Annotated in this window: 56 protein-coding genes (2 of these 56 cut by a window edge); 36 read left to right on the forward strand and 20 right to left on the reverse strand. The window is 72.3% G+C overall.

The window, feature by feature from the left end; translation table 11 throughout:
* The 7 genes from BLS43_RS22640 to BLS43_RS22665 all read right to left on the reverse strand — a co-directional run.
* Nucleotides 1-62, reverse strand: partial view of an MFS transporter gene (locus BLS43_RS22640; protein WP_218129958.1) — the start only. 1246 nt of this gene lie to the left of the window's left edge; 62 of the gene's 1308 nt are visible here — the first part of the coding sequence; its start codon is at nt 60-62; the stop codon falls past the left edge of the window.
* A 50-nt stretch (nt 63-112) separates the two neighbouring features.
* The gene (locus BLS43_RS22645; RefSeq protein ID WP_093088621.1) at nt 113-550 is read right to left on the reverse strand and encodes a MarR family winged helix-turn-helix transcriptional regulator; all 438 of its coding nucleotides are present in this window, start codon (nt 548-550) and stop codon (nt 113-115) included.
* Between the two features lie 232 nt (nt 551-782).
* Nucleotides 783-1049, reverse strand: coding sequence for an SDR family oxidoreductase (locus BLS43_RS32120; protein WP_425438562.1), 267 nt, complete (start codon nt 1047-1049; stop codon nt 783-785).
* A gap of 8 nt (nt 1050-1057) precedes the next feature.
* Entirely contained in the window at nt 1058-1264 is a 207-nt protein-coding gene (locus tag BLS43_RS31295) for an SDR family NAD(P)-dependent oxidoreductase (protein ID WP_245707704.1), read from the reverse strand.
* The gene (locus tag BLS43_RS22655) at nt 1261-2580 is read right to left on the reverse strand and encodes an MFS transporter (protein WP_093088622.1); all 1320 of its coding nucleotides are present in this window, start codon (nt 2578-2580) and stop codon (nt 1261-1263) included. Before BLS43_RS22655 ends, BLS43_RS31295 begins: the two co-directional genes overlap by 4 nt.
* A gap of 80 nt (nt 2581-2660) precedes the next feature.
* The gene (locus BLS43_RS22660) at nt 2661-3710 is read right to left on the reverse strand and encodes an alcohol dehydrogenase catalytic domain-containing protein (protein ID WP_245707706.1); all 1050 of its coding nucleotides are present in this window, start codon (nt 3708-3710) and stop codon (nt 2661-2663) included.
* Nucleotides 3707-4456, reverse strand: coding sequence for an SDR family NAD(P)-dependent oxidoreductase (locus tag BLS43_RS22665; RefSeq protein WP_245707708.1), 750 nt, complete (start codon nt 4454-4456; stop codon nt 3707-3709). The genes BLS43_RS22660 and BLS43_RS22665 overlap by 4 nt, the downstream gene beginning before the upstream one ends.
* A gap of 236 nt (nt 4457-4692) precedes the next feature.
* Between BLS43_RS22665 and BLS43_RS22670 the strand changes: the two genes are divergently transcribed.
* The 20 genes from BLS43_RS22670 to BLS43_RS22765 all read left to right on the forward strand — a co-directional run bounded on the left by BLS43_RS22670 (nt 4693) and on the right by BLS43_RS22765 (nt 23219).
* On the forward strand, nt 4693-5889 hold the full coding sequence (locus BLS43_RS22670; protein ID WP_093088624.1) for an ABC transporter substrate-binding protein: 1197 nt from the start codon (nt 4693-4695) through the stop codon (nt 5887-5889).
* A gap of 5 nt (nt 5890-5894) precedes the next feature.
* Complete coding sequence (locus tag BLS43_RS22675) at nt 5895-6593, forward strand: nitroreductase family protein (protein WP_093088625.1); 699 nt, start codon at nt 5895-5897, stop codon at nt 6591-6593.
* 13 nt (nt 6594-6606) lie between these two features.
* Nucleotides 6607-7476 (forward strand): branched-chain amino acid ABC transporter permease, encoded by an 870-nt coding sequence (locus BLS43_RS22680; protein ID WP_093088626.1) that lies wholly within the window; start codon nt 6607-6609, stop codon nt 7474-7476.
* 5 nt (nt 7477-7481) lie between these two features.
* Nucleotides 7482-9965 (forward strand): ATP-binding cassette domain-containing protein, encoded by a 2484-nt coding sequence (locus BLS43_RS22685; protein ID WP_093088683.1) that lies wholly within the window; start codon nt 7482-7484, stop codon nt 9963-9965.
* 57 nt (nt 9966-10022) lie between these two features.
* Nucleotides 10023-10811, forward strand: coding sequence for an enoyl-CoA hydratase/isomerase family protein (locus tag BLS43_RS22690; protein ID WP_093088627.1), 789 nt, complete (start codon nt 10023-10025; stop codon nt 10809-10811).
* 86 nt (nt 10812-10897) lie between these two features.
* Nucleotides 10898-11929, forward strand: a complete 1032-nt coding sequence (locus BLS43_RS22695; protein ID WP_093088628.1) for a phosphotransferase family protein — start codon at nt 10898-10900, stop codon at nt 11927-11929.
* Nucleotides 11926-12741 (forward strand): SDR family NAD(P)-dependent oxidoreductase, encoded by an 816-nt coding sequence (locus BLS43_RS22700; RefSeq protein WP_093088629.1) that lies wholly within the window; start codon nt 11926-11928, stop codon nt 12739-12741. The genes BLS43_RS22695 and BLS43_RS22700 overlap by 4 nt, the downstream gene beginning before the upstream one ends.
* Complete coding sequence (locus BLS43_RS22705) at nt 12738-13964, forward strand: acyl-CoA dehydrogenase family protein (RefSeq protein WP_093088684.1); 1227 nt, start codon at nt 12738-12740, stop codon at nt 13962-13964. Before BLS43_RS22700 ends, BLS43_RS22705 begins: the two co-directional genes overlap by 4 nt.
* Nucleotides 13961-14752: an SDR family NAD(P)-dependent oxidoreductase gene (locus BLS43_RS22710; RefSeq protein WP_093088630.1), complete on the forward strand. Its 792-nt coding sequence runs from the start codon at nt 13961-13963 to the stop codon at nt 14750-14752. Before BLS43_RS22705 ends, BLS43_RS22710 begins: the two co-directional genes overlap by 4 nt.
* Nucleotides 14749-15171 (forward strand): Zn-ribbon domain-containing OB-fold protein, encoded by a 423-nt coding sequence (locus BLS43_RS22715; RefSeq protein WP_093088631.1) that lies wholly within the window; start codon nt 14749-14751, stop codon nt 15169-15171. The genes BLS43_RS22710 and BLS43_RS22715 overlap by 4 nt, the downstream gene beginning before the upstream one ends.
* Nucleotides 15168-16313, forward strand: a complete 1146-nt coding sequence (locus tag BLS43_RS22720) for a thiolase family protein (RefSeq protein ID WP_093088632.1) — start codon at nt 15168-15170, stop codon at nt 16311-16313. Before BLS43_RS22715 ends, BLS43_RS22720 begins: the two co-directional genes overlap by 4 nt.
* Nucleotides 16314-16323: 10 nt before the next feature.
* Complete coding sequence (locus BLS43_RS22725) at nt 16324-17634, forward strand: acyl-CoA dehydrogenase family protein (RefSeq protein ID WP_093088633.1); 1311 nt, start codon at nt 16324-16326, stop codon at nt 17632-17634.
* Nucleotides 17631-18749: an acyl-CoA dehydrogenase family protein gene (locus tag BLS43_RS22730; RefSeq protein WP_176921486.1), complete on the forward strand. Its 1119-nt coding sequence runs from the start codon at nt 17631-17633 to the stop codon at nt 18747-18749. Before BLS43_RS22725 ends, BLS43_RS22730 begins: the two co-directional genes overlap by 4 nt.
* A 91-nt stretch (nt 18750-18840) precedes the next feature.
* Nucleotides 18841-19503, forward strand: coding sequence for a TetR/AcrR family transcriptional regulator (locus BLS43_RS22735; RefSeq protein ID WP_218129950.1), 663 nt, complete (start codon nt 18841-18843; stop codon nt 19501-19503).
* 93 nt (nt 19504-19596) lie between these two features.
* A complete protein-coding gene (locus BLS43_RS22740; RefSeq protein ID WP_093088635.1) occupies nt 19597-19962 on the forward strand; it encodes a hypothetical protein in 366 nt (121 codons plus the stop codon).
* A complete protein-coding gene (locus tag BLS43_RS22745; RefSeq protein ID WP_245707710.1) occupies nt 19959-20324 on the forward strand; it encodes a hypothetical protein in 366 nt (121 codons plus the stop codon). Before BLS43_RS22740 ends, BLS43_RS22745 begins: the two co-directional genes overlap by 4 nt.
* Nucleotides 20325-20348: 24 nt before the next feature.
* The gene (locus BLS43_RS22750; RefSeq protein WP_093088636.1) at nt 20349-20669 is read left to right on the forward strand and encodes an EthD family reductase; all 321 of its coding nucleotides are present in this window, start codon (nt 20349-20351) and stop codon (nt 20667-20669) included.
* Nucleotides 20670-20679: 10 nt separating this feature from the next.
* Nucleotides 20680-22170: a class I adenylate-forming enzyme family protein gene (locus BLS43_RS22755; RefSeq protein ID WP_093088637.1), complete on the forward strand. Its 1491-nt coding sequence runs from the start codon at nt 20680-20682 to the stop codon at nt 22168-22170.
* A 19-nt stretch (nt 22171-22189) separates the two neighbouring features.
* Nucleotides 22190-22750 carry an FAD-dependent oxidoreductase gene (locus BLS43_RS31300; RefSeq protein ID WP_093088638.1) on the forward strand — a complete coding sequence of 187 codons (561 nt, stop codon included), beginning with the start codon at nt 22190-22192 and terminating at the stop codon, nt 22748-22750.
* Nucleotides 22751-22799: 49 nt separating this feature from the next.
* The gene (locus tag BLS43_RS22765) at nt 22800-23219 is read left to right on the forward strand and encodes a response regulator transcription factor (RefSeq protein ID WP_245707712.1); all 420 of its coding nucleotides are present in this window, start codon (nt 22800-22802) and stop codon (nt 23217-23219) included.
* An 18-nt stretch (nt 23220-23237) separates the two neighbouring features.
* Here BLS43_RS22765 and BLS43_RS31760 read toward each other — a convergent pair whose 3' ends face one another.
* Entirely contained in the window at nt 23238-23363 is a 126-nt protein-coding gene (locus tag BLS43_RS31760) for a hypothetical protein (protein ID WP_281245862.1), read from the reverse strand.
* Between the two features lie 129 nt (nt 23364-23492).
* Here BLS43_RS31760 and BLS43_RS22770 point away from each other — a divergent pair, with 129 nt between their 5' ends.
* The 4 genes from BLS43_RS22770 to BLS43_RS22785 are packed head-to-tail and all read left to right on the forward strand — an operon-like array spanning nt 23493 to nt 26729.
* Nucleotides 23493-24437 (forward strand): LysR substrate-binding domain-containing protein, encoded by a 945-nt coding sequence (locus BLS43_RS22770; RefSeq protein ID WP_093088640.1) that lies wholly within the window; start codon nt 23493-23495, stop codon nt 24435-24437.
* Nucleotides 24434-25534, forward strand: a complete 1101-nt coding sequence (locus BLS43_RS22775; protein ID WP_093088641.1) for a mandelate racemase/muconate lactonizing enzyme family protein — start codon at nt 24434-24436, stop codon at nt 25532-25534. The genes BLS43_RS22770 and BLS43_RS22775 overlap by 4 nt, the downstream gene beginning before the upstream one ends.
* A 56-nt stretch (nt 25535-25590) precedes the next feature.
* The gene (catA, locus tag BLS43_RS22780; RefSeq protein ID WP_093088642.1) at nt 25591-26442 is read left to right on the forward strand and encodes a catechol 1,2-dioxygenase; all 852 of its coding nucleotides are present in this window, start codon (nt 25591-25593) and stop codon (nt 26440-26442) included.
* Nucleotides 26439-26729, forward strand: a complete 291-nt coding sequence (locus BLS43_RS22785; RefSeq protein ID WP_281245863.1) for a muconolactone Delta-isomerase family protein — start codon at nt 26439-26441, stop codon at nt 26727-26729. The genes catA and BLS43_RS22785 overlap by 4 nt, the downstream gene beginning before the upstream one ends.
* A 43-nt stretch (nt 26730-26772) precedes the next feature.
* Here BLS43_RS22785 and BLS43_RS22790 read toward each other — a convergent pair whose 3' ends face one another.
* Complete coding sequence (locus BLS43_RS22790; RefSeq protein WP_093088643.1) at nt 26773-27654, reverse strand: LysR family transcriptional regulator; 882 nt, start codon at nt 27652-27654, stop codon at nt 26773-26775.
* A 69-nt stretch (nt 27655-27723) separates the two neighbouring features.
* Between BLS43_RS22790 and BLS43_RS22795 the strand changes: the two genes are divergently transcribed.
* Nucleotides 27724-28908 (forward strand): thiolase family protein, encoded by a 1185-nt coding sequence (locus tag BLS43_RS22795; RefSeq protein WP_093088644.1) that lies wholly within the window; start codon nt 27724-27726, stop codon nt 28906-28908.
* Between the two features lie 182 nt (nt 28909-29090).
* On the opposite strand, the gene BLS43_RS22800 is transcribed toward BLS43_RS22795, so the two are convergent.
* Nucleotides 29091-29585: an FAD-dependent oxidoreductase gene (locus tag BLS43_RS22800; RefSeq protein WP_093088645.1), complete on the reverse strand. Its 495-nt coding sequence runs from the start codon at nt 29583-29585 to the stop codon at nt 29091-29093.
* A gap of 18 nt (nt 29586-29603) precedes the next feature.
* On the opposite strand from BLS43_RS22800, the gene BLS43_RS22805 reads away from it, so the two are divergent.
* Both BLS43_RS22805 and BLS43_RS30620 read left to right on the forward strand, forming a co-directional pair.
* Entirely contained in the window at nt 29604-30239 is a 636-nt protein-coding gene (locus BLS43_RS22805) for a nitrite/sulfite reductase domain-containing protein (RefSeq protein ID WP_281245864.1), read from the forward strand.
* Nucleotides 30240-30581: 342 nt separating this feature from the next.
* On the forward strand, nt 30582-31406 hold the full coding sequence (locus BLS43_RS30620; RefSeq protein WP_218129951.1) for a PaaI family thioesterase: 825 nt from the start codon (nt 30582-30584) through the stop codon (nt 31404-31406).
* A gap of 82 nt (nt 31407-31488) precedes the next feature.
* On the opposite strand, the gene BLS43_RS22815 is transcribed toward BLS43_RS30620, so the two are convergent.
* The 8 genes from BLS43_RS22815 to ectB all read right to left on the reverse strand — a co-directional run bounded on the left by BLS43_RS22815 (nt 31489) and on the right by ectB (nt 44009).
* Complete coding sequence (locus tag BLS43_RS22815) at nt 31489-32811, reverse strand: LLM class flavin-dependent oxidoreductase (protein WP_093088646.1); 1323 nt, start codon at nt 32809-32811, stop codon at nt 31489-31491.
* A 43-nt stretch (nt 32812-32854) separates the two neighbouring features.
* A complete protein-coding gene (locus tag BLS43_RS22820) occupies nt 32855-33694 on the reverse strand; it encodes an amino acid ABC transporter ATP-binding protein (RefSeq protein WP_093088647.1) in 840 nt (279 codons plus the stop codon).
* Nucleotides 33695-33734: 40 nt separating this feature from the next.
* Entirely contained in the window at nt 33735-34400 is a 666-nt protein-coding gene (locus BLS43_RS22825; protein WP_093088648.1) for an amino acid ABC transporter permease, read from the reverse strand.
* Between the two features lie 5 nt (nt 34401-34405).
* Nucleotides 34406-35206, reverse strand: coding sequence for a substrate-binding periplasmic protein (locus BLS43_RS22830; protein WP_093088649.1), 801 nt, complete (start codon nt 35204-35206; stop codon nt 34406-34408).
* 518 nt (nt 35207-35724) lie between these two features.
* Nucleotides 35725-36327 carry a class F sortase gene (locus BLS43_RS22835; RefSeq protein WP_245707714.1) on the reverse strand — a complete coding sequence of 201 codons (603 nt, stop codon included), beginning with the start codon at nt 36325-36327 and terminating at the stop codon, nt 35725-35727.
* On the reverse strand, nt 36324-37148 hold the full coding sequence (locus BLS43_RS22840; protein ID WP_093088650.1) for a DUF4397 domain-containing protein: 825 nt from the start codon (nt 37146-37148) through the stop codon (nt 36324-36326). The genes BLS43_RS22835 and BLS43_RS22840 overlap by 4 nt, the downstream gene beginning before the upstream one ends.
* A 16-nt stretch (nt 37149-37164) precedes the next feature.
* Entirely contained in the window at nt 37165-42726 is a 5562-nt protein-coding gene (locus BLS43_RS22845; protein WP_218129952.1) for a Pls/PosA family non-ribosomal peptide synthetase, read from the reverse strand.
* A complete protein-coding gene (ectB, locus tag BLS43_RS22850) occupies nt 42723-44009 on the reverse strand; it encodes a diaminobutyrate--2-oxoglutarate transaminase (protein WP_093088651.1) in 1287 nt (428 codons plus the stop codon). Before ectB ends, BLS43_RS22845 begins: the two co-directional genes overlap by 4 nt.
* Nucleotides 44010-44168: 159 nt before the next feature.
* Here ectB and BLS43_RS22855 point away from each other — a divergent pair, with 159 nt between their 5' ends.
* Nucleotides 44169-45566 (forward strand): M1 family aminopeptidase, encoded by a 1398-nt coding sequence (locus BLS43_RS22855; protein ID WP_093088652.1) that lies wholly within the window; start codon nt 44169-44171, stop codon nt 45564-45566.
* 174 nt (nt 45567-45740) lie between these two features.
* Here the strand turns inward: BLS43_RS22855 and BLS43_RS22860 are convergent, their stop codons facing one another.
* Entirely contained in the window at nt 45741-47570 is a 1830-nt protein-coding gene (locus tag BLS43_RS22860; protein ID WP_093088653.1) for a GAF domain-containing SpoIIE family protein phosphatase, read from the reverse strand.
* A gap of 258 nt (nt 47571-47828) precedes the next feature.
* Between BLS43_RS22860 and BLS43_RS22865 the strand changes: the two genes are divergently transcribed.
* Genes BLS43_RS22865 through BLS43_RS22880 form a run of 4 tightly spaced genes read left to right on the forward strand, consistent with a single transcriptional unit; the run spans nt 47829 to nt 50620 of the window.
* Nucleotides 47829-48422: a UbiX family flavin prenyltransferase gene (locus tag BLS43_RS22865; RefSeq protein ID WP_093088654.1), complete on the forward strand. Its 594-nt coding sequence runs from the start codon at nt 47829-47831 to the stop codon at nt 48420-48422.
* Complete coding sequence (locus tag BLS43_RS22870; RefSeq protein WP_093088655.1) at nt 48419-48913, forward strand: PNPOx family protein; 495 nt, start codon at nt 48419-48421, stop codon at nt 48911-48913. The genes BLS43_RS22865 and BLS43_RS22870 overlap by 4 nt, the downstream gene beginning before the upstream one ends.
* 4 nt (nt 48914-48917) lie before the next feature.
* Nucleotides 48918-50345, forward strand: coding sequence for a non-oxidative hydroxyarylic acid decarboxylases subunit C (locus tag BLS43_RS22875; protein WP_093088691.1), 1428 nt, complete (start codon nt 48918-48920; stop codon nt 50343-50345).
* Nucleotides 50342-50620 (forward strand): non-oxidative hydroxyarylic acid decarboxylases subunit D, encoded by a 279-nt coding sequence (locus tag BLS43_RS22880; RefSeq protein ID WP_093088656.1) that lies wholly within the window; start codon nt 50342-50344, stop codon nt 50618-50620. Before BLS43_RS22875 ends, BLS43_RS22880 begins: the two co-directional genes overlap by 4 nt.
* 39 nt (nt 50621-50659) lie before the next feature.
* Here BLS43_RS22880 and BLS43_RS22885 read toward each other — a convergent pair whose 3' ends face one another.
* Nucleotides 50660-52441: a sigma-54-dependent Fis family transcriptional regulator gene (locus BLS43_RS22885; RefSeq protein ID WP_176921487.1), complete on the reverse strand. Its 1782-nt coding sequence runs from the start codon at nt 52439-52441 to the stop codon at nt 50660-50662.
* 284 nt (nt 52442-52725) lie between these two features.
* On the opposite strand from BLS43_RS22885, the gene BLS43_RS22890 reads away from it, so the two are divergent.
* The 4 genes from BLS43_RS22890 to mimD form a co-directional block, all read left to right on the forward strand.
* Nucleotides 52726-54354 carry a ferritin family protein gene (locus BLS43_RS22890; RefSeq protein WP_218129962.1) on the forward strand — a complete coding sequence of 543 codons (1629 nt, stop codon included), beginning with the start codon at nt 52726-52728 and terminating at the stop codon, nt 54352-54354.
* A gap of 111 nt (nt 54355-54465) precedes the next feature.
* Nucleotides 54466-55515: an FAD-binding oxidoreductase gene (locus BLS43_RS22895; RefSeq protein WP_093088659.1), complete on the forward strand. Its 1050-nt coding sequence runs from the start codon at nt 54466-54468 to the stop codon at nt 55513-55515.
* Nucleotides 55516-55566: 51 nt separating this feature from the next.
* Entirely contained in the window at nt 55567-56667 is a 1101-nt protein-coding gene (locus BLS43_RS22900; RefSeq protein WP_093088660.1) for an aromatic/alkene monooxygenase hydroxylase subunit beta, read from the forward strand.
* A protein-coding gene (gene mimD / locus BLS43_RS22905; RefSeq protein ID WP_237197651.1) for a propane 2-monooxygenase effector subunit MimD crosses the window boundary here: on the forward strand, nt 56664-56694 show its beginning. The gene runs 326 nt beyond the window's last position; 31 of the gene's 357 nt are visible here — the first part of the coding sequence; the start codon lies at nt 56664-56666; its stop codon lies off the right edge, out of view. Before BLS43_RS22900 ends, mimD begins: the two co-directional genes overlap by 4 nt.

A 56694-nucleotide genomic window follows, 5' to 3' on the forward strand; every position in this document is an offset into this window, starting at 1 on the left:
ATGGGCACCAGCGCCACCGCGACCATCGACGAGTTGATCGGGTTGAGCACCGCGCCGAGCATCATCGGCGGGACGAGCCTGCGGTCGAAGGCGTTCTCCCGGGCGGGCGCCGTCACCGCTCCACCAGTCGCTCCAGCAGTGCGGCCGCGTCGATCAGGGTCTGCCGCTCGGCCTCGGTGAAGTCCTCGTGCAGCCGCCGCGCGAGCCACTCCCGGCGGGTCTCCCGGTCCCCGGCCGCGCGTTCGCGACCCTCCGCGGACAGCGTGATCAGCTGCCTGCGGCCGTCCTCGGGATCGGGGCGGCGCTCGATCAGCCCCTGTGCGTCCAGCGCGGCGAGGATCGTGGCCATCGACTGGGGCCGGACCCCCTCCGCGGCGGCGAGCACACTCGCCGTCGAGTCGCCGTCCTTGGCGAGCCGGACGAACACCGCCGTCTGCGACGGGGTGAGCCCGCCCCCGGTGTCGACCTCGCGCAGCCGTCGCCGAAGCCTGCCGAACACGGTGCGGACGTCTTGCGAGGCGCGCAGGGCCGAGGGGGCGAGGTCGTTCACGCCCCCAGGATAGACAGTTTTAACTGAACAGTTGTGACTGTTGAATCACAGAGGCCCCCGAGCGCGACCGTCGCCGGGGCCGGTCGCGGCGGCTACCGTCGTCGCCGGACGGGAGGACGCATGGCGGAACGGCTGCGGCGTCGCCCCACGCTCGCGGACGTGGCGCGGTTGGCGGGGGTGGACCTACCGCCGACCCCCGGGCGGCGACGACAGGCGACGACGGGGAGCGTCGTCAGACCGCGGTGTACCCGCCGTCGACGGGAACGGCCGCTCCGGTCATGAACGACGCGCCGGGGGAGAGCAGGAACTCGATGACGGCGGCGAACTCGTCCGGGTCCCGCGGCGCGGGACACCGGTGCGGCGACGCGGCCCGCGATCCCGCTGCGCACGGCGGGGTCCAACCCGCCGTAGGCCGCGCTGGTCGCCGCCAGGTTGGTGTCCACCCGCCCGGGCAGACGCAGTTCGTCCGGATCCCGCGGTCGGCGTACTCGGCGGCCACCCCCCGGGTCAGACCGCGGACTGCACCGCCGCCGCGTCGGACACGTCGCAGGCCAGCGGGACCATGTGCGGCGAAATCTCGGCGACCTCGTCGTGGCCGCGGACGTCGAGGACCGCGACGGCCGCGCCCGCCGTGGCGAGTCGGACGGCGGTGGCCCGCCCGATGCCGCTGCCGCCGCTGGTGACGACGACGCGCAGCCCCTCCGGGCCGGTCACGCCTTCTGGTCGGCGGGGGTGTGCACGTCGGAGGACAGGTCGGACCTCGACGTCTCCCGCATCGTGGCCACCACGAGCAGCCCGACGATCGCCGCGAACACCAGGTACCAGGAGGGGGAGAGGCTGTTGCCGGTCGCGGCGACGAGCGAGGTCGCGATGACCGAGACCAGGCCGGATCCGATCACGCCGCCGATGTTGAAGCCCAGGGAGACGCCGGTGTAGCGCACCCGGGTCGGGAACAGCTCGGAGTACTGGGTGTAGACCACGCCCTGCTGGATGCCGAACGGGATGTTCAGCACGAGCGCCGCGAGGATGGCCAGCGGCAGCGAGCCCTGCTGCATCACCCAGAAGCACGGGACGCCCAGGATGAGGAAGCCGACCAGGCCCGCGGCCAGGACCCGTCGTCGTCCGAAGCGGTCGCTGAGCGAGCCCGCCCATGGGATCAGCCCCAGAGGCATCAGCACGATGAGCACGATCAGCCACAGCGCGCCGGACAGCGAGTACCCGAGCACCGCCGAGAGGTGCACTAGCAGGTACACCGACGACAGACCGCCGGTGGTCATGGTCGCGTAGGCGATGCCCACCACCCGCGCGGTGGCGGCCTTGTGCTCGCGGACGACCTCGGAGATCGGTGCCTTGGTGGGCTCGGAGTGCTCGACCAGCTCCTGGAACAGGGGCGAGTCCTCGACCCGCATGCGGTACAGCACGGCGCCGACGAGCAGCGGGCCGGCGATGAGGAACGGGACGCGCCAACCCCAGCTCGCCATCTGTTCGGGCGAGGTGAGGCTCGTCAGGGTCCCGACGACGGCCGCCGCGCCCGCGAGGCCCAGCGAGATCCCGACCGAGGTGGCGGACCCGAACAGCCCGCGACGCTTCGACGGGGCGGACTCCGTGGACAGGGAGGCGGCGCCACCGATCTCCCCGCCCGCGGAGAAGCCCTGCAGGATGCGCAGGAGGGTCAGCAGGATCGGGGCGAACACGCCGATCGTGGCGTACGTGGGGAGCAGGCCGGTGAGGACGGTCGCGATGCCCATGACCGTGACCGTGGCCATCAGGACCGCCCGGCGGCCCTTCCGGTCGCCGAGCCGACCGAAGAACAGGCCGCCCAGCGGCCGGGCCAGGAACCCGCTGGCGACGACGGCGAGGGTGCTGAGCACCCCGATGAGGCCGTCCTGGCTGGGGAAGAACAGCGGGGCCAGGACGACGGCGAGGTAGCCGTAGACGGCGAAGTCGTAGTACTCGATGGCGGTTCCGACGGCCGCGGCGAGACTGGCCCGACGGCCGATCCGGGTCGCGTCTTCCGGTGTCTGCGTCATGGGCGCTCCTTCGCGCTGGCACTGCGGTCCGGCACCGACCGTGCGGGACGGACCCAATCTAGAGATGAACTGATCTCAGTTCAAGACTTGGTGGCGGGTGGGACGAGCACGGCCCGCCCGGTGATCCGTCCCCGACGGAGGTCGTCGAACACCGACGGCGCCTCGTCGAGGCCGAACTCGGTGACCCGGGTGCGGAGACCGCCGGTGCGGGCGAGGTCCACGAGCGCGACCAGCTCCGGGCGGGTGCCCCAGAACGGGAGGCGGACCCGCGCCCCCGACGGGAGGGGGCCGGGCTTGGACAGGGGCAGGGCGCCACCACCGCTGCCCACGATCACCAGGTCGCCCGCCGGGCGCAGGACCGAGGCGGCGAGCTCCTCGGTGGCCTGGGCGCCCACGCAGTCGATCACGAGGTCGGCGCCCCGACCCTTCGACATCGTGGCGACGGCGTCGGCGGCGTCCTCCGGTGCGACCGCCGCCGTCGCTCCGCACTCGCGGGCCAGCGCGACGGCCTCCGGGCGGCTGTCCACGCCGATCACCTGGGCCTCGGTGAGTCGGCGGAGGATGCCGACGGCGAGGTGCCCGAGCCCGCCGACGCCGATCACCACGGCGAGGGCGTCGGGACGGTCGAGCCGGTCGAGGCTGCCCGACACGGCGTGGAACGAGGTGAGGCCCGCGTCGGTCAGCGCGGCGGCGAACGCGGGATCGAGGCGCTCGGCGGAGACGAGGCGCCAGGCGTCGACGACCACCTCGTCGGCCATGCCGCCGTCGATGCCGAGGCCGACCCCCGCGGCGGGCAGGGTGCGGCGGTGGTCGCAGTAGTTCGCCGCGCCGTCCCGGCAGCGCGCGCAGTCGCCGCAGCCGTACGGCGCGTAGACGACGACCTGCCGTCCGAGCAGGGCCGGATCCACGCCGGGCCCGGTCTCGACGACCCGCCCACACACCTCGTGGCCGAGGGTGAACGGGAGCTCCCAGGCCACCGGGGCGTCCACCACGTGCAGGTCCGAGTGGCACACCCCCGCCGCCAGCACGGCCAGCCGGACCTGGCCGGTCCCGGGCGCCCGGACCGGGATCTCGACGAGCTCGGCCCCGGCGGCCGTCCTCCGCATCGCGCGCATCGTCGGCTCGGTCATCGGGCCGACCAGCCGCCGTCGACGAAGACCTCGGAGCCGGTGGTGTACCCCGAGTCGTCGCAGGCCAGGAACGCGACCGCGGCCGCGACCTCCTCCGGCCGTCCCAGTCGGCCCATCGGGGTGTTCGCCACCATCTCCGCGTGCCGCTCGGTGCCCCCGAAGCGCTCGAGGAGCGGGGCGGTCCCGATGAAGGCGGGGACCACGGCGTTCACCCGCACGCCGCGGGTGGCCCAGTGGAGCGCGGCGTTGAGGGTCATGGAGTGGACGGCGCCCTTGGCCGCGGCGTAGGAGAAGCTGCTCGCGAGCCCACCCGTGGCGCCGAGGATCGACCCGACGTTGACCACGGCGCCGCCGCCGCTGCGCTCGATCAGCGGCCCGGCGTGCTTCATCCCGAGCCAGGTGCCGAGCTGGTCGACCGCCACCACCTGGTCCCAGCGTTCGCGGGGCTCGTCCTCGACGGTCCCGAGGCTGCCGATCCCCGCGTTGTTGACCAGCACGTGCAGGCCGCCCCACTCGCGTTCGACGGTCGCGACGGCGGCGGCCCAGTCCGCCTCGTCCGCCACGTCGAGCGGGAGGGCGAGGGTCTCGCCGTCCAGGTCCTTGGCGAGCCGCGCGCACGCGTCGGCGTCGGTGTCGGTGAGGGCGACGGACGCCCCCTCGGCCACGAGCCGGGTGACGATCGCGGTGCCGAGCCCGCCGGTCGCCCCGGTGAGCAGTGCTCGTCGTCCCGCGAACCGTGCCACCACGCTGTCTCCTTCGACCATGACCCCGAACTGAGATCGATTCATGATATTGCCCGTGCAGCGAGCCTGTCCACGGACCACCGGAGTCGATCACAGCCCGGTCGGGGAGGCGGCGAGGAGGCGCATCTGTTCTGTTCAGACGCCGAATGGACGCTTGTGGTGTGTGCCACCACACTCTATCGTTCCCGCCGAATCAAACTGAAGTCATCTCAGTTTGCCGTCTCTGCAAAGGAGTAGGGATGACCATACGACGGAAGGGTGCGCTCGCGATCCTCGCCGCGGCGCTGACCCTCGCGGTCGCCGCGTGCGGTGGCGGAGCGCAGTCCGCCGCGGGCGGCGACGGGTCCGGCCCGATCACGATCGGTGCGTGGATCCCGCTGTCCGGCGCGCAGGCCGCCTCCGGGGTGCCCCAGATGGAGGGGGCGAAGGCCTACTTCAGCTGGCTCAACGACAACGGCGGGATCAACGGCCGCCAGGTCAACTGGATCGTCAAGGACAACGCCTACGACCCGCAGCAGACGGTGCAGGCCGCCCGCGCACTCGTCGGGCAGGACGGGGTCGTGGCGATCGTCAACGCCAACGGCGTCGCGCCCTCCGAGGCGGCGTTCCCGTTCGTCCTCGACCAGTCGAAGATCCCGATCGTCGACCACTACGGCGGCGTCGCCACCTGGTACGACCCGCCCCGGCCCCTGCTCTTCGGGACCCAGACCCTCTACGAGGACCAGGCCGCGGCCATGGCGCAGTGGGCCGTCGAGTCCGGGGCGCGCAAGCTCGTCGTGGTGCACGACGACCCGAAGGCGTTCGCGGACGTCGCGGCGCAGATCGGCCCGGCGGCGGCCCGTACCGACGCCGCGGCCACGACCACCGCGGTGCCCGTCAAGCTCGGGACCACCGACTTCGCGCCGGCCGTCAGCCAGGTCAAGGCGCTGGGCGGGGACGCCGTGATGCTGATCCTCCCCGCGCCGGAGGCGGCCGCCTACCTCAAGGCGGCGCAGCTCCAGGGTGTCACCCTGCCCGCGTACGGATACGCGCCCCTGGCGTCGAACACGGTCGTGACGCTGGCCGGACCGGCGGCCGAGAACTTCCGCGCGGTGTCGCTCGTGCGGGCACCCAGCGACCCCAGCCCTGCGATGGCGCAGTTCCGCGAGGTCATGGCGAAGTACGCATCGGGTCAGCCCGCGGACTACTCCACGCTGCTGGGCTACGCGAATGCGGCGGTCTTCGCCGAGGTCGCGAAGACGATCCAGGGCCCGGTGACCGCCGAGTCGATCGCGGAGGCCTATCGCAACGCGACGGCCGTGGAGACGGGCGTCGCCCCGACGATGTCGTTCTCCGCGGACCGGCACGTGGGCACCCGTGACGTGCAGCGGGTGACCGTCCAGGGCGGGCAGTGGACGGCCGTCGGCGACTTCGTCAGCGCCCCGGACCGGAGCTGACGTCGGTGGACGCCGACGAGCTCCTGGCCACGACGAGGGCGGTGCGACGCAGACTCGACCCGTCCCGCGAGGTCCCGATCGAGCTGGTGCGCGAGTGCGTCGAGCTCGCGTTGCAGGCCCCGGCGGGGTCCAACGTCGCCCGGACCCGGTTCGTGGTGATCCGCGACCCCGCAGTGCGCACCGCCCTGGCGGAGATCTACTCCGACATCTACACGAACTCGTACGTGGAGTCGGCGGGATACATCGGCCGGGTGGCGACGGCGGACGCCGCGTCCGCCGAGGTCCAACGGCGGACGGGGCGCTCCGCGGACGCCCTGGAGCGGGCCCTGCACGAGGTCGGCACCCTCGTCCTCGCCTGTCTGGACGGGGCCCGGCTCGACGGGGTGCCCGCCTTCGCGAGCGCGTCACTGCTCGGTGGGGTGCTGCCTGCGACGTGGAGCTTCATGCTCGCGGCTCGCGCCCGCGGACTCGGGACCTGCTGGACGACGATGCACCTCGCCCGTGAGCGTGAGGTGGCGGAGCTGCTCGGCATCCCGTTCGAGACGGTGCAACAGGTCTGTCTCACACCGCTGGCCTTCACGAGGGGCACGGACTTCCGGCCCGCCGCGCGTCCCGCGGTCGAGGAGGTCGTCCACTGGGACCGGTGGGACCCCGACCTCGCGCGCCCCCCGGCCGTCGCCGGCCTGATCACCGAGCCGGCCTGAGAGGGGCATTCCGATGGATCATCTGTTCCTCGTCGTGGTGAGTGGCATCGCCAGTGGTGCCGTGTACGGGCTGCTCGGACTGGGCCTGGTGATCATCTACCGGGCGACCGACGTCGTGAACTTCGCGCTGGCGAGCATGGCCACGCTGGCCGTGTACGTGGCGCTGACGGTGGTGAACCGCGGCCTGGGGGTGTGGGCCGGTCTGCTGGCGGCGGTGCTCGTCGCCGTCGTCGTCGGGCTGATCGTGCGTGAGGTGCTGCTCCGCCCGCTGGGCACGGGCCGCCTGTTCGCGGCGCTGGTGATGACCATGGGCGTCTCGCTGGTCGTCGAGGCGACGGTCGCCGACGTCTGGGGTACCGAGCCCCGGGCCTTCCCCCCGCTGGTGGAGGGGCGCGTGACGATCGGCTCCGCGGCGCTCGCCACCCAGGACCTCGTGGTGATCGGGGTGTCCGCCGTCGCGATGCTGGCGGTGGGCTGGTTGTTCACCCGCACCACCCTCGGCTCGGCCATGCGCGCCGCGGCGGAGTCCGCCACGACCGCGCAGATCATCGGCGTGCCCGCGCAGAAGGTGGCGCGGATCGCCTGGGCGCTCGGGCTCGGACTCGCCGCGCTCGCGTCGGTGCTCTACGTCCCCAAGGTCGGGCTGGCGCCGATGGTGCTCTCGGCGCCGCTGTTCCGCGCCTTCGCCGGGATCTTCCTCGGCGGCCTCACGAGCATGCACGGCGCCGTGATCGGGGGCGTCACGATCGGCGTCCTCGAGAACCTGGCCGCGTCCTACGTGTCGGCCAACTTCCGCGACACGTTCGTGTTCGTGCTCACCGTGCTGATCCTGCTGTTGCGGCCGCAGGGACTCTTCGGCACCCGCAGCTTCGAAAGGGTGTGAACGCCGTGCTGTGGTCGTGGCGGCTCGCGGTGCGGGCGCTGCTCGCTCCGCTGGCCGCGGTCCTGCTCGTGGTGGCCATCGAGGGGGGTGCGCTGCCCGCCTACCAGGCCTACTCGGTCGCGTTGGCCGCAACCTACACCGTCCTGGTGCTCAGCGTCGGCCTGCTCGCGGGCTGGGCGGGGATCTGGTCGGTCGGGCACCCGGCCCTGTTCGCCATCGGGGCCTACACCGTGGCCTTCGGGTCGTCGCACGGCTGGGCGCTGGAGCCGACCGTCCTGGTCGCCATGGTGCTCGCGGGCGGTTGTGGTGCGTTCCTCGGCTTCGCGGGCGCCCGGTTCTCCGTGCTCTACATCGCCCTGCTCACGCTGGCGTTCAGTCTCGTCGCGCTCGAGGTGATCAACCGCTGGGTCGACGTCACCGGCGGGGACCAGGGCGCAGCCGTCGGCGAGCTGCCCAGCCTCTTCGGGGGCACGCTGGCCGGCGGCGGCGCCGACGCCGTCGTCGCGGCGATCCTGACCGCGGGCGTCGTCGTCGGGATCGCGGTGCTCGCCCGGTCGACGAGCCTGCGGATGCGCATGGTCGCGGCGAAGTCGCACCCGGTCGTGGCCCGCTCGGTGGGCGTGGCCCCGGAGGCCCAGAGCGCCTTGGCGTTCGGGGTCAGCGGGGCCGCGACCGGGCTGGCGGGCGTGCTGCTCGGGCTGATCACCGGGTTCGTCAGCCCCGAGACGTTCTCCCTGACGCTGGGCATCAACAGCGTCGCGGCCGCGGTGCTCGGCGGGGTCGGGGCCGTCGCGGGCGGTGTGTTCGGCGGGGTGTTCCTCGCCTTCGCACCCACCCTCGCGGGCCTGCTCGGCATCGACCAGCTCATCCTCCAGGGAGCGCTGCTGATCCTCACCCTGCTGCTGCTCCCCACCGGGGTCGTCCCGTCGCTCGGCGCCCTGCTGCGGACGCTCGTCCGCCGCATCCGGCCCCCGTCCGAGGCGGTCCCGGAGCCGCCCCCGGCCACGGCGGACCCGCCTGCGGTCGGCAGTCACACCGCCGAGCTCGAGGTCCGCGACCTCGGGGTCGCCTTCGGCGGCCTGCAGGCCCTGGACGGGGTGTCGCTGACGGTGCGACCCGGTGAGGTCGTGGCGATCATCGGCCCCAACGGCGCGGGCAAGACCACCCTGGTCAACGCCCTGTGCGGCCTGCTCTCGGGCGGTCGGACGACCGGCTCGGCCACGTTCGCGGGCGCCGACCTGTTCCGGGTCCGCGCGACCCGACGGCGCAGGCTCGGGATCGGCCGCACGTTCCAGCACGCGGAGGTCTTCGGCGAGCTGACCGTGGCCGAGAACCTGCTGTGCACCAGCCGGTGGGTCACCGCCGACCGGCGTCGCGCGGTCGAGGCGCTCCTGGCGCAGGTGGGGCTCGCGGGTCTCGGTGACCGCCATCCCGACCAGCTGCCGTTCGGGCCGCAGAAGCGGCTCGACCTCGCCCGCGCGCGGGCCGAGAACGCCCGGCTGCTGATCATGGACGAGCCCTTCGGCGGCCTCGACTCCGCCGAGCGGGGGCTGCTGGCCGCGCAGATCGGACGGGTGCGCGCGGCAGGCACCTCGGTGGTCATCATCGACCACGTCCTCGAGGACCTGTTCGCGGTCGCCGACCGGGTCGTCGCCTTCGACTTCGGCCGCCCGATCGGCGAGGGCACCCCCGACCAGGTCATGGCCGACGAGCAGGTGCGCCGGTCCTACCTGGGGGTGACGACGGCGGAGCGTCTGCGTCCGCTCGTCCGTGCGGGAGCCGAACCGGTCCTGAGCCTGACGGGCGTGACCCACCGCTACGGCGGGGTCACGGCCCTCGACGGCATCGACCTGGTGGTGCGCGGCGGGGCGGTCCTCGCCGTCGTCGGGGCGAACGGGGCGGGGAAGAGCACCCTGGGCCAGATCCTGCACGGGTCGCTCACCCCGACCGCGGGGGAACGCACCGTGCCGGAACCGGTGCGGAGCAGCCTGGTCCCGGAGGGCCGGGCGCTGTTCCGGAGCCTGTCGGTCCGCGAGAACCTGGAGGTCGCGGGCTACGCGGCCGGGGTCAAGGGCCGCGAGCTCCGCAGCCGGATCGACGACGCGGCCGAGTGGCTGCCCGAACGCGTGCGAACGCGGTTGGGGCTGCCCGCCGCCGCGCTGTCCGGAGGGGAGCAGCAGCTGCTGGCCGTGGCGCGGGCGTTGATCGCCGACCCGCGGCTGGTGGTGGTGGACGAACCCGCGCTCGGCCTGGCTCCCGCGCTGGTGGACGAGGTCTACGGCCGCATCGCCGGGCTGGCCGAGGACGGCGTGACCGTCGTCGTGCTGGAGCAGCTGCTCACCCGCGCGCTCACGGTCGCCCACGAGGTCGTCGTCCTGCACGAGGGCGTGATCGGCGCGACCGGCTCGCCCGAGGACCCGAGCTTCGCCGTGCGGGCCGAACGGGCCTACTTCGGCGCGAGTTCCACGGAGCACCCGGTTCGGCCTTGACATCGGTGCCACCGGGACCGAGTATCTGAGATGAATTCAGTTCAAGTTGGAGGACCAATGGCAGTCGAAGACGACATCCAGCTCGAGCGCGACGGTCACGTCGCCCGGATCTGGTTCAACCGGCCGCACAAGCGCAACTGCATCACGGTGCCGATGCTGCACAAGCTCGACGAGTACATCACCGAGATCGAGGCCGACCCGGAGCTGCGGGTCGTGGTGGTGCGGGGGCGCGGGAACACCTTCTCCTCGGGCTTCGACCTGGACAGCCTGCAGGCGGACTTCATCGGGTCCAGCACCGCGATGGACGTCGCCGTCGTCTCGGCGAAGGTCTGCGACCGCTTCTACAACATGAGCAAGCCGTCGGTGGCGGTGCTCGAGGGGTACGTCACCGCGGGCGGCTTCGAGGTCATGATCTCGTGCGACTTCGCGATCGCGGACGACAGCGCCCAGATCGGGGACTTCCACATCCGCCGCGCGCTGTTCGGCGGCGCGGGCCCGATCTACCGCCTGCCGCGCATGATCGGCATCCGCAAGACCAAGGAGCTGATGCTGACCGGCAAGCTGCTCTCCGGTGCGCAGGCGGCCGACTTCGACCTGATCAACCTCAGCGCACCCGCCGCCGAGCTCGACGCGACGGTGGAGGAGTTCATCAGCCACCTGACCGACAAGAGCCCGTTCCAGATGAAGCTGACCAAGATGGCGGTCGACCGCGGGCTCGACGCGGACATCGCCTCGCTGATGGTCCTGGAGCACCTGGCGGTCGGGGTCACCCTCAACTCGGACGACGCCGCCGAGGGGGTCGCGGCCTTCCTGGAGAAGCGCGACCCGAAGTGGACGGGTCGCTGACCCTGCCCATCACCGGGGTCGGGGATCCGGACACGGACCCCCGACCCGCCGTGGGCGCATCCGGCTCGAGTCGCTGAAGGAGTGACATGACCAGGTCGACGTCGACCACCGAGGCCGTGCAGGACGCCGATCCCGCGCTCGCGGCGCGCGTCCGCACCGCGCTCGCGGTGCCGGACGCGGGACCGCTGACCGTCCTCGAGGGCGGTCGGTCGGGGCTCACGTACGCGCTGCGGTCGGCCTCGGACGGGGTCGTGGTGAAGGCGGTGCCGCCGGGTCGCCGGGCCGTCGGACGCAACGACGTCCTCCACCAGGCCACCGCGCTCGCGGCGCTCGCCGGTCGCGGTGTCCCGCTGCCGGGGGTGCGGGCCCGCGACGAGGCCGAGCCCGCATGGTTCGCGATGGACCTGGTGGCCGGAGAGGCCGTGGAGCCGGTGCTCGACGTCTCGGCGCCGATCACCGCCGAGCTGGCCCGGACCCGGATGCTGGCCGCGGCGCGCGTGCTCGGTGCCCTGCACGCGGTGTCGCTCGACGACCTGGCCCGGGCGGTCTCCGGGACCGGGGCCGAGCTGCCCGCGGTGGCGGCACCGACCGAGGAGCTGGAGCGCTGGTCCCGCACGATGCAGGCGGTCCCGGACGACCTCCGGCCCGGGTCGGCGGAGCTGCTCGCCCGGCTCGCCGCGGAGGTCCCTGCCGCCGTGGCCCCCACCGTGGTCCACGGTGACTTCCGGCTGGGCAACCTGCTGTTCGTGGGCGAGGCCCCGTCCGCACTGGTCGACTGGGAGATCTGGGGACTCGGCGACCCGCGCGTGGACCTGGCCTGGTTCGGGGTGTTCACCGACGGTGCGCTGTTCCCCGGTTCCGGGCGGGTCGTCCCCGGCCTGCCGACCGAGGACGAGCTCGGCGCCGAGTACCGCGCCGCCCGCGGCACGGACGGGGGCACGCGGCAGGACGAGGTGTGGTTCCGGGCGTTCGGCCGGATGAAGATGGCCGCGATCATGGGACACAACCTGGTGCGCCACCGCACCGGGAAGCACCACGACCCGGTGCAGGAGACCCTGCCCCCGGCGATCGCGGCGATGATCCGGGACGCGAGCAGGCTGCTGGGGGAGGGCCAGTGAGCGAGCCGACAGCACAGCGCGAGCGTGCGAGCGAATCGACGACACGGCGCGTCCGGACGCCCGCCGAGATCTTCGACCTGACCGGACGGACCGCTCTCGTCACGGGGGCCTCGTCCGGCCTGGGGGCGCGGTTCGCGCAGACCCTCGCCGCGGCGGGGGCCACCGTGTGGGCCGCCGCGCGGCGCAAGGAGCGGCTCGAGGCCCTGGCCGCGGGCGAGCCCCGCATTCGCCCGGTGGCCGGGGATGTCTCGTCCGAGGCCGACCGCGTGGCGCTCATGGAGCGGATCGTCGCGGAGACCGGCCCGCTGGACGTCCTGGTGAACAACGCGGGCGTCGGCAGCGGCGCCAAGCCGCTGCACGAGGAGTCGGCCGCGTTCGCCCAGGTGCTCGAGACCAACCTGACCGGTCCCTTCCACCTGGCGCAGCTGGCCGCGCGGGCCGCGGACGGTCGGGAGCTGTCGATCGTCAACGTCAGCTCCATCGTCGGCGTCGTCGCCACGGCACCGCGGGGCGGTGCGAGCTATGCGGCGGGCAAGGCCGGCCTCATCGGCCTGACCCGCCAGCTCGCCGGGCACTGGGGCACTCGCGGGGTGCGGGCGAACGCGTTGGCCCCGGGCTGGTTCCGCACCGAGATGAACGACGCGATGTTCGACGACCCCGCCTCGGTGAAGTGGATCGAGCGCAACACCATGGTCCGCCGGGCGGGCACGCCTGCCGAGCTGGACGGGGCGCTGCTGTTCCTCGCGTCGTCCGCCTCGACGTACTGCACCGGCCAGGTCCTCGCGATCGACGGCGGGTGGACGGCGCGATGAGGGTGGACGAGAAGGAGCTGGCCGACTACGCGGACACCGCGCGCAAGTGGCTGGCCGAGAACCTGCCGCCACGGGGCGATGCCGCGGGCCGCTCCGTGGCGGTGTTCCACGACCTGCCCTTCGACGAGGAGCGGGCGCTGCTGGAGCGGATCCAGGAGTGGTTGCGGGTCAAGTTCGACGCCGGGTACGGAGCGATCTCGTGGCCCGTCGAGCAGGGCGGCGCGGGGCTGTCCGCCCTGCACGAGGAGGCGTTCGCCGAGGTGGAGCGCCAGTTCGCCCATCCCGGCCAGCACGAGCTCACGTCGGTGTCGACCGAGCTGATCGCGCCGACGGTGCAGCTGTTCGGCACCGACGCCCAGAAGGAACGGCTGGTGCGGCCGCTGCTGCGCGGGGAGGCGCTGGCGTGTCAGCTGTTCTCCGAGCCGTCGGCGGGCTCGGACCTGGCCGGGCTCTCGACCCGGGCGGCGCGAGACGGCGACTCCTGGGTCGTCACCGGGCAGAAGGTCTGGAGCTCGGGTGCGCAGTTCGCCGGGTGGGGCGAGCTCATCGCCCGCACCGACCCGGACGTGCCGAAGCACAAGGGGCTCACGGCGTTCCTGCTGCCGATGGACACCCCCGGGGTGGACGTGCGGCCGCTGCGGCAGATGTCGGGTGGCTCGTCGTTCTGCGAGGTGTTCCTCGACGAGGTCCGGATCCCGGACTCGCTGCGCCTCGGCGAGGTCGGCGGCGGATGGGGGGTCACGCTGGCCACGCTCGGGTTCGAGCGCGGCAGCTCCGGGGCGAACGTCGACCTGGGCGGTGGCTTCACCCAGCTCGTGGCGGACGCGCGCGCACTCGGCCGGACGGGGGACGCCGAGGTGCGTCGCGCGCTGGCGGACGTGTGGGTCGCGGAGAGGATCGCCGCCCTGTCGACGCAACGGGACCGCGAGACCCGCCTGGCGGGCGGCGAACCGGGACCGATCGGCTCGCTGCGCAAGCTGGCCTGGGCCACGAGGCTCAAGCTGGTGTCCGACGCGGCGGCGACCGTGCTGGGCCCCCGCCTGGTCGCCGACGCGGCCGACGGCACCTACCGCTGGACCGAGCACTACCTGGGCGCGCCGGGCTACCGGATCGCGGGCGGGTCGGACGAGGTGCAGCGCACGATCATCGCGGAGCGCCTGTTGGGGCTACCGCCCGAGCCCCGCGCGGACCGCGGTGTGGCGTGGAAGGACATCCCGAGATGAGTATCGAGCAGGCCGTGGCCGCCGCGCGCGCCACGGAGCAACCCCTCGCGGGCCGGACCGCCCTGGTGACCGGCGGCTCGCGCGGGCTGGGCCGGGAGATCGCGATCGGCTTCGCCGCCGCGGGCGCGGACGTGGCCGTGGTGTCGCGCAAGAAGGACGCCTGCGAGGCACTGGCCGAGGAGCTGGCCGCCGCGACGGGTCGCCGGGTCACCGCGCACGCCGCGCACGTCGGGGACTGGGACCGGCTGGGCACCCTCCTCGACGAGGTCGAGGAGGCTCTCGGCCCGGTGGACGTACTGGTCAACAACGCGGGGATCGCGCCCACGTACCCGAGCCTCGACGAGGTGTCGGAGGAGCTGTTCGACAAGGTCTTCGCGGTGAACGTGAAGGGCCCGTTCCGGCTGCTCGCCGCGGCGGGGAGGCGCATGGCGGCCCGCGGGGGAGGGGCGATGCTGAACATCTCCTCGATGGGCTCGCAGCGCCCCACCGCGGGCGACCTGCCCTACACGGCGGCGAAGTCGGCGTTGAACACCCTGACCGCCGGGTTCGCCCAGGAGTACGGGCCGTCGGTGCGGGTGAACTCGATCCTCGCCGGGCCGTTCGCCACGGACATCAGCAGGTCCTGGGACCCGGCCGCGGTCGAGCGGATGGCGCGGGACTGGCCGTCGAAGCGGGTGGGGGAGCCGTCGGAGATCGTCGGCGCCGCGCTCTACCTCTGCGGCCCGCACGCCGGCTACACGACCGGCGCCCTGCTCGCCGTCGACGGCGGACGGCTGGCCGCGCCGTGATCGCCGGGAGGACGACGGTCGACGACGCGCTGTTCGTCGAGACCCCCGAGGGACCCGCGCTGCGGGGCAGCCGCTGCGCGGGCTGCGGCGCCCACACCTTCCCCGTGCAGGACGGCTGCCCGCGGTGCACCGGATCGTCCATGGTGGACGTGACGCTCGCGCGGACCGGGACCCTCTGGTCCTGGACCTCGCAGGGCTTCACCCCCAAGGCGCCCTACACGGGCACCGCCGCCTACGAGCCCTACGCCGTGGCGTACGTCGAGCTGCCCGGGCAGCTGATCGTGGAGACCCGGCTCGTCGAGACGGACCCGGAGAAGCTCGAGATCGGAATGCCCATGGAGCTGGTGTTGACCCCCTTCCGGGACGACGGGTCCGGGGAACCCGTGCACACGTTCGCCTTCGTGGGGGTGTCGTCATGAGCGAGGTCGCGATCGTCGGGATCGGCATGCACCGGTTCGGCCGCACCGAGGGGGTGTCCGGCCGGGCGCAGGCGGTCCACGCCGCCCGCGCCGCGCTGGCCGACGCGGGCCTGCGGTTCTCGGACATGCGGTTCGGCTTCGGCGGGTCGCACTCCGCGGGGGACGCGGACACGCTGGTCTCCGAGCTGGGGCTGACCGGCCTGCCGTTCATCAACGTGGCGAACGGCTGCGCCACCGGCGGATCGGCGCTGATCGCGGCGGACGCGGCGATCCGGTCCGGGCAGCACGACGTCGGAATCGTGATCGGGTTCGACAAGCACCCGCGCGGCGCGTTCAACACCGATCCCGCAGTCCATGGCATCGGGCCTTGGTACGGCGAGACCGGCATGATGATCACGACGCAGTTCTTCGGCATGAAGATCCAGCGCTACCTCCACGAGCACGACCTCAAGCCCGGGGCGCTCACCACGATCGCGGAGAAGGCCTTCCGCAACGGCGCCCGCAACCCGATGGCGTGGCGGCGCACGGCGATCCCGGCCGCGGAGATCGAGGCCGCGCCGATGATCAGCCACCCGCTGACCCAGTACATGTACTGCTCGCCCGCCGAGGGCGCCGTCGCGCTGGTGCTGTGCCGCGCGGACAAGGCCCGCGAGTACACCGATCGGCCGGTGTTCCTCCAGGGCGCGGCCTTCCGCAGCAGGCGGTACGGCTCGTTCGAGGTCTTCTCGCCGTGGCTGGCCACGGACCGGGCGGACTCGCCGACCGTCGAGGCGTCCGCGGCGGCGTTCGCCGCGGCGGGGATCGCGCCGTCCGAGGTGGACGTGGCGCAGATCCAGGACACCGAGACCGGCGCGGAGCTGATGCACATGGCCGAGACCGGCCTGTGTGCCCACGGCGAACAGGAGGACCTGATCGCCTCGGGCGCCACCGCGATCGAGGGCCGCCTGCCGGTCAACACCGACGGCGGCTGCATCGCCAACGGCGAGCCCATCGGGGCGTCCGGGCTGCGGCAGGTCTACGAGAACGTGCTGCAGCTGCGCGGGGACGCGGGCGAGCACCAGGTACCGGGGGACCCGCGCGTCGGGTTCACCCACGTCTACGGGGCGCCGGGCATCTCCGCCTGCACGGTCCTGACCCGCTAGGAGCACGGACATGAGTTGGGGATTCGAGAACGACCCCGAGCTCCAGGAGGAGCTCGACTGGGTCGAGGAGTTCGTCCGGGACGAGATCGAGCCCGTGGACCAGGTCATCGAGCACGCGTGGAACCCGCGGGACCCGGTGCGCAACGCGCTGATCAAGCCGCTGCAGCAGCGGGTCCGCGAGCGCAAGCTGTGGGCGGCGCACCTCGGACCGGAGCTGGGCGGGCCCGGCTACGGGCAGCTGCGGCTGGCGCTGCTGAACGAGAAGCTGGGCCGCACGCACTCGGGGCCGGTGGTGTTCGGCTGCCAGGCCCCGGACTCCGGCAACGCGGAGATCCTGGCCCACTACGGCACCGACCACCTGAAGAAGACCTACCTCGAACCGCTGATCGAGGGCGAGATCGTCTCGTGCTTCTCGATGACGGAGCCGCACGGCGGCTCGGACCCGACCGGGTTCCGCACCACGGCGGTGCTCGACGGCGACGAGTGGGTCATCAACGGGGAGAAGTGGTTCTCCTCCCACGCGCTCTGGGCCGAGTTCCTCATCGTCATGGCGGTCACCGAGCCGGACGCGCCCGCGCACAAGTCGATGTCGATGTTCGTCGTCCCTGCGGACACCCCCGGCATCGAGCGGGTTCGGGACGTGTCGGTCTGGGGCCACGACGAGCCGGTCGGCAGCCACAACCACCTGCGCTACACCGACGTCCGGATCCCGGCCGAGAACCTCCTCGGCGAGCGCGGCCAGGCCTTCGCGGTCGCGCAGACCCGCCTCGGCGGCGGGCGGATCCACCACGCCATGCGCACGGTCGGGCTGGTGCAGTCGGCGTTCGAGATGATGACCCGCCGCGCGGTGTCGCGGACGACCAAGGGCTCGCGGCTGGCGGACAAGCAGCTGGTGCAGGAGATGATCGCGGACTCCTGGATCCAGATCGAGCAGTTCCGGCTGCTGGTGCTGCGCACGGCCTGGCGGATCGACCGCTACAACGACTACCGGCGCGTGCGCGCGGACATCTCGGCGGTCAAGGCGGCCATGCCCAAGGTGCTGCTCGACGTCGCCGGGCGGGCGATCCAGATCCACGGCTCGCTGGGCATCTCCAAGGAGCTGCCCTTCGGCAAGTGGGTCATGGAGTCCTTCCACATGGGGCTCGCGGACGGCGCGACGGAGGTGCACAAGGTGAACCTCGCCCAGTTCCTGCTCCGGGGCACCGAGCCCGACGACGGGCTGTTCCCGCCCTACATCCTGCCCACCCGTCGCGCGGAGGCGCAGGCGCGTTTCGCGGAGATCCTGAGCGCGGCGGCGGACGACGGGGACGATCCGGCATGAGCCTGCGACTCACCCCGGACGCCGACGCCGAGGACCTCCGCCAGGTCGTCCGGGACTTCCTGGCGCGGCACGGGGACACGGAGGCGGTGTTCGGCGGGCTCGAGCACGGCTGGGACGCCGAGGTCTGGCGTCGTTTCGCCACCGAGCTCGGCGTCGTCGGGCTCGACGTCCCGGAGGAGCACGGCGGCGCGGGGGCGACGTTCCGCGAGGTCGCCGTCGTCGCCGAGGAGCTGGGGCGCTCACTCGTGCGGCTGCCGTGGTTCTCCACCGCGGTCCTCGGGGTGGGTGTGCTGCTGCACGCGGACGCGCCCGACCTGCTCGCGGAGCTGGCGTCCGGCCAGGTCACCGCCACCCTCGCCTACCTGGAGGGGTTCGACGGCTGGGATCCCGACGCCGTGGGCACGGTCGCGGAGCCCGACGGTCCCGACGGTCCCGACGGCTCCGACGGCTGGCGGCTGTCCGGCGCGAAGACGCTCGTGCTGGAGGGCGACACCGCGAACGTACTGCTCGTCGTGGCGACGGTGGCCGGGGAGCCCGCGATCTTCCTGGTCGACGAGGGTGCCGCGGGCCTCGTGCGGCGGCCGTTGCCGACCCTCGACCCCACCCGCCCCCTCGCGGAGCTGCTGTTCGACGGCGCCCCCGCCACGCTGGTCGCGGGAGGTGCCCGGGCGATCGTGCCGAAGGTCCTCGACCGCGCCCGTGCCGCGTTGGCCGCGGAGCAGGCCGGCGGGGCCGCCGCCGCGCTGGACATGGCGGTCGCCTACGCCGCCCAACGCCTGCAGTTCGGCCGACCGATCGCGACCTTCCAGGCGATCAAGCACCGCTGCGCCGACATGGCGGTACGGGTGGAGGCCGCGCGGTCCGCCGCGCTCTGGGCCGCCGCGGCGGCCGCCGACGCCCCCGACGAGCTCCCGGTCGCCGCCGCGACGGCCGCGCTGGTCTGCGGGGAGGCCTACACCTGGGTGGCGGGGGAGACGGTGCAGGTGCACGGTGGGATCGGCTTCACCTGGGAGCATCCGGCCCACCTGCACGTACGGCGCGCCGCCACGGGCGCCGCGCTGTTCGACACCGCCGCCGCGAGCCGCGACACCCTGCTCCACCAGCTGGGAGTGTGAGCGCATGGCGCGTACTCCACGAAGTCGAGGTGAACCCGGTTCGGGTCCTCCGGCTACGCTGGCCCTCGTAGCGGCCCGAGGGAGTGATCGTGTGAGCATCGAGGCATTGACCGACGCGTCGGACGGGCCACGGTCGAAGCGGCCCGCCATCCTGGCCGCGGCCGTGGAGTGCTTCGGCGAGCTGGGGTACGAGGCCACCAAGTGGTCCGAGGTCGCGGACCGGGTGGGGATCGGGCAGACGGCGCTCTACCACTACTTCGAGTCCAAGGCGCACTGCCTGCTCACGATCATGCGGCTCGGCCTGCGCAACTCCGACGCGGCGTTCCGCCGGGCCACCGAGGACTCGCCCACCGCGGTGGCGGCGCTGCGGGCCGGCGCGGCGGCGGCCTATGCGCTGTCACCGCAGGAGGTTCAGCAGAACCGGATCCTGCAGGCCAACATCGCCCTGCTGGCGAACGCCCGGTCCTCCGAGCGCGAGGAGACCGAGCGGCTGGCCTGTCGTGAGCTGGTCGCCCGGGTGGAGCGCAACTGGGTGGACCTGATCGAGCGGGGCGCCCGGTCCGGGGAGTTCCCGGCGCACGACCCGGTCATCATGTCGCGCACCGTGCTCGGCCTGCTGGTCAGCGTGTGGCGCTGGTACCGGCCGGGTGGATCGCAGTCCCTGCCCGCGGTCTCGGAGTTCCTCGTGGACTGCACCGTCCGGATGGTCGTGGGGGAGCTGCCCGCGACGGAGGCCACTGCCGCCGCGAGCTGACCGGCCCTTGTCGGCGGTCGCTCGGCGGATTACAGTCGAGATACCGAATTGAACTCAACTCAGTTCAGGCCGGTCGTCAGGGAGGACGGCTTCATGATCATCGAGGAGTACTACACCCGGCTGGACGGCCCCGAGCCGCTCTCGGCGCTCGATCTCGCCGAGCCGGACATCGCGTTCCTGATCGCGCTTCCCGGCGCGGAGGTGACGGGCGACGGGCACGCGGACCTCCAGGACTACATCGAGGGTCGTCCCGCCGTGGGGCGGCGACACACCGTGCTGCGGCGCAGCGTCGACGGCGACCTGGAGATGGTCTACGGCGTCATCACCGAGGGGGACGGGCGGGGCACCGGATCGTTCTCGTCGGTCGCCCTGATCTCCCCCGACAAGCGGGTCGCGCGCTACCAGGCCTTCTTCCACCCGGGTTTCGGCATGTTCCCCCTGCCCGGGGGCGCGGCGTGAGCGCCGCGGTCCTGACCCGGTGGTTCGCCGTCATGGACTCGGACACACCCGAGGACATCCTCGACATGATCGCCCCGGAGTTCCGGTTCTCGATCGTCTTCGGGACCGGCGGCGGTGAGGCCCGCGACTTCGCGGGCGGCCGCGAGGCGATGGAGGGCTACCTCGCCCAGCGCGAGAAGAGCGTCCTCACCCACCACGTCCTGTCCTCGGCCACGGTCGGCAGCGACGAGCACGTCCTCGGCCAGGCCCGTCGCGGTGCGGACTTCGAGTCGACCTTCGTCGCCGTCGCCCGGATCGATGCGGACGGGAAGGTGGCCGCGTTGATGATCGGCCGTTCCCCGTTGCTCGACATCGAGGCCTGAGTCATCCCGCAGAAGGAGCCAGCCATGTTCAACCTCGCCCTGCTCGCCGCCCGGCCCTCGGACTGGACGCACGAGCAGTTCATCACCTGGTGGCGTGGTGAGCACGCCGAGGTCACCTACCCCCTTCCGGGCCTGCGCGCCTGGCGCCACACCGCGGTGTCCAGCGCGCTGGAGCCGCGCTCGGAGGGCTGGGACGGCCTGTCCGTGCTCAGCTTCGACGACGAGGCCGCCGCCCGCGCCGCCCTCGCCAGCGAGGAGTGGCAGGCCGCGATCAAGCACGTCGGCTCCATGCGGGGCAAGCGCATCGCCCTGCTCGGGGACGAGCGCGAGATGTTCCGGGCGTGAGGGGGCGACCATGAGAGAGCTCGTCGCGGACCTGGACACGTGGTCCGCCACCACGCCGGACGCCGTCGCGGTCGTCGACGCCTCCGGCCCCCACACCGTGCAGTCCCTGCTCGCCCGGGCGGACGCCCTCGCCGCCTCCCTCGAGGAGGTCACCGGGCCGCGGCCCACCCTGCTCGTCCAGGCCGACAACACCTGGCGCACGGTCGTCGCCGCGCTCGCCGTCGGTCGGCTCGCCGGCACGCTGGGCCTGATCAGCAGGCACTCCACGCGCGACGAGTTCGCCGCGGCCGTCGAGGACATCGCCCCTGACGCGGTCGTCTGCGCGCCCGAGCGGTTCGACGCCTGGGCGGTGGGCGAGCCCCTCGGCGACGTGCTCGACGGCTGGCGGTGGACCGGGCACCGGGCCGTGGATCCCGACCGGTGGGCGGGCGGCGTCGTCATCGGCCTGACCTCCGGGTCGACCGGCCGCGCGAAGGGCGTCGTCCAGAGCGAGGAGTCGCTGCGCTACGCCGGGCGGCAGACCATCGAGGCGGTCGGCCTCGCCCCCGGGGACGCGGTCGGCGCCCTGGTGCCGGTCTCCTCGGCGGCCGCCGTCTGCTTCGGCCTGTACCTGCCGCTCATGCTCGGCGGCACGGTGGTGCTGGCGGACAAGTGGGACCCGGCCGCCGCGGTGGCGCTGCTCGCCGAGCACGAGGTCCGGTGGACCATGTGCGTGCCCACCATGGCCCTCCAGATGGGGTCCGCGGCTCCCGACGAGGGCCTCCTGCGCGGGATGAAGGCGATGACGGTCGGCGGCGGCCCGATGGACTCCGGGGCGCTCGCCCGTGCCGAGCGCCGCCTCGGGACGAAGGTGTTGCGCGTGTTCGGGATGTCGGAGTGCCTGGGGCACACCACTTCCCGCCCCGCGGAGGCGGAAGAGGTCCGCCTCGCCACCGACGGCATCCCCTTCCCGGGCACCGACCTGCGGGCGGTCGACGAGCACGGCTCGCCGCTGCCCGTCGGCGAGGTGGGGCGGGCCCAGGTCCGGGGCCCGTCGCTCTTCGCCGGCTACGCCCGAGCGGGCCGGGTGGCCGCCCCCGAGCTGACCGCGGACGGTTTCTTCCCCACCGGTGACCTGCTGGTCACGCACCCGGACGGCACCGTGTCGATCCGCGGCCGGGAGAAGGACATCATCATCCGCGGCGGCCGCAACCTCGACGTCACCGAGATCGAGACGGCCGTCGCCCGGCACCCGCACGTCGACCAGGTGTGTGTCGTGCCGGTGCCGGACGAGCTGCTCGGCGAGCGGGTGGCGGTCCTGCTGGTGACCGACCGGTCCGATCTCGGGCTGCCGGAGATCCAGGAGCACCTGACCGCCGTGGGACTGATGAAGGCCAAGTGGCCCGAGTTCGTCTTCCGCGTCGACGCGCTGCCCCAGAACAGGGTCGGGAAGCTCTCGCGCGTCGACGCCGCCCGGATCGCCCGCGAGCTCCGGGACGTGGTTCCCGCGTCCACCGCCTGACTCTCACCGAGGAGACTCCTTGTCCGACAACGACATCGACCTGCTCGTCGTCGGAGGCGGAATGGCGGGGCTCACCGCCGCGGCCCGGGCGGCGTCCCGGGGTGCGTCCGTGGTGGTCGTCGAGAGCGCGGACGCGGTCGGCGGGTCCGGCCTGTTCGCGGGCTTCCTCTGGTCCGCCCCCACGCACGAGGTCATGAACGAGATCAACCCGGAGGGCGACCCCGCGCTGCGCGCCCGGCTGGTCGACGACTTCGGGGCGGCGACCGACTGGCTCCGCGAGCTCGACGTCCCGTTCGCCGACGCCGTCACGGTGCTCCGCTACGGCCGCGGCCACCAGTTCGACACCTCCCGGTACGTCGCGGCCTGCGCGCAGACCGTGAGGGCGCACGGTGAGCTGCTCCTGCGCGCCACCGTCACCGAGCTGCTCCAGGAGTCCGGGACCGTGGTCGGTGCGGTGGTCGCCACCGACGGCGGCATGCGGACCGTCGGGGCTCGACGGACCCTCCTCGCCACCGGTGGCTTCCAGGCCGACGCCGGCCTGCGTGCCGAGCTTCGGTCTGGCCGCCGCCGACGCGGCTGACCGCGGGTACCTACATCGTGGACTCGGGTCGTCGGGCTATCCGGCCCACGTGCTGCTGGGTGCCCGCTCACCCGTCCTGGCCGCCGCCCACGACTGCATCGGCGACGGGAAGGTCTGCTCGTCGTTCCTCTGGTCGGTGGGCGCCTTCCACGCCCCCGCCGGGCACGTGCGGGTCACCGTCCTGGTGGCCCCCGAGGAGGCGCCGTCGGGGCTGGCCGCTCTCGCCCTGCTGTCACCGGTGACCGAGCTCCACGGCTTGACGCCGCGGGAGCTGGAGGTGCTGGGTCTGCTGGTCGAGGGATGCTCCAACCGGGAGATCGCCAGAACGCTGGTGGTCGCCCCGCGGACCGTGGCGGCTCATCTGGAGCACGTCCTGGAGAAGCTCCGAGTACCCACGAGGACGCTCGCGGCGGTCCGCGCGGAACGAGACGGACTCTACGTCCCGTCCCCCAGCCGCCGGAACGCGTGACCGCGCCGCGCGCGGAGCTCAGCGACCGCGTGCCGCGGTGCGGGCCTTCCCCGGTCCGTCGGCCGCACCCAGGTCGACGGCCATGTCGGCGGTCGTGCGGAGCAGCTCGTCCTGCAACCGCTCGAGGACGGCCGGCGTGCTCACTCTGTCTGGAATCGGCTCAACACTTTTCAGACGCCGGACGTCTTAATCGAGACCGACAAGGTCTTTGTGTAGGCGGACGCGCGGTCGTACCGTGGGCGGCCTGACACAGAGTCGTCGACGGGAGGACGCATGGAGATCCGCCAGCTGCGGTACTTCGTCACCGTCGCGCAGACCCGGCACTTCGGGCAGGCCGCCGAACGCCTGCACATGAACCAGTCACCGCTCTCCCAGGCCATCCGCCAGCTCGAGTCGCAGCTCGGCGTCACGCTGTTCACCCGCACCACCCGCCGCGTGGACCTGACCCCGGCCGGCGAGGCCTTCCTGCGGGACGCGCTACGGATCCTGGACTCCCTGGACGCGGCCCGCGAGCGGGTGCAGGAGGTCGGGGACGGGCGCAGCGGCCTGCTGCGGATCGGGAGCACCGGACTCGCCGCCTACCGCCAGCTGCCGCAGCTCGCTCGGATCGTCGCCCGCGAGGTCCCCGACCTGGTGCTGCGCTACGTGCCGGACCTGCTCACCCCGGCCAGCGAGGCGGCGCTGGCCGAGGACCGGATCGACGTCGCGCTGCTGCGTCCGCCCACGCGGCGGACGGACATCGTCACCCGGCGGATCGCCCGGGAGCGGCTCGTCGCGGCGGTCCCCGAGCAGCACCGGCTGGCCGCGGACGGCCCCGTGGGGTTGCACGAGCTGCGGGACGAGGACTTCGTGGTGTACGGCGCCAAGGAGTCCGTGGTCGACGCCGCGGTGACCCAGGCGTGTCTCGCCGCGGGCTTCCTGCCGCGCCGGGCGCACGAGGTCGCGGAGACCTCGGTGATGCTCACGCTGGTCGCCGCCGGTCTGGGGGTCGCGCTGCTGCCGGAGTCCGCGCTGGCCCTGCGTGTAGAGGGTGTCCGGTTCGTGTCGGTCGCCGACGACGCGCACGTCGAGCTGGCACTCGCCTGGCGCGCGGACAACGACGATCCCGCCATCCGTGTGCTCCTGTCCGCGCTGGAGGAGAACGGGTTCGTCGCCCCCCTGAACGACCCGCTCGACCCGGCTCCCGTGCTCCCCCTCTCCCTCGGAGGTCTGCAGTGAAGATCGTCGCCGTCGAGGCGATCCCGTTCGCGATCCCTTACCGCACACCGTTGAAGTTCGCCTCCGGTGAGGCGCACACCGCCGACCACGTGCTGGTCCGGGTGCACACCGACGACGGAATCGTCGGGATCGCCGAGGCCCCGCCGCGGCCCTACACCTACGGCGAGACCCAGGAGTCGATCGTCGCGGTGATCGGCAGGATCTTCGCGGGCGAGGCCGTCGGACTCTCGCTGCTCGAACGCGAGGTGCTGCACGCCCGCCTCGACCGCACCGTCGGCAACCCCACGGCCAAGGCCGCGATCGACATGGCCTGCTGGGACGCGCTGGGGAAGACCCTGGACCTGCCGGTGACCCAGTTGCTGGGGGGGTTCACCGACCGGATGCGGGTGTCGCACATGGTCGGGTTCGCCCCGGACGAGGTGATGGTCGCCGAGGCCGAGCGGGTTCGGGACACCTACGGGATCACCACGTTCAAGGTCAAGGTCGGGCGCCGCCCGGTCTCGCTCGACGTCGGTGCCTGCCGCGCCCTGCGCACCGCGCTGGGGTCCGAGGTCGAGCTCTACGTCGACGGCAACCGCGGCTGGACGCCCACGGAGGCGGCCCGGGCGCTGACGCTGATGGAGGACCTGGACCTGACCCTGTCCGAGGAGCTCTGCCCCGCCGACGACGTGCTCGGCCGGCGCTGGCTGACCAGTCGGACGTCGGTGCCCACCGTGGCGGACGAGAGCGCGGCGACGCCCGGGCAGGTCACCCGCGAGCTGCTCGACGGGGCCGCCACGATGATCAGCATCAAGACCGCGCGCACCGGGTTCACGACCTCGCAGCGGATCCTGCACCAGTGCGAGGGACTGGGGGCGGAGATCGTGATGGGCAACCAGATCGACGGTCAGGTCGGGACGGCGTGCAGCGTGGCCTTCGGTGCTGCGCACCGGCACAGCTCGCGGCGGGCGGGGGAGCTGTCGAACTTCCTCGACATGACCGACGACCTGCTCACCGAGCCGCTGGAGATCCACGGCGGCGAGCTCGCCGTGCGACCCGGACCGGGCCTCGGGATCGCGATCGACCCCGACAAGCTCGCCCGCTATCGCACCGACTGACCACCGACTGACCATCGACACCGATTTTTCTCGCATCGACGCGTGAGGAGCACAGAATGACCACCACCGAGCACAACCCCACCGCGGTCGGCTCCGGGCAGAACGCCACGGCCTCGTTCGCCCGCAAGGAGCGGCAGGCGGGTCCCGTCGACCACGAGCGTGCCGGGGCGATCATCGGCGATGCGCTCGCCGCCCTGCACGAGGTCGTCCGGCGGCACCAGGTGACCTACGCCGAGTACGACGCCCTGAAGGGCTGGCTGATCGACGTCGGCCGGACCGGCGAGTGGCCGCTGTTCCTGGACGTGTTCCTCGAGCACGTCGTCGAGCAGGTCGCCAACGCGGACCGTAAGGGCGCGGTCGGGACCATCGAGGGCCCCTACTACATCCCCGGCGCCCCGGAGTTCGCCGCCGAGGCGGACGTGCCCCGGCGCGCCGACGAGCCCGGCACGCCGCTGCTGTTCGAGGGCACCGTCACCGATCTGGACGGCAACCCCCTCGACGGCGCGCTGGTCGAGCTCTGGCACGCCGACGACGCCGGCTACTACTCCCAGTTCGCCCCCGGCATCCCCGAGTGGAACCTGCGCGCGCAGATCCGCACCGGCGAAGACGGGCACTACGCGTTCCGCACCATCCAGCCCGCGCCGTACCAGATCCCGACCGACGGGGCCGTGGGCGCGATGGTCGCGACCGCCGGATGGCACCCGTGGCGGCCCGCCCACCTGCACCTGAAAGTCACCGCGCCCGGCCGCGCCCCGGTCACGACCCAGCTGTATTTCGCGGGCGGGGAGTACGTGGCGGACGACGTCGCGCAGGCCGTGAAGCCCGAGCTGATCCTCCACCCGACGAAGTCGGACTCGGGCGAGGGCAACCACGTGACCTACGACTTCCCGCTGGACCCGGCCGAGTGAGCGAGCTCTACGCCGTACGCATGGACGTCGCCCTCCCGCCGGACATGGACCCGGCGGCGAAGGCGGAGCTCCTCGCCCGCGAGAAGGCCTACTCGCAGCAGTGGCAGCGTTCCGGGCACTGGCGCAGCATCTGGCGCTGCGTCGGGGAGTACGCCAACCTCTCGATCTTCGAGGTGGAGGGCAACGCGCAGCTCCACGACATCCTCTGGGGGCTGCCGCTGTTCCCCCACATGCGGATGACGATCACCCCGCTGGCGCAGCACCCGTCGGACATCGCGGCGGGCTGAGCCCGACGTCGACGCCGTCCGGCCCCGGCCGGTCGGCGACGACTCAGGCGACGATCTCGCTGATCACGGTCGCGACGCGGCCGACCGCGGGGGGCGCCTCGGCCCGATGGGCGAGGACCAGCGGAACCGTCACCGGAGTGCCGGCGAGCGGCACGTAGGAGACACCGTCGAGGCGTAGTGCCCGGACCGACGCCGGCACGAGGCCGAACCCGAGCCCGGCGGCGACGAAGACGACCAGCGTCCCCGTCTCGCCGACCTCGACGATCTCGGGTTCGAACCCGGCGCTGCGACAGGCGTCGAGCGCGAGCGGCTGCATCACCGACCGACGACCCGCCGGGTGGGTGATCAGGGGCATCCCGGCCAGGTCGCGCAGGGACACGCGGGCGTCCGCGGCCCGCGGGTGCGCGGCGGGGAGCACGGCCACGAGCGACTCGTCCCGCAGCGGGCGGACGAGGAGGTCGTCGGGGACGGACGGGCCCGGACGTGCCACGGCGAGGTCGAGGTCTCCGTCTCGGACCGCGTCGAGCAGGGTGGGGCCGAGCAGCTCTCCGCGCAGGTCCAGCTCGATGTCGGGGAGCTCGGAGCGGATCCGCTGGGCGGCCCGGGGGAGGACGTCGTAGGTGGCGGTGCCGACGAACCCGACGCGCACCCGGCCGGCCTGCCCGGCGGCGAGCAACCCGAGATCGGCCGTGGTGCGGTCGAGGGTGGCGAGGATCCCCAGCGCGCGGTCCCGGAGCAGCCTGCCGGCCTCGGTGAGGTCCACCCGGCGGGTGGAGCGGTCGAGGAGCCGTGCCCCGGCCTGCTGCTCGAGCCGGGCGAGCTGCTGGGACAAGGCGGGCTGGGCGATGTGCAGGCGGGCGGCGGCCCGGGCGAAGTGGCGTTCCTCGGCGAGGACGACGAACGATCGGAGCAGCCGCGTATCCATGCGTGGAACTTATCAATTGTCGTGCAATGAGTATTGGAGTCGATGGATTCCGCTCTCTACCGTGAACAGATGACTTCGCCCTCCTTCCTCTACGCGAGCGCTCGGACCGCTTTCGGCCGGTTCGGCGGCGCGCTCGCGGGCGTTCGGCCGGACGACCTCGCGGCGACGGCCCTGTCCGGGCTGGTGTCCCGGGCGCCGACGCTGGACCCCGCGCGGATCGACGACGTGGTGTGGGGGTGTGCGAACCAGGCGGGCGAGGACAACCGGAACGTCGGGCGCATGGCGGTCCTGCTCGCCGGACTGCCCACCTCGGTGCCCGCCACGACGATCAACCGGCTCTGCGGATCGTCCCTGGACGCGGCGATCCAGGCCTCCCGCGCGATCGAGGTCGGCGACGCGGACGTGGTGGTCGCCGGGGGCGTGGAGTCGATGACGCGGGCACCCTGGGTCCTGCCCAAACCGAGCCGGGCGTTCCCGGCGGGGAACGTCACCGCCGTGTCCACCACGCTGGGCTGGCGGCTGGTCAACGAGCGGATGCCCGCGGAATGGACCGTGTCGTTGGGGGAGTGCAACGAGCAGCTGGCGGACCGGTTCTCGATCAGCCGCCTGCGGCAGGACGAGTTCGCGGCCCGCTCCCACCGGCTCGCCGCAGAGGCGTGGGCGGACGGCTTCTACGACGATCTCGTCGTCCCCGTCGGCGACGCGGGCCTCGCGCGCGACGAGAGCATCCGGGACGGCTCGACCCCGGAGAAGCTGGCCGGGCTCACGCCCTCGTTCCGCGAGGCCGGGACCATCACGGCGGGCAATGCGAGCCCGCTCAACGACGGCGCCGCCGCCGTCCTCCTGGGCTCGGAGGCGGCCGCCGAGCGGATCGGGAGCGACCCGCTCGCGCGGATCGCGGGGCGGGGCACCCACGCACTGGACCCGCGCGAGTTCGGGTTCGCGCCCGTCGAGGCCGCCGAACGGGCGCTGGCCCGGGCCGGCATCGGCTGGGGCGAGGTGGCGGCCGTCGAGCTGAACGAGGCCTTCGCCGTGCAGTCGCTGGCCTGCGTGGACGCCTGGAAGATCGACCCGGAGATCGTGAACGTCAAGGGCGGCGCGATCGCCCTGGGACATCCCCTCGGTGCGTCGGGCGCCCGGATCCTCGGGACGCTGGCGGCCCGGCTCCGCGAGTCGGGCGACCGGTGGGGTGTCGCCGCGATCTGCATCGGGGTCGGGCAGGCACTCGCCGTCGTGCTGGAGAACGTGGGCTGAGGAGGCCGGGTCCGCGTGGAGGAACGCGGTCCGTTCCGCGGCACGGGCACGGCGTCGGGTGCTCGAACGACACCGTGATGACGCCCAGCACGGCGCGTTCGGTCCGGGCGTTCGAGGCCGCGCTGTCGCCGTCCTGGTCGCGCTTCGCCGTGCCGTCCACCCCGACCTGGACCGACGCCGGCTCACGGCGGGCGGAGCAGCTCCGCGGCCGCGTCGAGGAGCGCGCCCGCCTCGGCCGCGGTGCGGGGTCGGGCGCGGAGCCCGTCCGCCGCGTCCGGTCGGGGTGTGGTGGCCACCAGGTCCAGGACGTGCTCAAGCCGGTGCGCGACGGGCAGCCAGTCGGCGGCGGCGTGGGCCGGGTCCGGCTGGGCGACGTCGAGGACGCAGGGGTGCCGGGTGGGGGCGTCGGCCAGTTCCAGCCGGGCCCGGACGTGCCCGGTGGTGCCGTCCACCATCTGGAGGGCTCCGATCCGACGTCCGCGGGCCTCGAGCTGCGGGAGCACCCCGAGCGAGGCGAGCAGCTCCAGGCTGCGGGCGTGCACCCCGACGGCGCGGGACTCGGTGGTGGGCTCGGTCGGCTTCTCCACGACGTGCACGCCGACGCCGAGGCGGGCGAGCCGACAGGCGGCGGTGAGGCCCACCGGGCCCGCCCCGACGACCAGGACCTGCGTGTTCATGACGGTCTCCTTCGTTCAGTGGTCGGCGAAGGCGTGCCGCAGGGCCGCCTCCTGGGTGTCGTCGAGCCGGTGGACGAACAGCTCGCGGGCAGCAAGATGGCCCTGACCTCGTTGCTGCGCACGGTCTGGCCCGGGGAGTTCGTCGACGAGCGGGACGCCCGCTTCATCAACGACCGGGTCCACGCCAACATCCAGCGGGACGGCACCTTCTCGGTGGTGCCGCAGATCAAGGGCGGGGTGACCACGCCGGATCAGCTGCGCCGGCTCGCGGACGTCGCCGACAAGTACCGGGTGCCGATGGTCAAGATCACCGGCGGGCAGCGGATCGACCTGCTCGGCGTGCGCAAGCAGGACCTCCCCGCCGTCTGGGCGGACCTGGACATGCCCTCGGGCTACGCCTACGTCAAGTCCTTCCGTACGGTGAAGACCTGCGTCGGCACCGACTACTGCCGCTTCGGCCTCGGCGACTCGACGGGCCTCGGCGTCGCGATCGAGCAGCGCTACCAGGGACTGGAGAGCCCGGCGAAGCTCGATCTCGCCGTCGCCGGGTGTCCGCGGAACTGCTCGGAGGCGCTGGTCAAGGACGTCGGGCTGGTCGGCGTGACGGTCTTCGCCGTGTCCGAGGAGGACGGCGACGTGGTCGTCGAGCTCTGACGGAGGAGACCGGCAGGTCCGGTCCGCCCCTCGGACGACGAGCCTGGTCCCCGACCCGGGGCCCGCGGGTGTTCCACTCGCCCACCCGGACGTGGCGGATGGTCAGGTCCTGGCCCAGCAGAGCGGTCCAGATGCTCGGCTCGTCGGTGACGGGCTGGCCGTCCCCGCGGGGTTCGCGGCGCTGCTCCCCGCGTTGGAGTCCGATCCCGACCTGCGCGCCGCGTTTTTCGAGCGGCTCGACGTCCTGTTCAGCGCGGGTGCGGCCATGCACCCCACCGTGTTCCGCAGGCTCACGGAGCTCTCGGCGAGCGTGCGGGGGAGCGCGGTCCCGATCGTCACCGGGTGGGGATCGACGGAGGCGACGCCGGCGAGCTGGTCGACCCGGCGGACCAGGCCCGTGGTCTGCGTTTCGCGGGCCGGATCGCCGAGGACTTCAAGCTGGCCAACGGTACCTGGGTCGACTGCGCCGGGATCCGTTCGGCGCTGCTGTCGCGCAGCGGCGGCAGGCTGTGCGATCTCGTCGTGGCGGGTGCCGACCGCCCCGCGCTGTGTGTGCTGGCCTGGCCGGACACCCGAACCCCCGACCCGTTCGACGAGGAGGACCTCCGCGTGCTGATCGACGCCCACAACCGCGACCAGACCCGGCCGAGCACGCGGGTGCTCGACGGTGCGCTGCTCGATCCCGAACCCGACGGCGACGAGCTGAGCAGAGACCTGGATCGTCCTCGTGGAGGACTCGTGACCACGATCCCGGAGGGCTTCGTCCCCCTCGGCCAGGAGGGCAGCTTCCTGGGGCACGTCGGCGGGCTGACCTGGCGTCGCGGGGCGGACCGCACCGACCTGTGCGTGCTCCTCGAACCGCACCATCTCAACCCCAACGGGACCGCGCACGGCGGGTTCCTGCTCACCGTCCTCGACATCACCCTCGGCGCGACGGTCGAGTCGTACCTGGGGGCCGCGGCCGACAGACACCCGGTGACCCTGCAGTTGTCGGCCTCGATGCCGGCGGCGGCGAAGGGTGGCGAGCTGCCCTTCGGCGAGGCGACGGTCGACCGCGCCACCCGGACGGTGACCTTCGTGTCCGCGCGGCTGCACAGCGCGGGCGACACCGTGCTCACCGCCTCGGCGGTCTTCCGGAACCCCCCGCCCCCGGCGAGTGGCCGATGAGGCGAGGCGAGCGCACGATCCTGCGCCGCCCGTCACCGAGTGGGGTGGACCGGGCCCGCCCGGTCCACCCCTCGACATCACCTCACCTCTGCACCTCAGGCCGATCGAGGCCGAGGTGGTCTCGGAACGTCGTCCCCGTGTACTCCGCGCGGAACAGCCCCCGGTCGACGAGCTCGGGGACCAGTTGCTCACAGAGTGCGGCCGCCCCGCCGGGTGCATAGGCCATCTGCAGGTTGAAGCCGTCGCACCCCCCGGTCGTGAACCAGGCCTCCATCTCGTCCGCGACCTGCTCCGGAGTACCGACGACGACGCTGTGTCCCATGGAACGCCCCGCCACCCGCACGAGGCTGCGCAGGGTGTATCGCTTCTCGACGGCGAGCTCGCGATAGAGCTCGAAGCGGCTCTGGTTGCCGCTGATCGCGCGCACCGCCGGAATCCGCTCGACGGGCACCGGCTCGTCCAGGTCCAGCCCGGTCAGGTCGGTCCCGCCGAAGTCCGTCGCCAGGGCGCGCATGCCGACGTCGATGGTGATCAGCTCGGCGAGCTCGTCGGCGAGGGACCGGGCCGCGGTCTCGGTGTCGCCGATGATCGGCATGAAGCCGGGGAGGACCTTGACCTTGGCCGCATCCCGCCCGGTGGCCGCCACCTCGTCCTTCAGCCGTGCATAGAAGGATCGGGCGTGCTCGAGGTCCGGCTGCGCCGTGAAGACGACCTCGGCCCGCTGAGCGGCGAAAGCGATGCCGGTGGGAGACGAGCCCGCCTGCACGAGCACCGGCCAGCCCTGGGGGCTGCGCGGGATGAACGCCGGCCCCGCGACGTCGTAGTACTTGCCGTGGTGATGAATCGGGTGGATGCGGTCGGTCCTCGCCCAGACGCCTTCCGTCCTCGAGTTCACCACGGCGTCGTCGTCCCAGCTGTCCCACAGGGCGGTCACCACGTCGAGGTACTCCTCGGCGACCAGGTACCGGTCGTCGTGGGAGGGAAGCCTCCCGCCGAAGTTCTGCTCCCCGCCCGCCGAGGTCACGATGTTCCAGCCCGCGCGCCCGTTGCTCAGGTGATCCAGCGACATCAGGTAGCGGGACAGGTTGAAGGGCTCGGTGAACGTGGTGGAGAAGGTCCCGATCAGACCGATCCGGCTGGTCACGGCGGCGATCGCCGCCAGCGCCGTGAGTGGTTCGAGCTGGACCAGCCGGGGCGCGGAGTTCACCGTCGACGCGTGCGCCATCGAGTCGGCGATGAAGACCCCGTCCATCTTCGCCCGCTCGGCCGCCTGGGCCAGGTCGGCGAGATAGGTCAGGGAGAGGAGCTCGTCGGACCGGGAACCGTCTCGGCGCCACGCGCCCGCCTGGTAACCGGCCGTGGCGAGGAACATGTTCAGGTTCATCTGCCGCGGTGTGCGGGTCATCGATCGCCCTTCTGTCGTGAGTTCGTGCGAGGACGCTCGCGCGTCATGAGGAGGAGGGCGCCGGATCGACACCGCCGACCGCGGCGTGCCGGAGGACCCTGTCGAGGAACTGCCTCGTCCGGGCGTGCTGCGGCTGCTCCAGCACCTGGCGTGCCGGGCCCGTCTCGACCACCTGCCCGTCTGCCATGAAGACCACCTGGTGGGCGACCTCCCGGGCGAAGTCCATCTCGTGTGTCGCCGCGATCATCGTCATTCCCTCGTCCGCGAGCTGCCTCATGATGTCCACGACCTCGCCGACCATCTCGGGGTCCAGCGCCGAGGTGGCCTCGTCGAACAGCATCACCTGCGGACGCATCGCCAGGGCCCGGGCGATCGCCACCCGTTGCTTCTGCCCCCCGGACAGCTCGCGGGGCATCGCGTCTGCCTTGTGCGCCAGGCCGACGCGCGAGAGCTGCAGCCGCGCCTCGTCCTGGGCATCCTCGCGTGAATGCCCGAGCACCACCGCCGGGCCGAGTGCGACATTCCGCAGAACCGACAAGTGCGGGTAGAGGTTGAAGTGCTGGAACACCATCCCGAGGTGTGTCCGCAGCTGGTTGCGCTCCGGCTCGCCGAGGAGGAACTCGTGCTTCCCGTCGACGGCGCGAACGGTCTCCCGGCCTCCGACCCGGACGCTGCCCGCGGCCGGGAACGCCATCAGGTTGATGCAGCGCAGCAACGAGGACTTTCCCGACCCGCTCGGTCCGATCAGCGCCGTCACCTCGTGCGGACGCACTGCGAGATCGACGTCTCGCAACGCCTGCACCGAGCCGAAGGACAGCTGCACCCCCTGCATCTCGATGAGCGGTTGGGCGGACCAGTTCGCATCGAACCCGCGTTCAGACATGAGATCTCCATCCAGGGGCCAGGGGCCAGGGGCGGACCCGTCAGTCGACGGCCGGGGACCATCGCTTCTCCATGAATCGCATCAGCTGGGTCACCGCGGTGATGACGATGAGGAAGAACACCGCGACGAGGGTGTACGCCTCGAGGGGCTTGAACGTCGACACCTGGACGACGTCGCCCCGGTGCAGGATGTCCAGCACGCCGATGTACGAGACCAGTGCCGATTCCTTGATCACGACCACGAAGGTGTTGGCGAAGGGCACGAGCATCCGCCGGGATGTCTGCGGCAGGATGATCCAGCGCATCGACTGCCAGTAGGACATCCCGATGCACCGCGCCGCCTCCCCCTGGCCGGACGCGATCCCGACGATCCCGCCGCGCACCGCCTCCGCGATGTAGGCGCTGGTGTTCAGGCCGATGGCCAGCGTGCCGGCCCACACCGGCGGCAGGTTCCCGCCGGTCAGCACGGGTAGCACGTAGTAGAACCACACGACCTGCACCAGGACCGGGGTGTTGCGGAACAGCTCGACGTACCCGAGGAGCAGCCACCGGACCGGCGCCCACGCGCGCAGGCGCAGGATCGCGATGGGCACCCCCAGCACGATCCCGATGACCACGGCCCCCGCCGAGACGAGGAGGGTGATCGGAATCCCCGCGGCGACGTATCCGGCGTACTGACCGATCACGGACCAGTCGAAGGCGTTCATCGGCGCTATCCGTTGACGGGCTTGCCGGCCTCGACGCCGACCAGGCCCCGTGCGGCCAGCTTGTCCGCCACGACGCCGTCGGACAGGAGTCGCCGGGCCTCCGCCTCCATCGTCGACCTCAGCAGGGAGTCGTCCTTACGGACGAAGATCGCTTGGGTCGAGACGTCGAACCTGCTGGGCAGGACGGTGAGATCGGGGTTGTTGACGATGGACTTGCCGAGATAGTCGCGGACCCCCGCCATCGCGTCCACGGATCCGGACGACAACGACAGCAGTGCGCCTCCGACGTCCCGCAGCCGCACGATCTCGGCGTTCTCGACGATCTTGGTGAGTGCCTCGTCGGTGTTGGATCCCGATGTGACGGCGATCTTGACCCCCGGCCGGTCCAGGTTCTCGATCCCCTGCCAGACGGTGCCGCCCTTGACGGCGAAGGTGAAGTCGGACTGCATGATCGGCGAGGTGAAGTCGACCTGCTGGGAGCGTTCGTTCGTGACTCCCGCGATGCTCGCGTCGTACTTCCCGGCGTTCACTCCCAGGACGAGCGTCGGCCAGGTGTCCTCGACCAGCTCGAGCTGCCTCCCCGTGTGCGTGGCGATGTCCTGCCACAGATCGATGTACAGGCCCTCGACCTGGTTGGTCGCAGGATCGCGATGCGCGTAGCCCGCCAGCTCCGCCCAGCCCACGCGCAGCGTGTCGGCGGGCGGCGCCGCGGTGTCCTGGTCGGTACTCCCTCCCCCGCAGGCGGCGACGACCAGCGCGGCGACCGCGGCCAGGGTGCCTCCGAGTAGCTTCCGGCGTGTTGACATTCGTAGCCTCACGTTCGTCACGAGGTGCGCAGTGCACTGGGTGGTTGCGGGAGAGAGCGGCTCCGTCGAAACGGCCCGGGTAGGCCGGTCCGCCGACGACGCGAGAGGCGCGGGACCAGAGCGTTCCTACTCTGCATACGTGTATACAACCTGATCCTGGTGTCCGCCTCGCCCGCGGTGTTCGTGCCGAACCCTGCCCCACCGATCGCGGGGGCGGAAGTGGCGGACGCGACTGGAAACGTGGTCGCTACGGCAGGAAACCTGCAGGACATCTTCGGTTCCGAAGATCACCCGGGACGGCTGTCCTCGCAGCTCAAGGGTATTCTCTGCTCCGCGCGCCGCTGTGCAGGCCGTCGCGGCACGTCACCGCAGATGCCACCGACCGAGGTTCGCGAAGGACGGAGACCGTGGACGTGCCGCTCGGGCGGAGGCATGCAGTCCCCCTGTCGCAACGCACGAGCGAGGGGGTGGCGGCCGCATCGCTCCAGGACAGGACCGGTGGGATTCGCGGATCCCCACTACGGGATCGTCCAGCCGCCCCGGGCGGCGACCGCCTCGACGACGAGGTTGTCCCGGTAGTGTCCGATCGCCCGGTCGAAGGTGCCGCCGCAGGTGACCAGGCGCAGCTCGGGAGCGGGGGTCGGGGCGTAGACGGCGTCGCGGGGAAAGGCGGCCTTGGCGGTCTGGAAGGTCCGTCGGGTGTGGAACTCCACGGTGCTCCCGTCGGCCCGGTCGACGAGGACCGGGGAGCCGTCGGGCAGGTCGCGGAGCCGGTAGAACACGGCGGGTCCGGTGCGGGAGTCGACGTGTCCGGCGAGCAGGGCCGGTCCGGTGGCGCCCGGCGCGGGGCCGTCGGCGAACCAGCCCGTCGTGTCGGCGTCGCCCGGCGGTTGGAGGGCGCCCGAGGCGTCCGCGCCGATCCCGACGACGGGGCTGTCGACCCCGATCGCCGGGATGCGGACGCGAACCGGGGCGGCGACGGCGGCCTGCTCGGCGGAGGGAAGGGCGCCTGCGGGCGGTCGAGCCGGGCCCGGCACGGGAGTCGACGCGCACCCCACGAGCACCGCCGCGCACAGCAACGCCAGCGCCGCCCTCAGGGTGTGGACGAGAAGCTGGCTCACCGGTGCTGGTGGGCGAACCGCCTGTGTGCGGCGAGGCCCAGCGCGCCCACCACGAGCAGCGCGAGCGCGCCGCCGACCCTCGGGCGGTTCGGGTGCTCCGCGGTGCCGCCCATTCCGGTGTCGATCCCGCCCGTCGGAGCGGCGGCCGCGCCGTCGGCGTCGGTGGCCAGCTGCAGGTCGAGTCTGCCGTCGCGTTGGACGACGACGGCGCTGTAGATCGCGCCCTCGTCGAGCCGGACCGGGACGGTGGTGGCGGGTCCGGTGGCCGGGGTGATCTCGAAGGAGCCCTGCCCGGCGGGCACGGTGGCGTAGTCGCTGGCCGTGCCGAAGGCCACGCCGTCGAACGCGGGTGCGCCCGCCCACCGCACCCCGACCGCACCCGCCTGCTCGGCGCCCTGGACCACGCGCACGCGGGCCTGGCCCGCACCCGGCGTGGTCAGGTCGTCGTCGAGGACGGTGACGGCGAGGCCGTCACGGGGGCCGAGACCGGCGGCGGTGTACGCGCTGCCCTCCGCGGCGTCGAGGGTGCCTGTCACGATCGGGGCGGCCGACTCGGGCGCCCCCGCGGGCCGCATCTCGAGGGTGTACCGGCCGGGTTCGATCTCGGTGTAGGTGGAGACGTCTCCGTAGTCGACCCCCGGCAGTCGAAGGCTCGTCCCGGCGAACGAGGTGACCAGCACGTCGACGGTGGGGGTGTCGGGGGAGAGGTGGGCCAGGCGCAGGTAGGTGCCCGTGGCCGCGGCGGCGGGCACGGCACTCAGCGCGGCGAGCGCGGCCACGAGCAGCGCGACCACCCCGCCTGCCAGGAGTCGGCGTGTCATGAGAGTCCCTTTCCGGTCATCGGCGCAGCTCGGCCGGGGCGGGCACCGGCCACGAGAGCGTGGTGGCGTCCGCGGTGGTGGTGATGGTGGGTGCGAACGGCGGTCGCTGCGCCCGGAGCCAGGAGTCGGTGCCGGCGTCCACCGGGGGGAGGACGACGACGTGGCGGGGCAGCGCCGCCGTCTCGCCGGGGACGGTGGGCAGGTCCGTGACGGTGACCGGTCCGAGGCGGGTCAGGCCGGCCAGCACGGCGAGAGCCCGGACGTCCACGGCGCCGGTGCGCAGCGTCTCCCGCACCTCGGGGCCGGTGAGCAGCCGAGGGTTGGTCGCGAGCTGAGCCCCGGCGGGACCGGACGCGGTGGCGGAGTCGTCGGCGATCCGGACGTTCAGCGGACCGAACCTGGCGAGGTCCTGCTCGCTCGTCGACGCGGACACGGCCAGTGGACCGCCCGGGTCGAGGCGCTCGGCGGGGATCCCCCCGCGGACCAGGTTCGACCAGGTCCCGGCAGGCACGGCCACGCCCGTGCTCGGGTCGGTGGCCGTGGCGAGCCAGGCCGCGAGCGCGCGATGACCGGGATCCGCCGCGGCCGGGCGGAGGTCGACGGTGAGCGTCACGACCGCCAGCCAGCCGGCCAGCGTCACACCGACGACACCGGCGAGCACCGCGGGACGGGGCCGCAGCGAGCGCAGGCGTGCCGCGAGGGCGGCGGGTCCGGAGCCGCCGGACGTGCGCGCCCGCCGCATCGCGACCAGGCCGAGGACGACCGCGACCGGCAACACAGCGAGGACGGCCGCGGTCACGAGCCCGACGAGGATCGCGACCACCCCGAGCACGAGGGGCAGCGCCCTGCGAACCCCGAACGACGAGTCGTCGCGTCCGCGGGCCCGCGTGGGCGACCGGCGGAGCGGCGCGGCCTGCGGTGCTGGACCGAGACTGCACAGCGCGGCACCCGCGGCGAGCCAGGCCAGACCGAGCGGGACCGGGCCCAGGGCCGCGCCGACCGCCGCGACCGCAGGCAGGGCCGCGACCAGGGCGAACACCATGGCCACGAGCGCGAGGACCACCGGCATCCGCCGCGCGGCGACGATCACCCCGAGCACCGTGACGGCGGCGGCCAGCAGCGCGAGCTCCCGCGCACCCGACACCAGGTCCGCGTGGCGCTCGAACGCGCCGGTGAGCTGCGCGTACCCGGTCAGCTGCAGTCGCGTGGCCCAGTCGCCCGCACCGGTGGCGGGAGCGGTCAGGCCGCGCAGCGCCGCGTACGCGCCGTCGAGCAGCGGACCCTCGGCAGCGGTCGCCGGGGTGCGGACCGCGGCGAGCGCGACCGCACCCACCGCGGCGAGCCCGGTGAGGATCGCGGCGGCCGCGGCGAGCCGGCGACGCGCGACCCGGGGGCGCCGTAGCGGCCGCACCACGCGGTCCTCATCGGGCCGCGGCTCGGGGCCGGGCGGCCCGCCGCCCTGCCGTGGGATCACCGTCTGCGCGGCCGGTTCCTCGGTGACCTCCAGGGCCGGATTGCCCCGCCACCGCGAGCCCGCGGCGGCCTCGGAGCCCTTCATCACGAAGCTGTCCGCGTCGACCACCACACGGTCGCCGAGGCGGGCGCCGTAGTGGACGAAGGCGTTCGGCCCCACCGTGACCCCGGCGCCGAGCACGGTGGTGTCGGAGGTGAAGACGGCGTCCTCGAGCGAGTGGCACTGGATGATCACGCCGGCGTTCAGGGTGGCGTGGTCGCCGATGGTCACGAGGGTCTTCTCCGGGACGGTCATGCCGTCGTCGAACACCTTGCGGCCCATGCGGACCCCGCCGAGGCGCCACAGGACGCTCTTGAACGGGGTGCCGTCGAACAGGCCGAGCAGGCTGATCCGGCTGAGCTTCCACAGCCGTTCGTGGCGCCAGTAGTAGGGCGTGTAGATCGAGCAGAATCGGGGGCGCAGCCTGCGGAAACCCATGGCCGCACGCTCGACGGCGATCGGGAACAGTGCCGTGAACACCGCGGTGGCGGACAGCGCGACGGCGATCGCGTACACGCCGAGTGTCGGCGCCAGGTGGGTGAGCGCGGCGGCGGCGATCAGGCCGGTGCCGTACAGCGCCAGGATGCGCTGCAGCAGGAACGCGCCCATCGTCGCGAGGTTGGAGCGGTTCTTGCGGGGCAGCGCACGCTCGCGCTCGGCCCTGGTCACCTCGACGTCCCGGTCCGAGGATCGGGGGATCTCGAAGGCGGGGGAGCCCAGAAGGCCGGTGTTCCGGCGCGGCGGCCCGTCGATCGGCACCATCACCTTGGTCGCCAGCAGCACGTTGTCCCCGGCCCGGCTGCCCGACGGGACGACCACGTTGTTGCCCACGAAGTTGCGCTCGCCGACCGTCGCCGGGGTGACGACGAAGGAGGAGGCCGAGTACTCGGCGTTGGCGACCGACAGGCCGTCGGACACCAGGGTGCCGGTGCCGACCCGGACGTGGAGCGGGGAGTCGTGCTTCACCGCGAGGCCGAAGTTCGAGCCGGTCTGCTCGACCGGGCGCAGGTCGTAGCCGATCATCCGCAGGAATCCGACGATGTACGAGCTGTCCCCGAGGAGGTCGTTGAACAGCCGGGAGTTGCTCAGCCGTCCCAGCGCGCGATGACCGGCCCAGTGCACGCCGTAGAGCGGGTACACGGTCCCGGCGGTGACGGCCCGATGAAGCACCAGCGGAGCGAGAAGCGCCACGAGCAGGCGCAGCACCATCGCGCCGAGGACGACGGCGGTGCATGCGACCAGCAGCCCGAGCGCGAAACCGGGGGCGGCGAAGGTGAGGGCGCGGCCCTCGGGCACGAACGCGGTCTCGACCCACAGGTAGACGGCAGGGAGCAGCACGTAGAGCACCGCGACGGCGGCGGGCCCGGACACCAGGGCGAGCACGGCGAGCTGGAACAGCCCGTACCCGGCCCGGCGGCGGCCGGTGACCGGGCGGGGCGGGACGCCGCCGAAGTCGGTGTCGGTCTCCTCGGCGGGGGAGCCGTGCACACGCCGTCCCGCGGGGACGACCTGCCCGGCCCGCAGCGAGGAGGCGTGGCCCAGCTGGGCGTGGTCGCCCAGGGCGGTGTCGACGTCGAGCACCGCGGCCTCGCCGACGACCGCGCCGCGGCCGAGGGTGATCCGCCCGGTGCGGATGCGGCCGGACTCGGCGTGGTGGCCGGTCAGCACGGCGTCCCGCCGGACGACGGCGTGCTCGCCGATCTCGATCAGGTCGGCGTGCACGAGGGGGAGCCGGGCGAACACGGTGGCACCGCGCCCGATCCGCGCGCCGAGCATCCGCAGGTAGCCGACGTAGAGCGGGGAGCCGACGAACAGCCGGGCAGGGGAAGCCCGCAGCACGGTCCGCACGATCCAGAACCGCAGGTAGCGCGCGCCCCAGATCGGGAAGGTCGCCGGGCGGGCGCGTCCCAGAACCGCCCATTTGACCCCGACCGGAAGCAGGGTCAGGGCGGTGACGGTGCCGAGGGCGACCGCGGCGGCCCGCAGATAGCCGTCGAGCACGCCGGTGGAGGCGGCGACGACGGTGTAGCCGAGCACCAGCAGCACGGCGGCCAGAGCCAGGCCGGCGAGCAGCACGCCTGCCTGCGCGGCCCCGCAGAGCACGTACTGCCAGGTGGGGGCCACGTGGATCGGCCGCTCGCGGGTCTCGCCGCGGGCGGCGACGCCCCGCAGGGACCCGGCGAGGTCGCGCACCGTCGGCTGGAGGTACAGGTCCTTGGTCCCGATCGGGGGGAGCGTCGGGTCGGTACGCAGCCGGGCGCTGAGCTGGGCGACCAGCAGCGAGCTCATGCCGAGGTCGACGAACAGGTCCGCGGTGGCCGAGACCCGCTCGATCCCCAGGTGCGTCGCCACGGCGGCGGCCAGGGTCTCCTCGAGCGGGCCCTCCGGTGCGACGTAGTCGGCGACGGTGCCACCCGTCCGGCGCGCTCCGCTCGGCGCGGGCAGGTTCTTCCGATCCGCCTTGTCGCTGGGCAGCATCGGGATCAGGTCGAGGCGCTCGAGGTAGGCCGGGACCATGTAGGCCGGGAGCCGGTCGCGCAGTGTGGCCAGCAGCATGTCCTCGTCGAGGAGCGCCCCGCGGCGAACGGTGTAGTAGGCGACGAGCTCGACCGTACCGGCGACGGGCTCGTAGGTGTCGACGACCGCCTGGCCCACCCCGAGGACCTCCAGCAGCACGGACTCGATCTCGGTGAGCTCGATCCGGTAGCCGCGGATCTTGACCTGCGTGTCGATCCGGCCGAGGTACTCGACGCGCAGCCCGTCGGTGATCCGGCCGAGGTCCCCGGTGCGGTAGATCTGCCGCGACGGATTGTCCGGCAGCCCGACGGGGTCGGGCACGAAGGCCTTCGCCGTCGCGTCGGGGCGGTTGAGGTAGCCGGGGGACAGGCACACCCCGCCGATGGCGATCTCACCGACCTCGCCGGGGGGCAACACGGTGTCGGAGTCCTCGGCCAGGACGACCACCGAGTAGGTCGGCAGCGGCACCCCGATGGTCACCGGCTGCGAGGGGTCCACCGTGGTCCAGGTCGCGGTGACGGTGGCCTCGGTGGGGCCGTAGGTGTTGAGGAACCGGCGCCCCGGGCGGTGCCAGCGGGTCACGATGTCCTGCGGGCACGCCTCCCCGGACACCAGCAGGAACCGCAGGTCGGGCAGCTCGTCGGTCACGGTCGCGAGCAGGGTCGGCACGCAGCACAGCGCGGTCACCCGCTCCTCGCGCAGGAACTCCGCGAGCTCGTCACCGAGCAGGTTGCGGCCCGGCTTCGGGACGAGTGTGGCCCCCAGCGCCCAGGCGACCCAGATCTCCTCGACCGAGAAGTCGAAGGCCGGCGTGAGGCCCTGGTACATCCGGTCGTCCGGGCGCACGCCGTAGACCTCGGCCGCGACCCGGACGAAGTTGACGATGCTCGCCTGCTCGATGGGCACGCCCTTGGGCCTGCCCGTCGTGCCGGACGTGTAGACGACGTACGCGAGCTCGTCCGCCGGGACGCCGACGGATCCCGCCGGGAGCCGTCCGGGGTCCAGGGACTCGATCCGCTCCCGTTCCCGGTCCAGTGCGACGGTCTGGGCGCCCGCCCCCGCGGTGCGCTCGGCCAGGTGCGACACGGTCAGGATCAGCTCGACGCCGGCGTCACCGGCGATGAAGGAGACGCGGTCCGCGGGGGTGCCCGGGTCGAGGGGGACGTAGGCCGCGTGGAGCTTGAGCACGGCGAGCATGCCCGCATAGACCCACACCGGGTCGTCGAGCAGCAGGCCGACCCGCGCGCCGGGCAGCACGCCGTAGCCGCGCAGGAACCGCGCGACCCGATTGGCCAGGGCGTCGAGCTGTGGGTAGGTCACCGCGAGGTCGCGGCGGGAGACCGCGAGCCGGCTCCCCTCGCCCGCGGCGACGAGCCGGTCGCAGGTCGCCTCGAACACGTGGTGCAGCCGCTCGCCCGGAGACCACCGCAGGGTCGGGTCCTGCAACCCGGCGAGCAGGACGCCGCTGCCGTCGAGGACGGCGGCGGGCTCGACGTCCCGGGTCCGGACCTGCGGGAACGGGACCGTCCGCTCCTCGACGGCGCTCACAGCGCCACCGAGGTACGGATCGAGGCGTTCGCGGCCTCCTCGAGGATGTCGAGGCCGCGGGCCAGCAGCGCGTCCGGCGTGGTCAGCGGGGCGAGCACCTTGACCACCTCGTCGGAGGCGCCGGAGGTCTCCACGATCAGACCGTGCTCACCCGCCCGTCGACACACCTCGGCGGCCAGGCCGCCGTATCCGACGTCGACGCCCTGCATCATCCCGCGCCCCTTCACGCGGGCGCCCGGAACGGTCGTCGCGATGCGTTCCAACCGTTCCCGGACGAGCGCCGAGCGCCGGGCCACATCGGACCCGAGGCCGTCGTCGGACCAGAACTTCTCCAACGCCACCCGGGCGGTGACGAAGGCGTGGGCGTTGCCGCGGAAGGTGCCGTTGTGCTCGCCGGGGGACCAGGCATCCCATTCCGGGGCGATCAGCACGATCGCCATCGGCAGTCCGAACCCGGAGATCGATTTGGACAGCACGATGAGATCCGGGGTGACGCCGATCGGGTCGGTGCTCAGGAAGCTGCCGGTCCGCCCGCAGCCCGCCTGGACGTCGTCGAGGATCAGGGCGGCGCTGTGCTCGCGGGCGATCCCGGCGATGCGGCGCAGCCACTGCGGCGAGGCCGCGGTGAGCCCACCCTCACCCTGGACGCTCTCCAGCAGCACCGCCGCGGGCGCGTCGACGCCGCTGGACCCGTCGGCCAGCAGCCGCTCCAGCAGCGCGGCCGAGTCCAGACCGTCGAGGTAACCGTCGTAGGGCAGCCGGGTCACGTCCGGCAGCGACACCGCGCCACCGAGGCGGTGATGGCGGTTCCCGGTCGCGGCGAGCGCGCCGGCGGAGACGCCGTGGAAGCCGTTGGTGAAGGCGACCACGTTGCGCCGCCCGGTCACCTTCCGGGCCAGCTTCAGCGCCGCCTCGACGCCGTTGGTGCCGGTCGGCCCGGTGAACTGGACCCGGTGGGTCATGCCGCGCGGCACCAGCACGAGCCGCTCGAAGGACTCCAGGAAGGCGCTCTTCGCGCTGGTGTGCAGGTCCAGCCCGTGGGCGATGCCGCCACGACGGATGTGTGCCACCAGGGCGTCGGCCATGTCCGGGTCGTTGTGGCCGTAGTTGAGCGCCCCCGCGCCCGCCAGGAAGTCGATGTACTCCCGTCCCACCGAGTCCCGCACGACGCTCCCCGCCGCCGTGTCGAACTCCATCGCGTAGTGCCGGCAGTAGCTCCGTACCTCCGACTCGCGTCGGGCGTAGACGGCGCTGTCCGCCGAGAGTGTCCGGTTGCTCCCCATGTGGTTGTCTACGTCACGAACGGGGGGTCCGGTTCGACGAACGGTCGAGAAATCTCGCCGAGAGTGTCGGGCGACCGGTGAACGCACGCCGGCCCCGGCCCGTATCACTGCGGGGTGAACCGGATGGGCGCTGCGTTCGGATGTACGGGGGAGGTGGGCATGAAACGGATCCGGGTGATCGCGATGGCGATGATCCTGACCGGGGCGGCGGCCTGCGCCGGGGCCCCAGCGGCTCCCGCGGCACCGGGGGGCTATGGCACCACCCTGTGGGCCGAGCGCCCGGTGGTGGAGCTGGCCTTCGACGTCGCTCCCGGGCTGGACCGGGTGGCCGGGCGGGAGACCGTGCGGTTCACCCCAGACGCCCCGATCTGTGAGCTGGTGTTCCGCGCGTGGCCGAACAACCCGACCACGTCCGCCACCGGTGCATCGCTCGTGGTCGACCGGGCGAGCGTCGACGGAGCCGGGGTCAGCCCTCGGGTCGAGGCGGCCGGGGCTCCGGCCGGTGCACCCGGCACCCTCGTCGAGCTGCCGCTGCCGCAGTGCGCCGATCCTGGCCGGACGGTCACGGCCGAGCTGGACTTCACCCTCACCCTGGGCGCAGACGCCGACGAACGGGTCGGCCACTCACCCTCGACCGAGACCGCCTGGTTCGGCTCCGGATTCCCCCTCCTCGCCTGGGAACGCGGCCGAGGATGGGCCCGAGACGACGCGGTCACCATCAACGGCGAGACCGCGACCAGCGAGGCCTTCCGACTCACCGATCTCACCGTCACCGCCCCCGAGGGATATCGGGTGAGCGGGGTGGGCAGGCCGGAACCGCAGGACTCCACCACCGTGCACCGGTTCAGCGCGGACGCCGTCCGAGACGTCACCGTCGGCGTCGGACGTTACGACCTGCTCGAGCGCGACGTCGACGGGGTCGCGCTGCACGTCGCCACCCCCAGCGCCGGAACCCGGACCGACCCGGAGCGCTGGGCCGAGGAGGCCGCGTCGGCGCTGGGCAGGCTGACCGCCCTCTTCGGCCCGTACCCCTACGAGGACCTCTGGGTCACCGTCACCCCGGGCCAGAGCGACGGCACGGAGTTCCCCACCGCGCTGCAGTTCGGGGACGTCCGGCAGCGCGAGCTGGCCGGGCTGGTCCCGCACGAGCTCGCCCACCAGTGGTTCTACGCCCTCGTCGGCAACAACCAGGCCCGCGACCCGTGGCTCGACGAGTCCCTGGCGACCTACGGCGAAGCCCTCGCCGGCGGCGACCTGGACTACTACCGCGACCCGGGCACCTCGGGCCGCGTCGACGGACGGATGGGCGAGCCCATGTCCTACTGGGCCGAGAACGGCGGCTTCGACCGCTACACCAGCGCCGTCTACGACCAGGGCGCCGCGACGCTGCTCGCCGCCCGGGACCGGGTGGGCGCGGAGGCGTTCGACGAGGCCGTCCGCGGCTACGTGCGGGCGAACGCGCACCGCGTGGCCACCCCGACCGACCTCGCCGCCGCCCTCCAGGCGTACCCGGAGGCGGTCGAGATCCTGGACCGCGCCGGCGCGGTCCAGGGGTAGCTCTCGCCGGTCGGTCATCCCGCCAGTGCCGTCCTCGAAGAGGAACGGTCGAGGACGAGCCGGGAGACGGCGGCCGGTGTCGCAGCGTCCAAGCGCCGGACCGCGGCGCCGGGGCCGAGCCACCGCCCGGCGAGGTCGAGACTGCGAGGTCGAGGGCTCGGCGGCGCCGGCAGGTCAGGCCCCGGAGTCCGTCCGGACGGGGAAGCGGACGGCGAAGGCGACGACGTCGTCGGGCACCTCGGGGGCGAGCACGTCCACGACGGTGTCGACGAGGTCGCGGACGGGGAGATCGTGGTGGCGCCGGAGCAGCGCCAGGAGATCGGCGATGCCCTCGTCGATGCTGCCGCCGCCGTGTTCGACGAGCCCGTCGGTGTAGAGGAACAGGGTCGCCCCGGGCGGGACGGCACGGGTGTGGTCGGTGCGGGGCAGCTCGGCGAGGGCGGCGAACCCGAAGAGGGTGTCGTGTTCGTCGAGGAGCTCGACCGTGCCGTCGGGGGCGAGCAGAACCGGCGGTGGGTGGCCGGCGTTGGTCCAGGTCAGCGCCCACCGTCCGGGACTCGGCTCCTCGAGGTAGCCGACGAACGCGCTCCCCGCGGCACCCAGGCCCAGCCCTCGGTTCAGGTCGTCGACGGCCCGCAGCGCGACGGAGGGGGGTTCGCCGAGATGGTCCCACGCGGCCTGGCGGAGCATGGAGCGGATCTGGCCCATGTGGGTGGCGGCGTCGAGGGTGTGGCCCACGATGTCGCCGACCGAGACCATGAGGCGTCGGTGTCCGGGGCCGTCGGGTCGATCGATGAGCGGGGCGGCGTCGTACCAGTCGCCGCCGACGTTCTCGCGGGCGTCGGCGGGGGAGTAGCGGCGGGCCATCTGCAGGTCGTCGACCTGCGGGAGTGGGCTGAGCATGGCGTTCTGCAGGGCGTGGGCGACGGCGATCCGGTGTTCGAGCAGCCCGGCCCGGCCGATGGCCTGACCCGCGTAGCCTGCGACGGAGGCGAGGGTGAGCAGGTCGCCGGGCTCGACCGCATCGGGACGGTCCCAGGCGAGGACCACCGCGCCGCAGGGGCCGCCCGCGTCGAGGAGCGGCACGGCCACGCAGGTCTGCAGGTCGAGCCTGCGGAAGGTCGCGATCATTGCGGCGGAGTAGCGGGTCTCGAACGAGGCCCGGTCGGGGTGATGGACCAGGCGGCCCTCGCGGATCGCGGTGGCGGCGGGGGTCGCGTCGTGGCGGGCGAAGCGCGCGGGGTGGGGGTCACCCGCGTCTCCGAGCCGGTGCAGACGGTCGCCCTCGACGAGGACGGGGACGAGCAGGGTGGGTGTGAACTCGGCGTCGAGCAGCTCGGCGAGCCTGGTCAGGGCATCGGCGACGGTGGTGGCGTCGCCGAAGGCGCGCGCGGCGGTGAGCAGGATGTGGCTGCGGTCCAGGGCGCGCAGGTGGGCGGCCTCGACGGCATCGCGGCGGTCGAGCTCGCGGTCGGTGTCGTAGCGGGCCAGTCTCAGCCGCAGCTCCGCCGAGCAGGCCGCGGCGATCCGTTCGAGGACGCCGAGCTCGGCGTCGGTCCAGTGCCGGGGGCGGGTGTCGATGGCGCACAGCGAGCCGAGGACGGTCCCGTCGGCGTCGGTCAGGGGCATGCCGGCGTACGCGACGACACCGAGGTCGGGGATGGCGAGGTTGTCCCGGACCAGCGGATCCTCCCGGGCGTCGGTCACCACGAGCGGCGCGGCGGTGATCACGACGTGCTGGCAGAACGAGTGGCTCAACGGGGTGGCACGCTTCGCCGCCCACGGCTCGGGCAGGCCGGTCATGCCGGGGAAGACCTGCTCGTCCTCCCGGACGAGGGACACGAGGGCGACGGGGACGTCGAGGGCTTCGGTGACCCAGGCGGCGAGCTCGTCGCAGCGCGAGTCGGTCTCGGCGCCGAGCCCGATCCGGCCCAGGACGCGAGCGCGGCCGGGATCGCACAACACGGACGCGGGGTCCGTGGCACCGTGCTGCGCGTGGGTCATCGAGCTCCTACCGGGGTGTGCCGCCGGGCCATTCTGCCCCGTCGGCCGCGTGAAGTCGCGCGCCGGCGGGTAACGAAGAGACGTCGCGGACGAGTGTCTCCGCCACGCTGTTCGTCGTCAGCTGCGCACCCGGCCAGGTGAAGATCACGAGGGCTGTTCGGTCGATTGACGAGATTTGCAGGGCTCGGCAGAGTTGATCTGCCCGCGAGCTGCGGCGCAGCTGCTCGCCAGTTCCAGCAACGCGACGCGGAGGGCCGCATGCGGGTGGTCGTCGCGATGACCGGCGCGACCGGCGCGGTCTTCGGCGTCCGCCTACTGAGGACGTTGGCGCACATGGACGTCGAGACGCACCTCGTCCTGAGCCGCTGGGCAGAGGTCACCATCACCAAGGAGACCGGCCTCACGGTCCGTGAGGTCGCCGCGCTCGCCTCGTCCTTCCACGCCCGCAACAACCAGGCCGCGCCGATCTCCAGCGGCTCCTTCCGGCACGACGGGATGATCGTGGCGCCGTGCAGCATGAAGACGCTCGCGGCGATCCGCTTCGGCCTTGCCGACGACCTCCTCGCGCGGGCCGCCGACGTGACGCTCAAGGAGCGACGCCCCCTCGTCCTGCTGGCCCGCGAGACCCCGCTCACCAGCGTGCACCTGGAGAACATGCTGGCCCTCAGCCGGATGGGGGCGGTCATCGCGCCGCCGGTGCCCGCCTTCTACCAGGGCCCCGAGACGATCGACGACCTGGTCGACCACACCGTCGGGCGGGTGCTGGACGTCTTCGGCCTCGACATGGCGGGGATGAAGCGGTGGTCGGGCACCCATCCCGGCCCCAGCCCCCTCGGAGAGGTTGACGCATGACCAGCGAACACCGCTACACCCCGGCCCGGACCTCCGACGCCGCGGCGGTTCCGGACGCCGTGGCCGCCTACCTCGACGGGTCGGACCTGCTGGCCAGGACGCAGGCGGTGCGACTGTCCACGGTGGATTCCGCAGGCTGGCCGCACGCGTCGCTGCTCAGCGCGGGGGACGTGCTCGCCCTCCCGTCCGGACGGGTGCGGTTCGTCGTGTACCCCGAGTCCACGGTCGCGGCGAACCTCGTCCGCGACGGCCGGCTCGCGCTGACGCTCTCGCTCGACGGCGGGGTCTGCGAGCTGCGGGCCCGGGCCCGCCGCCTGCCGGACGCCCACGGCGTCCCCCTGGCGATGTTCGAGGCCGAGGTGGAGCAGATCCGCGAGCACCGGGCGCCCTACGCCGACGTCGTCACCGGCGTGACGTTCGCGCTCCACGACCCGCAGACGGTGCTCGGGCGCTGGGAACGCCAGATCACCGCGATGCGTGCGGCGGGCTGACGGGATGGGGCCGTACGCGGACCTCCGGGCCTTCCTCGACGCGCTGGACAAGCACAAACAGCTCCTGCACATCACCGATCGGGTCGCCCTGGAGCCGGACGTGGCGGCGGCGGCCTGCGCCCTCACCAAGCTCGGCGAGAGCAGCCCGGCGATCGAGTTCACCGACATCGGGGGCTACGCGAACGCCCGCCTGGTGATGAACGTCCACGGTTCCTGGCCCAACCACGCGCTGGCCCTGGGGCTCGAGCCGGACGCGTCGCCCCGCGAGCAGTTCGAGCGCTTCGTGGAGGGCTACCAGCGCTACCCCGGCGAGCTGGAGCGCGTGTCGGACGCGCCGTGGCAGGAGAACGTCGTCGACCACGACATCAACCTCTACGAGCTCATGCCGCTGTTCCGGCTCAACCGCGGTGACGGCGCCATGTTCATCGACAAGCCCTGCGTGGTGAGCCGGGACCCGGACGACCCGGACAACGACGACGTCGAGAACGTCGGCGTCTACCGCCTCCAGGTCAAGGGCCGCAACCGGCTCGGCATCCAGACGGTGCCCCAGCACGACATCGCCATCCACCTCGCGCACGCCGAGGAACGCGGCGAGGACCTGCCGGTCGCGATCGCGCTCGGGAACGACCCGCTGATCACGCTCATGGCCGCGACCCCGATGCTCTACGACCAGCTCGAGTACCGGATGGCCGCGGCCGTGCAGGGCCACCCCTACCAGGTCGTCCGCACCAGCACGGGCCTCGACGTCCCGCGGGGGTCGGAGTTCGTCCTGGAGGGGCGCATCCTCGCGCGGCACCGCGAGATGGAGGGCCCGTTCGGCGAGTTCCCCGGCTACTACTCAGGCTGCCACGAGTACCCGGTCATCGAGATCGACCGCGTGTTCCACCGCACCGACCCGATCTTCGACGCCGTGTACGTGGGCCGGCCCTGGACCGAGATCGACTACCTCCAGGCGATGACGACGAGCGCTCCGATCTTCGTGCAGCTCCACGAGGCGTTCCCCGAGGTGACGGCGGTCAACGCTCTCTACACGCACGGGCTGGTGGTGATCGTCTCCACGGGGACCCGGTACGGCGGGTTCGCGAAGGCGATCGGCATGCGGCTGCTCACGACGTCCCACGGCCTCGGCTACGCCACGATGGTCATCGTCGTCGACGAGGACGTCGACCCCTTCAACCTCGCGCAGGTGATGTGGGCGATGTCGGTCAAGGTCAACCCTGCGAGCGACGTCATGATCCTGCCGAACCTCTCCACGAACCTGCTCAACCCGGCCGGTCAGCCGACGGGTGTCATCCACAAGATGATCATCGATGCGACGACGCCGGTCGCCCCGGACGTCCGGGGCGACTACGGCGAGGAGCTCGACACCCCGCAGACGACCGACGCCTGGCGCGCCAGGCTCGCGACGATGATCAAGGAGCTCCGGGGATGACGGTCGACGACGGCGCGGCCGACCGGCCCACCGCCTGCCCGCGCTGTCGCTCGACGACGGTCGGCGTGCAGGCCACCTCGCCGGTGCCGGGGGTCTGGACCCTCTTCTCGTGCAGCACGTGCCTCTACACCTGGCGGTCGACGGAGCCGGCCGAGAACACCGACCCCGACCACTACCCGGAGGCGTTCCGCCTCACTCCCGATCAGCTGGCCACCCTGCCCGTCGCACCCACCATCCCGCCGCTCCGCGCCGGGGACGCCCCCGGGGGCTCGTGATGACGACCGTCGACGACTCGGAAGGCAGGGCGGTGCCCGTCACCCGGTGAAGAGGTCGATGCCGTATCGCTGGATCCTGCGATATATCGTCGAGCGGGACATGCCGAGTGCCGCAGCCGCATGGACCTTGTCACCGTCGTTGGCCTCGAGCGCGTCGATGATGGCGTCTCGCTCCAACGACTCCAGTGGAGACAGCAGGCGGCGTCCGACCTTGCGGTACTGCGAGGGTAGATGCTCCGGTCGGATGACCTCACCGTCACAGGAGAGTGCTGCCCGGCGGAGACAGTCTCGGAGCTCCGCCACGTTGCCGGGCCACCGGCCCCGAGCCAGGATCCTCAGCGTCTCGTCCGCGCAACGAAGGCGCCTGGCTGCGGGAATCCGCCCGGTGAGATGGACGGCCAGCTCCTCGATGTCGCTCACGCGTTCCCGGAGCACGGGGAGCCGTACCTCGGCGCCGAAGTGGTGAGACATGTCCTCCGGAAGCTGCGCCGAACTACATGTCGCTGCGACACGGACCAACCCTCGTTCGGCACGGACCCCGTCGAGCCAGCGGCTCACCTCGCGTCGTCGGTTCCACGGGACCTCGTCGAGGTGCGCGAGGATCAGGCTGGAGGGCTCGAGCCCGTCGTCGCTCGGTTCGCCGAGGTGGGAGGGCAGAACGGTCGCCGGGTCTCGCATGTCCAGCAGCGTGCTGAAACGGCCGGGGGCGAGACGTCGATGAAGAGCCTTCGCGAGGTGGGTCTTACCGATCCCGTGCTCGCCCGTCAGGAGCAGCCCCCCGTCCGAGCCGAACGCCGAGAGGGCCTCGGCGACGCGGTTGCGCCAGACGGGGCTGGACCCGACGACGTCGGGAAGCGGCGTGGAGGGGACGTGGGGTTCCGTGCGTCGCACCACCGTGGGCGGGTTGATGTGGACGACGAGGATGTAGCCCCCGACCTGATCCCTCTTGTCCTTGACCGGGGTGATCGACACATGGGCGGGCGTGCCGCCCGACAAGGCCACGGTCGCTGATCTCGCACGCCCGGAGCGCAACCGGTCGCCCACGAGGGCCACGATGGCCTCGTGGTCCGACGGCGTCAGGCTCAGCCGTGCGGTTTCGTTGATCATCGTGACGTCGGTACTCACGGCGAGGACCGGGAGGTTCGTCGATCGGCAGGCGACCTGGTAGTGGGCGAGCAGGGCGAGCTCGCGTTCACAGGAGGCTGTGAGGAGCTCCTGGGAGATGGAGCGGGCGGTCTGCGCGACGAGTGCGGGCAGCCAGCGGTCGGAGTGCACGTTTCGGCAGGTCAGGTCGAGCAGCCCCACCGGCTCCTCCGTCAGGGGATGCACGATGGGGGCGCCGAAGCAGGCCAGGTCGTTCAGACCCTCCGAGTAGTGCTCGCTCCCGAGAACGTAGAGGGGGTGTCCGAGGACCAGCGCCGTGCCGATGCCATTGGTCCCGACCTCGTCCTCGGCGTAGGTGAAGCCGGGCGCGAGGCGGATCTCGTCGAGCTTGCGAAGCAGCCCGCGGTCGCTCGACGTCCGCGACACGACCGTCCCGGCCGCGTCGGTCAACACGATGCTCACCGGAGACGCCGCGAGCTGGCTGCTCAGCTGCCGCAGCGCGGGGCTCGCGCACTGCATGAGGGGAGTACCGAGATCGGGGTCACCGGCATACCGCACGTCGACGCGATCGATGCTGAGCTCGGCGAGCTGCGAGCGTCGCCAGGACGTGAGGATCTGGTCGCGCACAGCCGTCGTCGCCACGGACGCCTCCGAGAGGAACTCCGCGCGCGCATGAGCGACCGCGTGCTCGTCCACGGTCTGCAACGGTGACGTCATCGTCTCCTTCTCCATCCATCACGGCTGAGAGCCGGCAGCGAGGCAATTGTGCGCGCTTCGCCGGGGGCGGTGCCACAACCGCGTCTCACGCGTCCCAGGATTGAGACACCGCTCGCCGCTCGCGTCGTGTGTGATTCAGCGCACCGGAGAACTGGCCCGGTAGCGACACGACGACGACCCGCGGCCCGAACGCCGGGCTCGAGGACCGGGCCCCGGAGACGACGACGCGGACCCATCGCGACCGACCGTACGACCCAGGAGGTCAAGACGTGAGCCGGCAGAGTATGAGCAAGGCGCACAAGAAGATCACTGAGCTTTCGTGGGAGCCGACCTTCGCGACCCCCGCGAAGCGCTTCGGAACGGACTACACGTTCGACAACGCTCCCAAGAAGGACCCGCTCAAGCAGATCCTGCGCTCCTACTTCCCGATGGAGGAGGAGAAGGACAGCCGGGTCTTCGGAGCCATGGACGGCGCCATCCGGGGCAACATGTTCCGCCAGGTGCAGGAGCGGTGGATGGAGTGGCAGAAGCTCTTCCTGTCCATCATCCCCTTCCCGGAGATCTCGGCGGCCAGGGCGATGCCGATGGCCATCGACGCCGTCCCGAACCCGGAGATCCACAACGGGCTCGCGGTTCAGATGATCGACGAGGTGCGGCACTCGACGATCCAGATGAACCTCAAGCGGCTGTACATGAACCACTACATCGACCCGGCCGGCTTCGACATGACCGAGAAGGCCTTCGCGAACAACTACGCGGGCACGATCGGTCGCCAGTTCGGCGAGGGCTTCATCACCGGCGACGCGATCACCGCGGCCAACATCTACCTCACGGTGGTGGCCGAGACCGCGTTCACCAACACCCTGTTCGTCGCGATGCCCAGCGAGGCGGCCGCCAACGGCGACTACCTGCTGCCGACGGTCTTCCACTCGGTCCAGTCCGACGAGTCGCGGCACATCTCCAACGGCTACTCCATCCTGCTGATGGCGCTGGCCGACGAGGACAACCGGGTGCTGCTCGAGCGGGACCTCCGTTACGCGTGGTGGAACAACCATTGCGTCGTCGACGCGGCGATCGGCACGTTCATCGAGTACGGCAGCAAGGACCGCCGCAAGGACCGCGACTCGTACGCGGAGATGTGGCAGCGGTGGATCTACGACGACTACTACCGCAGCTACCTGATCCCGCTCGAGAAGTACGGTCTGACGATCCCGCACGACCTCGTCGAGAAGTCGTGGGAGCGGATCAACAACGGCTTCTACGTCCACCGCGTCGCGCAGTTCTTCGCGACCGGCTGGCCGGTGAACTACTGGCGCATCGACCCGATGACCGACACCGACTTCGAGTGGTTCGAGCACAAGTACCCGGGTTGGTACAACCAGTTCGGCAAGTGGTGGGAGGCCTACGCCCGGTTGAGCAAGCCGAACGGCCACAAGCCCATCGCGTTCGAGGACGTGCAGTACCAGTACCCGCACCGGTGCTGGACCTGCATGGTGCCCTGCCTCATCCGTGAGGACATGGTCACCGACAAGGTGGACGACCAGTGGCGTACCTACTGCTCGGAGACCTGTCACTGGACCGACGCCGTCGCGTTCCGGCCGGAGTACGAGGGTCGGGCCACCCCGAACATGGGGCGGCTGACCGGCAAGCGCGAGTGGGAGTCGCTGCACCACGGTCGGGACCTCGCCGACATCGTCACCGACCTCGGCTACATCCGTGACGACGGCAAGACCCTCATCCCGCAGCCGCACCTGGACCTTTCGGACCCGAAGAAGCTGTGGACGATCGACAAGCTCCGGGGCATCGAGTTCCAGAGCCCGAACGTGCTGCTGAACGAGATGACCGATGCCGAGCGCGAGGCCCACATCGCCGAGTACAAGGCCAATCCGAATGTGACCACCTCGGTCGCCTGATCCCTGTGGGCGCGGCGTGACCGGAGCCCCTCGGTGTGCATGTCGCGGTGTGCACCGCGAGGCCCACCGGTCACGCCGCACCCGCTCCACTCACGGTGAGGAGCAAGCACCATGGCCGACGAACACGTCGTCCGGTTCGAGCCGGTCGGGATCGAGATCAAGGCGGCTGAGGACGAGACCGTCCTCGACGCGGCGTTCCGGCAGGGGATCTCCCTGATGCACGGGTGCCGTGAGGGTCAGTGCTCCGCCTGCAAGGCGTTCGTGCTGGACGGTGACGTGCAGATGGGACGCTATTCGACCTTCGCCCTCGCCGACTACGAGAGCGACGAGGGCTACATCCTGATGTGCCGTGCCCACGCGTACGGCGATCTGGAGATCGAGCTCGAGAACTACGACGAGGACATGATCAGGTCGGGCCTGCCGGTCGTGACGGCGCAGACCACGATCGCCTCGGTCACCGAGCTGACCCACGACATCGTGCACGTCAGACTGGCGCTCGACGAGCCGTCAGCCTTCCGGTTCCACCCGGGCCAGTACATCGACATCGCGGTGCCGGGTACCGACGTGTCCAGGTCCTTCTCGATGGCCTGTGCGAACCAGGCCGACGGGATCCTCGATCTCATCATCAAGAAGTACCCCGGGGGCCTGTTCTCCGAGAAGCTGGCCAACGAGCTGAAGGTCGGCGACGCGCTCACGGTGACCGGGCCGTACGGCGCGTTCACCCTGCGCGTCTCCTCGGACCGGCGGTTGGTGTTCGTCGCGGGCGGGGCCGGGATGTCCGCGCTGCTGGCGCTCCTGCGCCAGATGGCGGACAGCGGGAGCGACCGTGAGGTCGTGTACTACTACGGCGCCCGCAACGAGGCCGACCTGATCATGACGACGGAGATCGCCGCCTTGGCGGAGGCGCTCCCGAACCTCACCTACGTGCCGTGTCTGTCGGAGAGCTGGCCGGAAGACTGGCCTGCGACCTTTCCCGGTGGCGCGACGGGCCTGGTCACCGAGGTGCTGCGCGAGCGCGAGCCGAACCTGCGCGCGTGCGACGTCTACCTCTGCGGACCGCCTCCGATGATCGACGCCGCCCTGCCGGTGCTCGAGGGTCTGGGTGTGCCCACGGACCAGGTCTTCTACGACAAGTTCACGATCACGGCCGCGGCGGACTAGCCGCCGCGGGTCCCTGTCCCGAGTCACAACGACGCCGAAGAGGAGTGCTCGATGGCGAGCCCCACCACGGAGCGCAGCTTCCCGAAGCCCGAATTCACGGGTGCCGAAGCCGGGTTGCTCGACTTCCCCAGCTCCAAGAGCCGTACCTACAACTACTTCACTCCCGCCAAGCTGCGGGCCACCATGTACGAGGACGTCACCGTGGACGTCCAGCCCGATCCGGACCGCCACCTGACCCAGGGCTGGATCTACGGCTTCGGGGACGGCCCCGGGGGCTACCCCAAGGAGTGGACCGAGTTGCGCTCGGCGAACTGGCACGCCTTCCTCGACCCCAATGAGGAGTGGGAGCAGACGATCTTCCGGAACAACTCGAACATCGTCCGGCAGATCCAGCTGAACCTCGCGAACGCGAAGAAGGCGAACGCCTACGCCGGCTGGAGTGCGGGCTGGGTCCGGTTCGTGGAGAAGCACATCGGCGCGTGGATGCACGCCGAGCACGGTCTGGGCATGCACGTGTTCATGTCCGAGCAGCGGTCGGCTCCCACCAACATGATCAACAACGCGATCGCGGTCAACAGCACCCACAAGCTGCGCTTCGCGCAGGACCTGGCTCTGTACAACCTGGACCTGACGGAGTCCATCGACGGCTTCGACGGAACGGTGCACCGTTCGGCCTGGCACTCCGACCCGGTGTGGCAGGGCGTGCGGGAGAACGTGGAGCGGCTCACCGCCATCGGCGACTGGGCGGAGTCGCTGTTCGCCACCAACGTGGTCTTCGAGCCGCTGGTCGGCGTGCTGTTCCGCAGCGGGCTGGTCATGCAGATCGCCGCCCGCAACGGGGACTATGTCACCCCGACGCTGGTCGGTGCCGGTGAGAACGACTACGACCGGGACCACCGCTACACCCGTGCCCTGTTCAGCCTGCTCACGAAGGACCCGGAGCACGGCGAGCACAACAAGCGTGTCCTGGGCGAGTGGCTCGAGCGCTGGGTCCCCGTCAGCGTCCGTGCGGCCCAAGAGCTGCAGCCGATCTGGTCGCAGCCCCACGAGAAGGTCCTGACCTTCGCCGACTCCTGGAGCGCGGCGGTCGACGCCTTCCGTGAGTTCCTGACCGACCTCGACCTCCCCGAGCCCAAGGAGCTGTCCGCGTGACCAGCACCCAGAAGCCCCGGTTCGGCG

Origin of the sequence: Pseudonocardia oroxyli, from assembly GCF_900102195.1 — a bacterium.
Lineage (GTDB): Bacteria > Actinomycetota > Actinomycetes > Mycobacteriales > Pseudonocardiaceae > Pseudonocardia > Pseudonocardia oroxyli.

Excerpts from the sequence above, each read along its gene's own strand:
- BLS43_RS22655 (WP_093088622.1), bottom strand. The coding sequence starts at position 2,580 with ATGACGCAGACACCGGAAGACGCGACCCGGATCGGCCGTCGGGCCAGT.
- BLS43_RS22660 (WP_245707706.1), bottom strand. The coding sequence starts at position 3,710 with ATGACCGAGCCGACGATGCGCGCGATGCGGAGGACGGCCGCCGGGGCC.
- BLS43_RS22670 (WP_093088624.1), top strand. The coding sequence starts at position 4,693 with ATGACCATACGACGGAAGGGTGCGCTCGCGATCCTCGCCGCGGCGCTG.
- BLS43_RS22680 (WP_093088626.1), top strand. The coding sequence starts at position 6,607 with ATGGATCATCTGTTCCTCGTCGTGGTGAGTGGCATCGCCAGTGGTGCC.
- BLS43_RS22690 (WP_093088627.1), top strand. The coding sequence starts at position 10,023 with ATGGCAGTCGAAGACGACATCCAGCTCGAGCGCGACGGTCACGTCGCC.
- BLS43_RS22695 (WP_093088628.1), top strand. The coding sequence starts at position 10,898 with ATGACCAGGTCGACGTCGACCACCGAGGCCGTGCAGGACGCCGATCCC.
- BLS43_RS22705 (WP_093088684.1), top strand. The coding sequence starts at position 12,738 with ATGAGGGTGGACGAGAAGGAGCTGGCCGACTACGCGGACACCGCGCGC.
- BLS43_RS22710 (WP_093088630.1), top strand. The coding sequence starts at position 13,961 with ATGAGTATCGAGCAGGCCGTGGCCGCCGCGCGCGCCACGGAGCAACCC.
- BLS43_RS22720 (WP_093088632.1), top strand. The coding sequence starts at position 15,168 with ATGAGCGAGGTCGCGATCGTCGGGATCGGCATGCACCGGTTCGGCCGC.
- BLS43_RS22725 (WP_093088633.1), top strand. The coding sequence starts at position 16,324 with ATGAGTTGGGGATTCGAGAACGACCCCGAGCTCCAGGAGGAGCTCGAC.
- BLS43_RS22730 (WP_176921486.1), top strand. The coding sequence starts at position 17,631 with ATGAGCCTGCGACTCACCCCGGACGCCGACGCCGAGGACCTCCGCCAG.
- BLS43_RS22740 (WP_093088635.1), top strand. The coding sequence starts at position 19,597 with ATGATCATCGAGGAGTACTACACCCGGCTGGACGGCCCCGAGCCGCTC.
- BLS43_RS22750 (WP_093088636.1), top strand. The coding sequence starts at position 20,349 with ATGTTCAACCTCGCCCTGCTCGCCGCCCGGCCCTCGGACTGGACGCAC.
- BLS43_RS22755 (WP_093088637.1), top strand. The coding sequence starts at position 20,680 with ATGAGAGAGCTCGTCGCGGACCTGGACACGTGGTCCGCCACCACGCCG.
- BLS43_RS22770 (WP_093088640.1), top strand. The coding sequence starts at position 23,493 with ATGGAGATCCGCCAGCTGCGGTACTTCGTCACCGTCGCGCAGACCCGG.
- catA (WP_093088642.1), top strand. The coding sequence starts at position 25,591 with ATGACCACCACCGAGCACAACCCCACCGCGGTCGGCTCCGGGCAGAAC.
- BLS43_RS22790 (WP_093088643.1), bottom strand. The coding sequence starts at position 27,654 with ATGGATACGCGGCTGCTCCGATCGTTCGTCGTCCTCGCCGAGGAACGC.
- BLS43_RS22795 (WP_093088644.1), top strand. The coding sequence starts at position 27,724 with ATGACTTCGCCCTCCTTCCTCTACGCGAGCGCTCGGACCGCTTTCGGC.
- BLS43_RS22800 (WP_093088645.1), bottom strand. The coding sequence starts at position 29,585 with ATGAACACGCAGGTCCTGGTCGTCGGGGCGGGCCCGGTGGGCCTCACC.
- BLS43_RS22815 (WP_093088646.1), bottom strand. The coding sequence starts at position 32,811 with ATGACCCGCACACCGCGGCAGATGAACCTGAACATGTTCCTCGCCACG.
- BLS43_RS22820 (WP_093088647.1), bottom strand. The coding sequence starts at position 33,694 with ATGTCTGAACGCGGGTTCGATGCGAACTGGTCCGCCCAACCGCTCATC.
- BLS43_RS22825 (WP_093088648.1), bottom strand. The coding sequence starts at position 34,400 with ATGAACGCCTTCGACTGGTCCGTGATCGGTCAGTACGCCGGATACGTC.
- BLS43_RS22830 (WP_093088649.1), bottom strand. The coding sequence starts at position 35,206 with ATGTCAACACGCCGGAAGCTACTCGGAGGCACCCTGGCCGCGGTCGCC.
- BLS43_RS22840 (WP_093088650.1), bottom strand. The coding sequence starts at position 37,148 with ATGACACGCCGACTCCTGGCAGGCGGGGTGGTCGCGCTGCTCGTGGCC.
- ectB (WP_093088651.1), bottom strand. The coding sequence starts at position 44,009 with ATGGGGAGCAACCGGACACTCTCGGCGGACAGCGCCGTCTACGCCCGA.
- BLS43_RS22855 (WP_093088652.1), top strand. The coding sequence starts at position 44,169 with ATGAAACGGATCCGGGTGATCGCGATGGCGATGATCCTGACCGGGGCG.
- BLS43_RS22860 (WP_093088653.1), bottom strand. The coding sequence starts at position 47,570 with ATGACCCACGCGCAGCACGGTGCCACGGACCCCGCGTCCGTGTTGTGC.
- BLS43_RS22865 (WP_093088654.1), top strand. The coding sequence starts at position 47,829 with ATGCGGGTGGTCGTCGCGATGACCGGCGCGACCGGCGCGGTCTTCGGC.
- BLS43_RS22870 (WP_093088655.1), top strand. The coding sequence starts at position 48,419 with ATGACCAGCGAACACCGCTACACCCCGGCCCGGACCTCCGACGCCGCG.
- BLS43_RS22875 (WP_093088691.1), top strand. The coding sequence starts at position 48,918 with ATGGGGCCGTACGCGGACCTCCGGGCCTTCCTCGACGCGCTGGACAAG.
- BLS43_RS22880 (WP_093088656.1), top strand. The coding sequence starts at position 50,342 with ATGACGGTCGACGACGGCGCGGCCGACCGGCCCACCGCCTGCCCGCGC.
- BLS43_RS22885 (WP_176921487.1), bottom strand. The coding sequence starts at position 52,441 with ATGACGTCACCGTTGCAGACCGTGGACGAGCACGCGGTCGCTCATGCG.
- BLS43_RS22890 (WP_218129962.1), top strand. The coding sequence starts at position 52,726 with ATGAGCAAGGCGCACAAGAAGATCACTGAGCTTTCGTGGGAGCCGACC.
- BLS43_RS22895 (WP_093088659.1), top strand. The coding sequence starts at position 54,466 with ATGGCCGACGAACACGTCGTCCGGTTCGAGCCGGTCGGGATCGAGATC.
- BLS43_RS22900 (WP_093088660.1), top strand. The coding sequence starts at position 55,567 with ATGGCGAGCCCCACCACGGAGCGCAGCTTCCCGAAGCCCGAATTCACG.